Annotated in this window: 46 protein-coding genes; 36 read left to right on the top strand and 10 right to left on the bottom strand. The window is 65.6% G+C overall.

Annotated elements, in window-relative coordinates; genetic code table 11:
• The first annotated feature begins 161 nt into the window (after positions 1–161).
• The 3 genes from ACT3TS_RS13775 to ACT3TS_RS13765 all read left to right on the top strand — a co-directional run bounded on the left by ACT3TS_RS13775 (position 162) and on the right by ACT3TS_RS13765 (position 1,540).
• Positions 162–371 carry a hypothetical protein gene (locus ACT3TS_RS13775; RefSeq protein WP_444532080.1) on the top strand — a complete coding sequence of 70 codons (210 nt, stop codon included), beginning with the start codon at positions 162–164 and terminating at the stop codon, positions 369–371.
• Entirely contained in the window at positions 353–748 is a 396-nt protein-coding gene (locus tag ACT3TS_RS13770; RefSeq protein WP_444532079.1) for a hypothetical protein, read from the top strand. The genes ACT3TS_RS13775 and ACT3TS_RS13770 overlap by 19 nt, the downstream gene beginning before the upstream one ends.
• Positions 749–952: 204 nt before the next feature.
• A complete protein-coding gene (locus ACT3TS_RS13765) occupies positions 953–1,540 on the top strand; it encodes an antibiotic biosynthesis monooxygenase (protein WP_444532078.1) in 588 nt (195 codons plus the stop codon).
• 33 nt (positions 1,541–1,573) lie between these two features.
• Here the strand turns inward: ACT3TS_RS13765 and ACT3TS_RS13760 are convergent, their stop codons facing one another.
• Genes ACT3TS_RS13760 through ACT3TS_RS13745 form a run of 4 tightly spaced genes read right to left on the bottom strand, consistent with a single transcriptional unit; the run spans position 1,574 to position 5,943 of the window.
• On the bottom strand, positions 1,574–2,962 hold the full coding sequence (locus ACT3TS_RS13760) for an enterochelin esterase domain-containing protein (RefSeq protein ID WP_444532077.1): 1,389 nt from the start codon (positions 2,960–2,962) through the stop codon (positions 1,574–1,576).
• Complete coding sequence (locus tag ACT3TS_RS13755; protein WP_444532076.1) at positions 2,959–3,828, bottom strand: ABC transporter ATP-binding protein; 870 nt, start codon at positions 3,826–3,828, stop codon at positions 2,959–2,961. Before ACT3TS_RS13755 ends, ACT3TS_RS13760 begins: the two co-directional genes overlap by 4 nt.
• Positions 3,829–3,865: 37 nt before the next feature.
• The gene (locus ACT3TS_RS13750) at positions 3,866–4,927 is read right to left on the bottom strand and encodes a FecCD family ABC transporter permease (RefSeq protein ID WP_444532075.1); all 1,062 of its coding nucleotides are present in this window, start codon (positions 4,925–4,927) and stop codon (positions 3,866–3,868) included.
• Entirely contained in the window at positions 4,924–5,943 is a 1,020-nt protein-coding gene (locus tag ACT3TS_RS13745; protein ID WP_444532074.1) for a FecCD family ABC transporter permease, read from the bottom strand. The genes ACT3TS_RS13750 and ACT3TS_RS13745 overlap by 4 nt, the downstream gene beginning before the upstream one ends.
• Positions 5,944–6,374: 431 nt before the next feature.
• Between ACT3TS_RS13745 and ACT3TS_RS13740 the strand changes: the two genes are divergently transcribed.
• The 18 genes from ACT3TS_RS13740 (at position 6,375) to ACT3TS_RS13655 (ending at position 30,824) form a co-directional block, all read left to right on the top strand.
• The gene (locus ACT3TS_RS13740; RefSeq protein WP_444532073.1) at positions 6,375–7,229 is read left to right on the top strand and encodes an SDR family oxidoreductase; all 855 of its coding nucleotides are present in this window, start codon (positions 6,375–6,377) and stop codon (positions 7,227–7,229) included.
• Between the two features lie 30 nt (positions 7,230–7,259).
• Positions 7,260–8,417 (top strand): isochorismate synthase, encoded by a 1,158-nt coding sequence (locus ACT3TS_RS13735; protein WP_444532072.1) that lies wholly within the window; start codon positions 7,260–7,262, stop codon positions 8,415–8,417.
• A complete protein-coding gene (locus ACT3TS_RS13730; protein ID WP_444532071.1) occupies positions 8,414–10,045 on the top strand; it encodes a (2,3-dihydroxybenzoyl)adenylate synthase in 1,632 nt (543 codons plus the stop codon). Before ACT3TS_RS13735 ends, ACT3TS_RS13730 begins: the two co-directional genes overlap by 4 nt.
• A gap of 62 nt (positions 10,046–10,107) precedes the next feature.
• Positions 10,108–11,034, top strand: coding sequence for an isochorismatase family protein (locus ACT3TS_RS13725; RefSeq protein WP_444532070.1), 927 nt, complete (start codon positions 10,108–10,110; stop codon positions 11,032–11,034).
• Positions 11,031–11,261: an MbtH family protein gene (locus tag ACT3TS_RS13720; RefSeq protein ID WP_444532069.1), complete on the top strand. Its 231-nt coding sequence runs from the start codon at positions 11,031–11,033 to the stop codon at positions 11,259–11,261. Before ACT3TS_RS13725 ends, ACT3TS_RS13720 begins: the two co-directional genes overlap by 4 nt.
• Before the next feature lie 25 nt (positions 11,262–11,286).
• Positions 11,287–20,061 (top strand): amino acid adenylation domain-containing protein, encoded by an 8,775-nt coding sequence (locus ACT3TS_RS13715; protein WP_444532068.1) that lies wholly within the window; start codon positions 11,287–11,289, stop codon positions 20,059–20,061.
• Positions 20,058–20,906: a siderophore-interacting protein gene (locus tag ACT3TS_RS13710; RefSeq protein WP_444532067.1), complete on the top strand. Its 849-nt coding sequence runs from the start codon at positions 20,058–20,060 to the stop codon at positions 20,904–20,906. The genes ACT3TS_RS13715 and ACT3TS_RS13710 overlap by 4 nt, the downstream gene beginning before the upstream one ends.
• Positions 20,899–22,212 (top strand): enterobactin transporter EntS, encoded by a 1,314-nt coding sequence (entS, locus tag ACT3TS_RS13705; protein ID WP_444532066.1) that lies wholly within the window; start codon positions 20,899–20,901, stop codon positions 22,210–22,212. Before ACT3TS_RS13710 ends, entS begins: the two co-directional genes overlap by 8 nt.
• Positions 22,213–22,313: 101 nt before the next feature.
• Positions 22,314–22,949, top strand: a complete 636-nt coding sequence (locus ACT3TS_RS13700; RefSeq protein ID WP_444532065.1) for a 4'-phosphopantetheinyl transferase family protein — start codon at positions 22,314–22,316, stop codon at positions 22,947–22,949.
• A 125-nt stretch (positions 22,950–23,074) separates the two neighbouring features.
• Positions 23,075–24,079 carry a Fe2+-enterobactin ABC transporter substrate-binding protein gene (gene fepB, locus ACT3TS_RS13695; RefSeq protein ID WP_444532064.1) on the top strand — a complete coding sequence of 335 codons (1,005 nt, stop codon included), beginning with the start codon at positions 23,075–23,077 and terminating at the stop codon, positions 24,077–24,079.
• A 448-nt stretch (positions 24,080–24,527) separates the two neighbouring features.
• Complete coding sequence (locus ACT3TS_RS13690; protein ID WP_444532063.1) at positions 24,528–24,830, top strand: urease subunit gamma; 303 nt, start codon at positions 24,528–24,530, stop codon at positions 24,828–24,830.
• A gap of 30 nt (positions 24,831–24,860) precedes the next feature.
• The gene (locus ACT3TS_RS13685; RefSeq protein WP_444532062.1) at positions 24,861–25,253 is read left to right on the top strand and encodes an urease subunit beta; all 393 of its coding nucleotides are present in this window, start codon (positions 24,861–24,863) and stop codon (positions 25,251–25,253) included.
• A complete protein-coding gene (gene ureC, locus ACT3TS_RS13680) occupies positions 25,250–26,962 on the top strand; it encodes an urease subunit alpha (RefSeq protein WP_444532061.1) in 1,713 nt (570 codons plus the stop codon). The genes ACT3TS_RS13685 and ureC overlap by 4 nt, the downstream gene beginning before the upstream one ends.
• A gap of 11 nt (positions 26,963–26,973) precedes the next feature.
• The gene (gene ureE, locus ACT3TS_RS13675; protein WP_444532060.1) at positions 26,974–27,468 is read left to right on the top strand and encodes an urease accessory protein UreE; all 495 of its coding nucleotides are present in this window, start codon (positions 26,974–26,976) and stop codon (positions 27,466–27,468) included.
• Between the two features lies 1 nt (position 27,469).
• Positions 27,470–28,156, top strand: a complete 687-nt coding sequence (locus ACT3TS_RS13670; RefSeq protein ID WP_444532059.1) for an urease accessory protein UreF — start codon at positions 27,470–27,472, stop codon at positions 28,154–28,156.
• 27 nt (positions 28,157–28,183) lie between these two features.
• On the top strand, positions 28,184–28,801 hold the full coding sequence (gene ureG / locus ACT3TS_RS13665) for an urease accessory protein UreG (RefSeq protein ID WP_444532058.1): 618 nt from the start codon (positions 28,184–28,186) through the stop codon (positions 28,799–28,801).
• Between the two features lie 152 nt (positions 28,802–28,953).
• Entirely contained in the window at positions 28,954–29,760 is an 807-nt protein-coding gene (locus ACT3TS_RS13660; protein ID WP_444532082.1) for an urease accessory protein UreD, read from the top strand.
• A complete protein-coding gene (locus ACT3TS_RS13655) occupies positions 29,760–30,824 on the top strand; it encodes a HoxN/HupN/NixA family nickel/cobalt transporter (protein WP_444532057.1) in 1,065 nt (354 codons plus the stop codon). The genes ACT3TS_RS13660 and ACT3TS_RS13655 overlap by 1 nt, the downstream gene beginning before the upstream one ends.
• Positions 30,825–30,838: 14 nt before the next feature.
• Here the strand turns inward: ACT3TS_RS13655 and ACT3TS_RS13650 are convergent, their stop codons facing one another.
• On the bottom strand, positions 30,839–32,716 hold the full coding sequence (locus tag ACT3TS_RS13650; RefSeq protein ID WP_444532056.1) for an APC family permease: 1,878 nt from the start codon (positions 32,714–32,716) through the stop codon (positions 30,839–30,841).
• Between the two features lie 257 nt (positions 32,717–32,973).
• Between ACT3TS_RS13650 and ACT3TS_RS13645 the strand changes: the two genes are divergently transcribed.
• Positions 32,974–33,348 (top strand): PASTA domain-containing protein, encoded by a 375-nt coding sequence (locus ACT3TS_RS13645; protein WP_444532055.1) that lies wholly within the window; start codon positions 32,974–32,976, stop codon positions 33,346–33,348.
• A gap of 130 nt (positions 33,349–33,478) precedes the next feature.
• Here the strand turns inward: ACT3TS_RS13645 and ACT3TS_RS13640 are convergent, their stop codons facing one another.
• Complete coding sequence (locus ACT3TS_RS13640; protein ID WP_444532054.1) at positions 33,479–35,155, bottom strand: serine hydrolase; 1,677 nt, start codon at positions 35,153–35,155, stop codon at positions 33,479–33,481.
• Between the two features lie 205 nt (positions 35,156–35,360).
• Here ACT3TS_RS13640 and ACT3TS_RS13635 point away from each other — a divergent pair, with 205 nt between their 5' ends.
• Positions 35,361–36,308 carry a hypothetical protein gene (locus ACT3TS_RS13635; RefSeq protein WP_444532053.1) on the top strand — a complete coding sequence of 316 codons (948 nt, stop codon included), beginning with the start codon at positions 35,361–35,363 and terminating at the stop codon, positions 36,306–36,308.
• Between the two features lie 111 nt (positions 36,309–36,419).
• Here the strand turns inward: ACT3TS_RS13635 and ACT3TS_RS13630 are convergent, their stop codons facing one another.
• On the bottom strand, positions 36,420–36,998 hold the full coding sequence (locus tag ACT3TS_RS13630; RefSeq protein WP_444532052.1) for a TetR/AcrR family transcriptional regulator: 579 nt from the start codon (positions 36,996–36,998) through the stop codon (positions 36,420–36,422).
• Positions 36,999–37,185: 187 nt separating this feature from the next.
• On the opposite strand from ACT3TS_RS13630, the gene ACT3TS_RS13625 reads away from it, so the two are divergent.
• A complete protein-coding gene (locus tag ACT3TS_RS13625) occupies positions 37,186–38,220 on the top strand; it encodes an NADP-dependent oxidoreductase (RefSeq protein ID WP_444532051.1) in 1,035 nt (344 codons plus the stop codon).
• Positions 38,221–38,454: 234 nt separating this feature from the next.
• Positions 38,455–39,402, top strand: coding sequence for a MerR family transcriptional regulator (locus ACT3TS_RS13620; RefSeq protein ID WP_444532050.1), 948 nt, complete (start codon positions 38,455–38,457; stop codon positions 39,400–39,402).
• Positions 39,403–39,432: 30 nt separating this feature from the next.
• Here ACT3TS_RS13620 and ACT3TS_RS13615 read toward each other — a convergent pair whose 3' ends face one another.
• On the bottom strand, positions 39,433–40,464 hold the full coding sequence (locus ACT3TS_RS13615; RefSeq protein ID WP_444532049.1) for a patatin-like phospholipase family protein: 1,032 nt from the start codon (positions 40,462–40,464) through the stop codon (positions 39,433–39,435).
• A gap of 392 nt (positions 40,465–40,856) precedes the next feature.
• On the opposite strand from ACT3TS_RS13615, the gene ACT3TS_RS13610 reads away from it, so the two are divergent.
• The 6 genes from ACT3TS_RS13610 to arfA all read left to right on the top strand — a co-directional run bounded on the left by ACT3TS_RS13610 (position 40,857) and on the right by arfA (position 48,901).
• Entirely contained in the window at positions 40,857–42,368 is a 1,512-nt protein-coding gene (locus ACT3TS_RS13610) for an amino acid permease (RefSeq protein WP_444532048.1), read from the top strand.
• A gap of 345 nt (positions 42,369–42,713) precedes the next feature.
• Positions 42,714–43,718, top strand: a complete 1,005-nt coding sequence (locus tag ACT3TS_RS13605) for a LacI family DNA-binding transcriptional regulator (protein WP_444532047.1) — start codon at positions 42,714–42,716, stop codon at positions 43,716–43,718.
• Positions 43,719–44,046: 328 nt separating this feature from the next.
• A complete protein-coding gene (locus ACT3TS_RS13600) occupies positions 44,047–45,369 on the top strand; it encodes an extracellular solute-binding protein (protein WP_444532046.1) in 1,323 nt (440 codons plus the stop codon).
• A 76-nt stretch (positions 45,370–45,445) separates the two neighbouring features.
• The gene (locus ACT3TS_RS13595) at positions 45,446–46,399 is read left to right on the top strand and encodes a carbohydrate ABC transporter permease (protein WP_444532045.1); all 954 of its coding nucleotides are present in this window, start codon (positions 45,446–45,448) and stop codon (positions 46,397–46,399) included.
• Positions 46,400–46,402: 3 nt separating this feature from the next.
• Positions 46,403–47,305 carry a carbohydrate ABC transporter permease gene (locus tag ACT3TS_RS13590; RefSeq protein ID WP_444532044.1) on the top strand — a complete coding sequence of 301 codons (903 nt, stop codon included), beginning with the start codon at positions 46,403–46,405 and terminating at the stop codon, positions 47,303–47,305.
• A 57-nt stretch (positions 47,306–47,362) separates the two neighbouring features.
• Complete coding sequence (arfA, locus tag ACT3TS_RS13585) at positions 47,363–48,901, top strand: arabinosylfuranosidase ArfA (RefSeq protein WP_444532043.1); 1,539 nt, start codon at positions 47,363–47,365, stop codon at positions 48,899–48,901.
• A 108-nt stretch (positions 48,902–49,009) separates the two neighbouring features.
• On the opposite strand, the gene ACT3TS_RS13580 is transcribed toward arfA, so the two are convergent.
• Positions 49,010–50,479 carry a DHA2 family efflux MFS transporter permease subunit gene (locus tag ACT3TS_RS13580; protein ID WP_444532042.1) on the bottom strand — a complete coding sequence of 490 codons (1,470 nt, stop codon included), beginning with the start codon at positions 50,477–50,479 and terminating at the stop codon, positions 49,010–49,012.
• A 344-nt stretch (positions 50,480–50,823) separates the two neighbouring features.
• Here ACT3TS_RS13580 and ACT3TS_RS13575 point away from each other — a divergent pair, with 344 nt between their 5' ends.
• The 5 genes from ACT3TS_RS13575 (at position 50,824) to ACT3TS_RS13555 (ending at position 54,774) form a co-directional block, all read left to right on the top strand.
• Complete coding sequence (locus tag ACT3TS_RS13575; protein ID WP_444532041.1) at positions 50,824–51,534, top strand: DedA family protein; 711 nt, start codon at positions 50,824–50,826, stop codon at positions 51,532–51,534.
• A 96-nt stretch (positions 51,535–51,630) separates the two neighbouring features.
• A complete protein-coding gene (locus ACT3TS_RS13570) occupies positions 51,631–52,710 on the top strand; it encodes a metal ABC transporter substrate-binding protein (protein WP_444532081.1) in 1,080 nt (359 codons plus the stop codon).
• Positions 52,707–53,432, top strand: a complete 726-nt coding sequence (locus tag ACT3TS_RS13565; RefSeq protein WP_444532040.1) for a metal ABC transporter ATP-binding protein — start codon at positions 52,707–52,709, stop codon at positions 53,430–53,432. The genes ACT3TS_RS13570 and ACT3TS_RS13565 overlap by 4 nt, the downstream gene beginning before the upstream one ends.
• Positions 53,429–54,298 (top strand): metal ABC transporter permease, encoded by an 870-nt coding sequence (locus ACT3TS_RS13560; protein WP_444532039.1) that lies wholly within the window; start codon positions 53,429–53,431, stop codon positions 54,296–54,298. Before ACT3TS_RS13565 ends, ACT3TS_RS13560 begins: the two co-directional genes overlap by 4 nt.
• 41 nt (positions 54,299–54,339) lie before the next feature.
• The gene (locus ACT3TS_RS13555) at positions 54,340–54,774 is read left to right on the top strand and encodes a DoxX family protein (protein ID WP_444532038.1); all 435 of its coding nucleotides are present in this window, start codon (positions 54,340–54,342) and stop codon (positions 54,772–54,774) included.
• A gap of 12 nt (positions 54,775–54,786) precedes the next feature.
• Here the strand turns inward: ACT3TS_RS13555 and ACT3TS_RS13550 are convergent, their stop codons facing one another.
• Positions 54,787–56,475 carry a cation:proton antiporter gene (locus ACT3TS_RS13550; protein ID WP_444532037.1) on the bottom strand — a complete coding sequence of 563 codons (1,689 nt, stop codon included), beginning with the start codon at positions 56,473–56,475 and terminating at the stop codon, positions 54,787–54,789.
• Positions 56,476–56,531: the final 56 nt, after the last annotated feature.

The following is a 56,531-nucleotide window of genomic DNA, read 5'->3' as shown; positions in this document are numbered from 1 at the left end:
TGGCCACACCGCATCCCACAGTGTTCCGCCGCTGGGGGCCCTTCCTCACGTCCATGCTCCCGCCGTGGATCGGGGCCATTGACGTGCAGACCGAGCCGGAGGAACCTAAAAGTTAGCCATACTGTTTGAGGCCCAGGGGACCACAGCGTGGCGAAGGAGGCATGATGATGGCCAGAACCAACTCACGGTACGGATGGATTCGAGACCTTCCGGATCAGCGCGACTTTCACTTCGCCGCTCCCAGCGCCATCCAGGCAAACCTGCCTCCCGCCGTCGACCTTGTTCCCCAATGCCCGCCGGTCTACGACCAGGGCCAGCTGGGGTCCTGCACGGGCAACGGTGTGGCCGGGTCGTGCAGTTCGACGCGTTGAAGGAAGGCCTGGCCGACACTTCCACGCCGTCGCGCCTGTTCATTTATTACAACGAACGCGTGATCGAGGGGACGGTTGAGTCCGACGCCGGAGCGCAAATCCGCGACGGCATCAAGACGGTGGCGGCCACAGGCGTCTGCGACGAAACGCTGTGGCCGTACGACATCGCCAAGTTCAACGTCAAGCCAAAGGCCGCAGCGTACACCGCGGCCAAGAAACAACGTGCCATCAGCTACTCGCTCGCCAGCCAGCGCTTCACCATCCGCAATTCGTGGGGCACCGGTTGGGGCCTTGCCCGGTACGCCACCATGCCGTACACCTACCTGCTCAGCCAGTCACTTGCCAGCGACTTGTGGACCATCAATTCCACCGCCTGAAGCACGACGGCGCAAGCCGGCCTTGCGCTGGAAGGCGGGTCGCGCCGTCGTGCTTCAGCCGACGTGGCGCGAGTCCCGGACTGAAGGCCCGGCCGGAGCGGGATTCGGCATTCCCGGCGAGCTGCGCACCCCGGCCCGCGGATCCTGGCTGCAAGCACGTCCGCATGGTGGTCGCCCATTGCAAAAGCCACGTAGACTTGCGCGGTGTTAAAGTCCCAGCCCGTCACCGTTTCCATTGCCAGGTCAGTCCAGCCCGGTTATCACCGCCAATTCGCCGCGTGGGCCCATGCCGGCCAGGAGCTCGCCCGCGAATGGCCGGGCTATCTGGGCTCGGGGTGGGTGCGGGTCAGCCCGGCGTCCGACGAATGGCACGTCATGTACCGCTTCTCCAATGTCGAGACCTTGCACGACTGGGACAATTCACACGAGCGCAAATGGTGGATCGACGGCGGCGGCGGCCTCATGGAAATCACCCGGGTCGAGCACCGCACAGGCATCGAAGGCTGGTTCGACCAGCCCGGCGACGTGTCCATCAGCGTCCCGGAAACCGTCGTCCCGCCACGCTGGAAGCAGGCAGTCGGCATTTTCCTGCCGTTCTTCCCGCTGAGCCTGCTGGCCAACATCTTCCTGCGCCCGATCACGGCGGACTGGCCGCTGGTCCTCGCCGTGCTGCTGAACGTCTGCATTCTGACGCCCATCATGACCTATTTGTTCCTCCCGCTCAGCACCCGGCTGCTGCGCCCCTGGCTGCAGGCACCGCGCAAACAGCGCACATCCCGCAAGCCCCGATAGCAGCCGGTCACGCCGGGCAGCCGGTCAGGCCCGTCAGCCGAGCAGTTCCGCCAGGCCGTGGATGAGCCAGGGGTTCCACCAGGCCCAGTCATGGCCGCCCGTGACCGATTGCAGCTGGATGTCTGCTCCCCGCGGGGCCAGGTCGTTCAGGAGTTTCACCGAAGTCTGATGGATGTCGGCCTCGTAAAGGCCTGCCTGCAGGCGCAACACCACCTCGTCGACCACCTTTCCCAGACGTTCGGCCAGGTCGTAGCGCCACAGCGACGGCGACTGGGCCAGTGCCACCCCCACCAGGTGCGGATGCCGGGCCACCTGCCACAGCGAGGCGAGACCGCCATAACTGGCGCCGGACACAAGGGTGCCGGCCGCATCCTGACGCACGGGCAGGTCCCTGCGCAGCAGTGGGAGCAGGTCCTCCGCCACGAAATCCACCGTCCCCGTTGGGCCGCTCAATTCCGCAGCCCGGGTCTGCCCGTCCAGGGAATCGACCATGGCCACATGCAGTGGCGGCACGACGCCGGACCTGATCGCCGCATCCAGGGTCGCCTTGAGATTGAGGTGCTTCGCCCACACCTGCCCGTCGTGCAGGATCAGCAGGGGAGTCCCGCGGCCAGCAGCGCCAGCTGTGCTGTCGTTGCCGACGTTGCCGGGCGAGCCGTGCGGCGGGGCATACACCCACACCGTGCGCAGGCGGCCCGTGCCGGAATCAACCACGGACAGTTCAGCAAGACCGTCCGACGGCGCAAGCCCGGCGCCGTGTGCCAACACCCCGCCCATGACGGGGCCGCCTGCGGACAAATCAACGGTGGCGTCGGCCAGCCACGGCACGGCCGGTGCCAGGGGCAGGCGCAGAACTGACTGCGCCCCTCCGTTCATCCCGGCTCCGACCACCGGGTTCAGCGGGTCGGGCCCGCCGGCGTCGGCAGCCATGCGGATGGCCCGGCGTTCGGTGGCAGCGCGCCACGGCGCAGGGCCGCTTCCCTCATGGGCCGTGATCCGGTAGCTGCACTCCCAGTCGGCGGGCATCAAATACGTCAGCGCCCAAAGGTCGGTCCCCGCCATACGCTCAAATTCGCTGGCAGCCACGTCGTGGTGGTTGACCAGGGCGTTGGCGGAGAGAATGACAGCGGTTGCGTTGGCGCTGCGATGCAGGAACGTCACGGCCCGATGGTGCGGGCTGCCGTCGGGGGCAGCCTCAATCCAGGGGGAGCGGCATGGCGAACCCGGCGTGAGCTGGGCCAGCAGAAAACCGCGCTCCCCGTGGCTGCCGGCGTGCCAGCGGCTGCTGAAATGGCCGGCAATGACGGGGATGTGCGGTGGGGGGCCGGCAGCCATCTCCTGGGGTGCCGGGAACACCTCCCGGCCCCGGGCGGTTTCCGGCGGTGCCCCGTCCGAGCTGTCCAGCGGCCGCAGCCCGCTCATGCCGTCGCCCGCAAAGGCGCCGCGGCAGCAGCGTGGGCCGGGAACCCGTCGTCGGGCTCCAGGGGAACGACGAGGGGGCCGCCGGTTGCTGGATCGGTGATGACAACAGACTCAATGCCGTACACCTCGCGCATGATCTCCGGGGTTGCGATCTCGCCGGGCGGGCCCTCGGCCACGATCCGCCCGTCCTTCATGGCGATGACGTGGTCGGCAAAGCGGAAAGCGAGGGCGAGGTCGTGCAGGACGGTGACCAGGGTGTAGTGCCCTGTGCGGTGCAGCCGCCGGCATAGGCGCAGGACCTCCAGCTGGTGGGCGATGTCAAGGAACGTGGTTGGCTCATCCAGGAGCAGCACTGGGGTGTCCTGGGCCAGTGCAAGGGCAAGCCAGACGCGTTGGCGCTGCCCGCCGGAGAGCTCGCTGACGGCCCTGTCTGACAGCTCCGTCACGCCCGTCGCCGCCATGGCCTCGTCGACTGTGGCAGTGTCGGCCTCGGACCACTGGCGCAGCAGCCCCTGGTGTGGAAAACGGCCGCGGGCCACAAGGTCAGCCACCGTGATGCCGTCCGGGGCCGTTGACTGCTGCGGCAGCAGGGCCAGGCGGCGCGCCACCTCACGGGTCCGGTAGCCGTGAATGTCGCGGCCGTCCAAATGAACCACACCCGCTGTTGGCTTGAGCAGCCGGGACAGCGCCCGGAGCAGCGTGGACTTGCCGCACGCGTTGGGGCCGATGATGGCCGTGAAGGAGCCGGGCGGCACCACGACGTCGAGCCCCTCGGAAATGCTGCGGCCATCGTAGCCAAGGTCCAGGCCGTGCCCGGAAAGCACATCGCTGCAGCCGGAACCTGTTGTGGTGGTTGCTGTCTTCACGTGGATTCTCCCATCAGAAATTCTTCTTCATCATGCATTAAATGCTCCTGCTCCGTGCGACCAGCCACAGCAGGTAGCAGCCGCCCACGAGCCCAGTCATCAACCCGATCGGGACATGGACCGACAGCGGCAGCCGCTGGGTGAACAGGTCGCAGGCCACCATCAGTGCAGCGCCCATGAGGGCGCCCGTGGCGAGCGGAACCTGCACCGATCGTGTCAGTCGCGCCGCAAGCTGGGGTGCGGCCAGGGCCACAAAGGCGATGGGCCCCACCGCGGCCGTTGCCACCGCCGTCAGCCCGACGGCGGATGTCATCGAAATGAGCCGGCTGGCCTCGACCCGCACGCCCAGGGCCCGCGCCACGTCGTCGCCCATTTCCAACAGGGCCAGGCTCCGGCCCTGGCCCAGCAGTATCGGCAGGAGCAGCAGGACTGCGATCATGACGGGGACTGCGTGGTCCCAGCTTCTGGCGGCGAGGGATCCGGAGAGCCACATTTGCGCCTGGGCGGCCAGGTCCTCGTTGCCTTTGACCAGCAGCAGCGTGTTCACCGCACCCAACAGGGCCCCGATGCCGATTCCCACGAGGATCAGGCGGTACCCGCCGCTGACGCCGCCGCGCACGGACAACAGATATACCGCTGCTGCGGTGGCCAGCCCGCCAATGATTGCGGCGAGTGCGGTCGCGGCGGGGCCGGCGTTGAACAGCATGATCTGGGCGACGGCGCCAGATGCGGCCCCGGTGGTGAAGCCGATGATGTCGGGGGAACCCAGGGCGTTGCGTGAAATGGACTGGAACGTGGCTCCGGCGGCGCCCAGGGCCAGCCCAACTCCGATGGCGGTCAGCGTGCGGGGGAGGCGGATGCGGTGCACCACCATGGCGGCCTTGGGGTCGTCGGAGAACCCGAAGGCGGCACCCAGCACCTCCGAAAAGGAGAATGCGATGGTGCCCGTCTGCAGGGCGACAACCCCAAGGATGGCGGTGGCGGTGGCGAGAAGCAAGCCCACCAGCACGGTCCGGGGCAGGCGCCGGGGAGCTTTCCGGAACGGCAGGGGGCGGTGGGACGTGGCATCCTGGGCAGTCGCCGTCGGGGCCGGGATCACAGCTGCACCAACTTCCGACGGCGGGCCAGGGCTATGAAGACCGGGGCTCCGATGACGGCACTCATGACCCCGGCGGCGATTTCACCGGGGGCGGCAATGACGCGGCCAAGGATGTCGGCGGCCAGCAGCAGCAGCGCACCCAGAATCATCGAAAAGGGAAGCAGGCGGTTGTGGTTGGGGCCGACCACCATGCGCCCGATGTGCGGGGCCGCCAGACCCAGGAACCCGATTGGTCCCGCTGCCGCCGTCGCCGCTCCGGCCAGGAGCAGGATGGCCCCGGCGCCCAGCAGCCACGTGGTGCGCATCTTGATGCCCAGGGCATTGCCCAAATCGTTGCCGAGGGAGAGCGAATCCAGGCTTCTGGCCGTGGACAGGCCCATGACCATGGCGATCAGGCACGCGCCCAGCACCCACGGCAGGACGTCGTAGCCACGGCCTTGAAGCGAGCCGCTGGCCCAGCTGACAAAGTTGCGCAGCCGCTGTGCATCCCCGGCAATGATGATGATCGTTGTTAGCGAGCCCAGCATGACGCTCAGCCCGGCGCCGGCCAAAACCAGGCGGACAGGGTTGTTGCCGGCGTCATGGGCGCGACCCAGGGCATACACCAGCAGTGCTGCGACGGCGGCTCCCGCAAAACCAAACCACATGTACTGCTGCGGGCCGACGACGCCGAAGAACGACAGCCCAACGGCAACCGCGGCAGCTGCTCCCGCGTTGATGCCAAGAATGCCGGGTTCGGCAAGCGGGTTGCGAGTCAGCGCCTGCATCAAGGCGCCGGCAAGTGCCAGCGCCGCACCAACGGCCAGGGCCAGGAACGTCCTGGGCAGCCGCAGTTCTACGACCAGCAGGTGGGTGCTCTGCGACGGGTCGAAGGCCGTGATGGCCTGCCATGTTTCGGCCAGAGGAATGGTGCGGCTCCCGATGCACAGGCTGGCCAGGCCCAGGAACAGCAGTAGGACGAGGCAGGCAGCCCAGCCCCTTTTGAGCCGGGAATGTTTACGTCTGGCTTGGAACATCCCTAGGCGCCGCGTTCGCGGTCGTGTGTCATGGCGGAGTCTCGTTTCGTCGTGCCCGGGCGGGTTGGAAGGGCGGGCCTCGGGGCCTGGGCTTTGGCAAGCCTAACCTAACACTATTGATTAGTTATTCATTCCAATGGATTGATTGGGCACACGCTCGGAGGCGCATTGTGTGAGATGTTTCACGTTGGGTGGTGAATTGGCGTCCCTGGAATCCTTCGGAACCGAGCGGAAGGGGGTCGTGGCGTCTCGTCTCCGAGGGCTCGCAGGCGGCGGAATCGCGGAGATTTTGGCGGCCTCGGAACGAGGTGGTCCATCGATCCTCCAGTCATTCCGAGTCCGATCCCACTAGCCGCATGCGCCTCCACTGTCAATGCTCCAAACGGACAATAAGATCAACGAAACATGACGTAAATAAGTTAGGTAAGGCTATGCTCGCTTCTGTTCGATTGTCTGGATACGCCGGGCACAAAAATCACAGCAGGGAGTCCACCATCGTTTCACCGCCGAAAATAGTGCTTGTGACAGGCGCCGCCGGAGGGATCGGCCGGGCCTGCGCACACCGGCTGCACCAGGACGGCAACGCCGGCGATGTCATGGTGTTGGCCGACAGTGATGCACGGGGACTGACCCAACTCGCGGGGGAGCTGCCCGGCCGCCACGTGGTCGCCGTGCCCACGGACGTCAGCGACCCGGACGCCGTGGACAGGCTGTTTGAGCTGATCGCGGCCCGGCCGGAGCCGCTCGGCGCACTCGTCCACGCCGCCGGAATGCTCACCACCGGATCCGCCCTCGACGCCGGCATCGATGATTGGCGGCGCACCCTGGCGGTCAATGCCGACGGCGTGTTTCTCGTTGTCACGGCTGCGGCGCGACTGATGCTGGCAGCGCCTGTGCACAATCGTTCAATGGTGCTGATCGGCTCCAATGCAGCGGGCGTGCCACGGTCAACCATGCCAATCTATGCAGCATCCAAGGCCGCAGCCGCGGCATTCGTGCGCTCGCTCGGACTCGAGCTGGCGCCCAGGGGCATCCGCTGCAACACGGTGTGCCCCGGCTCAACCAACACCGGAATGCAACAGAAATTTTGGGGAGCCGATGCTCTCGCCGGCCAGCAGTCGGTGCTGGCCGGGGACCTGTCGCAATTCCGGGTTGGCATACCCCTGGGCCGCATCGCGGAACCGGAAGACATTGCCGGCACTGCCGCCTTCCTGTTGTCCGAGCAGGCCAAGCACATCACCATGCAGGACATCTACGTCGACGGCGGCGCTACGCTGCGCGCCTGACCCCACACCATTTTCAAAGAAAGGCACTCCATGACTGCGCAAGCAGCAGAAACACCACGCCCGACAGCGGCCTGGCTGCGCGACCCCCTCGCGGAATACAGGCAGGGCGACTTCCTGATGTCCGGAACCTCGGGCAGCGTGCTGGGCAGGGGGAGCCGCACACTGCGTATGGACGCGGCCAACCACCGCGAAATCCTGGCCGGGCACTTCGCCGGGTCCCCGCAGCTCCCCGCCATTGCGGGGGTGCTGCCGTTCCAGCCCGGACACAGCGGTGAATTCCTCATCATGGATTCCACCCTGCGCGGTCCCCGCATGGCACGGCCCGCCATCCGGCGGCAGCCGGCCGGTGCCGGAACCCCGCTTGCCCCACTGGCTGCCGACAACCACTACACGGATGCCGTTGCCGCGGCCTTGAAAAAGTTCGCCCCCGCCGGCCTGCAGAAGGTGGTGCTTGCCCGCTCACGCAGTGCCGCCCTGCAGGAGCCTCTGGACATCACCGAACTCCTCGCCCGGCTGATCCGGCAAAACCCGGCGGCCTGCGTTTTTGCGGCGCCCCTGCCCGGAGAGCGGACCTTGGTCGGCGCCAGCCCGGAACTGTTGATCCGGCGCAGCGGCACCCTTGCCCTGAGCAATCCGCTGGCCGGCTCCGTTCCGCGCTGTGCCGACCCGGTGGTCGATGCGGCCAATGCGCAGTCCCTGCTGCACTCGGCCAAGGACCTGTACGAACACGCCATCGTCGTTGACATGGTGGCCGGGGTGATGGGCGGACTGTGCTCAGGGCTCGTGGTTCCGGCCGGACCTGAACTGGTGCGCACCGACTCCATGTGGCACCTGTCCACCAAGGTCCACGGACGGTTGCGGGACCCCGAAACAACGTCGCTTGATCTGGCTTTTGCCCTGCACCCCACACCGGCCGTGTGCGGGTGGCCCACCCAAATGGCGTGCGAGCTGATCGCGGAACTGGAAGAAACCAGCCGGGGATTCTACGCCGGGGCAGTTGGCTGGACGGATGCGGCAGGCGACGGCGAATGGGCCGTGAGCATCCGCTGCGCAGAGGTCTCCAACGACGACGTGCGCGTCCACGCCGGCGCCGGCATTGTCCCCGGCAGCGACCCGGAGCTGGAGCTGGCGGAGACCGAAGCCAAGTTTCGGACCATTCTTGCCGGACTGGGGGTGAACCAGGGATGAAGGCTGACGGAACCGTGCCCTGGCCGCAGGAAGTGGCGGCCACCTACCGCGAGCGCGGCTATTGGACCGGCGGGCGCCTTGACGCCATCGCCGCAGCCCATGCGCGGCAGACTCCCAACAAGGTGGCGCTGGTGGATGCCGCGGAGCGTGTCAGCTATGCGGAGCTAGAACAGCGGGTCGCCCACCTGGCATCGGGGTTCGCCGCCCATGGCATCCGCCCCGGGGACAGGGTCCTGCTGCAGCTCCCCAACCGGGTGTCCTTCATCGTCACGTCCCTGGCCCTAATGCGGGCCGGCGCGGTTCCGGTCTACCTGCTTCCCGCCCACCGGCTCAGCGAGCTCTCAGCCATAGCCGCGCAGGCCGCACCTGTCGCCTACATCGGGCCCGCCGTCCATGGGGGCTTTGACTACAGGGGCCTGGCTGCCACGGTGTCCCAGGGGATTCCCGGTGGGCTGAAGGTCTTCATCGACGGCACTCCCCGTGGTGCGCAGGTGGAGCTGGACGCGGTGGTGCGGCTCGGTGCCGCCATGCCGTGCCCTGCGGCGCCGGTGGACGGCTCCGAGCTGGCGTTCCTGCAGCTGTCAGGGGGGACTACGGGCACGCCCAAGCTGATACCCCGCAGCCATCAGGACTATCTGTATTCCGTGCGGCAAAGCGTTGGGGTGTGCGGTTTCGACGGGCAGACCGTCCTGCTGCTGGTGCTGCCCGCCGCCCACAATTTCCCCATGAGCTCCCCGGGATTCCTTGGCGCCCTGCTCGCCGGCGGCCGGGTGGTCCTTGCCGCCCACGGTGCGCCCGAGCTCGCCTTCGACCTCATTGAACGCGAGGGCGTCACCACTGTGCCCCTGGTCCCGCCCCTTGCGCTGGCCTGGACCCGCGCGGCGCGGCAGCGCCACCCCGGGCTCGACAGCCTCAAAACCATCCAGGTCGGCGGTGCCAAGTTCCTGCCCGGTGCCGCCGTTGAGCTCCAGCAGGTCATGGGGGTGCGCCTGCAGCAGGTCTTTGGCATGGCCGAGGGGCTGGTCTGCTACACCACGGACGACGACGACCCCGTCACCGTCGCAACAACCCAGGGCCGGCCCATGAGTGCGGCCGACGAAGTGCTGATTGTGGACGACACCGGACAGCCGGTGCCGCCGGGGGAGGCGGGCCACCTGCTGACCCGCGGTCCCTACACGATCCGCGGCTACTACAAATCGCCGGAGCACAATGCCTCGGCGTTCACCCCCGAGGGGCATTACCGCACTGGGGACATCGTCCGCCAGCTGCCCGGCGGACACCTGGTGGTGGAAGGGCGCAGCAAGGACCAGATCAACAGGGGCGGGGAAAAAATCTCCGCCGAAGAAGTTGAAGACCACCTGCTGGCCCACCCCCACGTCCACGACGCGGCGCTGGTCGCCGTGCCCGACAAATTCCTGGGCGAGATCTCGTGTGCCGTGATTGTGCCTGACGGTCCGCCGCCCAGCCGGTCCGAGATCCACAGCTTCATCCGCAGCCGCGGACTGGCAGCCCACAAGCTCCCCGACAGGGTCCACATTGTCACCGACTTCCCGCTCACGGGAGTCGGCAAGAACAGCCGCGCCGAGCTTCGGCGGGCCTTGGCAGCGCAGCTCAACCCGCCAGCGTGACCGAATGGCAGCCTGACCTCCGGCCCCCATACTCTTCATCCGCCCACCACAAAGGAGCAACCATGCACAACGACCTTCCCACGAGAATCTCCTATCCGCTGCCGGCCACGGCAGACCTCCCGCAGCGCAGCGTGCCCTGGACGCCCGACCCCGCAAGGTCGGCGCTGCTGGTCCACGACATGCAGCAGCACTTTCTCCGCCCCTACACCAGCGGGCAGGAACCGGCAGAGTCCCTGCTCGGAAACATCGGCAGGCTCCTGGCACTGGCCCGGGAACTCTCCATCCCGGTCTACTACACGGCGCAGCCTGCCCATCAGCAGCCTGCGGACCGTGCCCTGCTGAACGATTTCTGGGGAGCCGGCATCGGTTCCAACGAAGCGGGCGCCCGCATCGTGGACGAACTCCAGCCCCACCCCCACGACACGGTCCTGACCAAATGGCGCTACTCCGCCTTCCAGCGCACCAATCTGGCCGAAACCCTCCACGCCTCGGGCCGCGACCAGCTCATCATCACCGGCGTCTACGCCCACATCGGCTGCCAGGTCTCGGCAGCCGACGCCTTCATGCACGACATCCAGCCCTTCATGGTCGCCGACGCCGTCGGGGACTTCACGGCGGCCCACCATGCCCAGGCCCTTGCCTGGGTGGCCGGTCGATGCGGGGTGGTCACCGACACCGGGTCACTCACCACTGCCTGGGCGGGTGGACACGACCCCGCCAGTACCGTCAGCACGGCCGGCGCTGACGACTCCGCCGGCACCGTCGGTGACCACATCCGGGGCAGGGTCGCGGAGCTCCTGTTCATGGATGCGGCAGAGATCGGCGTGCACGACGATCTGCTGGAGCTGGGCCTGGACTCCATCCGGGTCATGGACCTGGCGGAAACCCTGCGCGCGGACGGACTGGAGGCGTCCTTTGAAACGCTGGCCGCGTCATCAACCGTCCACGAGTGGGCAGCGGCCCTGCAACTGCAGGGGGCCGGGGCATGAGCGCGGCAGGCAACCCCTTCGACAACGACGAGGGTGTCTTCCTGGTCCTGTGCAACGCAGAACAGCAGCACAGCCTGTGGCCGGAGTTCATCCCCGTCCCCCTCGGCTGGCGCACCATCCACGGCCCCGATTCCAAAACCGCCTGCGACGACTACATCGAACGGCACTGGACTGACCTGAGGCCGTTGAGTCTGCGCGAACAGATCCGCGCAGCAGCCTCCCGCTAACCTCCTCCCACCGATAGGACCTTCCATGGCAACGCCGTCAACTTCCACCCTTGAACAGTCCGGGGACGCGCTTGATGTTCCCTCCCTGCTGCCGCTTGCCGGGGCCCAGCCCGGCATCTGGTACGCCCACCACCTTGAAGGGGAGCGTGCCAGCAGCTACAACGTCGCACGCAGCACCGACATCGAGGGGGAGTTTGACCCAGGGGCGCTCGCAGATGCGGTGCGCCTGGGCCTTGGGGCGGTCGACACCCTGGGCTTCGAGTTTGGCGAGGTGGCGGGCACGCCCAGCCAGTGGCCCGTCCGCTGTGATCGTGAGCCGTTGGAAGTCCTCGACCTGCGCGATGAAGGTCCCATGGCCGGGCAGGAGCTGATGGCGGCGGACCTGGCTGCCGGGGTGTCCCTCGCCGGAGCCCGCCCGTTGTACCGCCAGGTCCTGATGCGGGTCGGGGATGCGCGCTGGCTCTGGTACCAGCGATACCACCACATCCTGCTTGACGGCTACAGCTTCACCGCCATCACCCGGCACATCCTTGCCCACTACCAGGCGCTCGCCGCCGGCACTCCGGCACCGGCCAACCCCTTCACCGGCACCGTTGCAGTGGTCGACGCCGAGGCCTCCTACCGCGGCTCCGGCACGGAGGAACGCGATGCCCGCTTCTGGCGCAACTACTGCACCGCACTGCCCGCTGCCGCCACGCTGGCCATCCCCGAATCCCGCAGCAGCGACACGGGGGCCGCCCGCCGCGGCGAAGCCAGGCTCGGTGCCGGCCTCACCGCACGATTGTCCGACCTGGCCCGGGACCACCGGGTCAGCTGGGCCGATGTCCTGACAACCGCCGTCGGCTCCTATCTGGCGCGCATGGCAAACAGCACCGAGGTGGTGCTTGGCGTGCCCTTCATGGGGCGGATGGGAACCCCGGCCCTGCACGCCGCCGCCCCGGTGGTCGCCGTCATGCCGCTGAAGCTGGATTTCCCGCACGATGCCGGACTGGGCCAGGCTGCTCAAGCAGCGGCCGCGGCCCTGGCTGAGGTGCGCAGGCACAGCCGCTACGGGGCCGAACAGCTCCTGCGCGACCTGGGCCGGGTGGGAAGCGCCACCCCGCTGTATGGGACGGTGCTGAACCTGAAGATCTTCGAATACACCTTCGAATTGCCGGGGGTTGCCTTGACCACCGTCCACCTCTCCGCCGGGCCAGTGGACGACCTGGAAATTTCCGTCTACAAGAACGACGGCGGCATCGTCCTTGAATTCGAAGCCGCGCCCGGGCTGTACACGACGGCAGATCTGGCGCTCCACGCGGACCGGCTGCTTGCCTGGATCGAGACACTCGTTGACGGCGGCGGCACCCCGCTGCGGGACGCCCCGCTGCCCCTGCCGAACGAACTGGCACACATCCAGGACAACTGGGGCACAGGACCCGCCCTCGTGCCCGGGACGGCCACCATCATGGAACGCCTCGACCACCAGGCCGCACACCGCCCCCAGGAGACAGCAGTCGCAGCGGGTGACGACAGCCTGAGCTTCGCCGAACTGGGCCAACGAGCCAACGCACTGGCACGGCTGCTCATGGACGGCGGCGTCGGGCCCGGCTCCGTCGTCGCCGTCGCCCTTCCCCGCTCCCTGGACACCGTGGTGGCCATTGCCGGGGTCCTCGCTGCAGGGGCCGCCTACCTGCCCCTGGACCTCGACTACCCCCGCGACCGCATCGCCTACATGCTCGACGACGCCGCACCCCAGGCACTGATCACGACCACCCAAGTCCGGCAGACCATCGACTTCGACGGCCCGGCCGTGGCCCTGGACGACCCCGCCGTCAGGAAGGGCCTGGCCCGGCAGAAGAACGGCCCCGTCACACCGGGGGAACGACGCCGGCCCGTCCACCCGGGCGACCTCGCCTACATCATCTACACCTCGGGCTCCACCGGCAGACCCAAGGGCGTCATGACCACCCACGCCGGACTGGCCAACCTCATCGCCAACCATGAAGGCGGCATCTTTGGTGACACGGTGAAGGCGCTCGCAGGCCGGCGCCTCCGGGCAGCCCACAGCGCCTCCTTCTCGTTCGATTCCTCATGGGAGCAGCTGATCTGGATGTATCTCGGCCACGAGCTGCACATCCTGGACGACGACCAGCGGCGGGACCCGCAGGCCATCGTCGAGGTGATCAGGGACCGGCGCATCGACACCATCGACATCACCCCCTCGCTGGGCACGCAACTGCTGGACTGCGGGCTGCTGGCGGCGGGGGAGCACCGCCCGACACTGATCCTCTTCGGCGGAGAGGCTGCCCCGCCGTCGCTGTGGGCGGCGTTGCGGGCTGCGCCGGGCATCCACGGCCACAACTTTTACGGGCCCACCGAATACACGGTTGACACGCTGGGGGCCTCCGTCGGCGACTCCCCGCATCCCGTGGTTGGCGGACCCATCGGCAACACCAGGGTGCAGGTGCTCGATGCCGGGCTGCGCCCCGTGCCGCCCGGCGTGGTGGGGGAACTGTACATTTCCGGCGACGGCCTGGCCCGCGGCTACCTGGGCCGGCCCGCCCTCACGGCCGCCCGCTTCGTGGCGGATCCCACCCGTCCAGCCACGCGCATGTACCGCACGGGCGACCTGGTGCGCTGGCAGCGGGACGGACACCTTGACTGCCTGGGCCGGGTGGACGACCAGGTCAAGGTCCGCGGGCACAGGGTGGAACTCGGCGAGGTGGAGGATGCCCTGGGGAGCCTGCCCGGAGTGTCCGCAGCCGTCGTCATTGCAGAGTCATTGGGGCACACCAGCCGGCTCATCGGCTACTTTGTGCCCGACCACGGCAGCGGTGCCGGCGTGCAGGGTGCAGGGCTGCGCGCCCTGCTGGCCGCCGCCCTGCCCGACTACATGGTCCCATCCGTGCTGCTTCCGATTCCCGCGCTGCCCCTGACGGTCAACGGCAAGGTGGACAGGGCCGCCCTGCCCGCGCCGGCTGCGGCGGGGGCCCTGACGGGCCGGGCCCCCGCCAACGAACGTGAAGAGCTGCTGTGCAGCACCATTGCGGCACTGCTGGGCCGGCCGTCGGCCAGCCCGGATGACGACTTCTTCGTCTTGGGCGGGGACAGCATTTCCGCCATGGCCGTGTGCGGTGCCGCCCGCCGGGCCGGCTGGCAACTGCGTCCCCGCGACGTCTTTGCCCAGCGCACGGCGGCCGCCATGGCCGTTGCCCTGACGCCAATGAACCCCGGAGCGGGCCAGGCGGTGGCAGCCACGGGCGACGTCGACCCCCTGCCCATCCACCGCTGGCTGGCGGAAACGGGCGGACTTTCCGCGCACTACGCCCAGGGCGTGTGCGTCAGCGTCCCGCAGGAACTCACCGCCGGGGTGCTCAAGGAAGCACTGGCTGCGCTCTTCCGCGCCCACCCCGCGCTGGGTGCCTCGGTGCGCGGCGGCACGCTGAACATTCCCGGCCCGGAGGTGGCGGCGGAGCTGGCTGCGAGCGCCGCCAGCGACCGCACCGGCGTCCCGGGGGCCACCCCTGACGCCGCTTTCCATGAGGCGGCGCAGGCCCTCGACCCCGAAAGCGGCGCCATGGTCCGGGCGGTGCTGCTCGACGGTGCTGCGCCCACCGGTGTTGTGGTTGGCGGTGCTGTGCCCAACGGTGCTGTGCCGGGCGGCACCGGTACTCGGCTGCTGGTGCTGGCCATCCACCACCTGGTGGTCGACGGCGTGTCCTGGCGGACGCTGCTGCCCGACCTCGGCCACGCCGTCGACATGTTGCTGGCCGGGAAGGAACCACGGCTCGAAGCCGAACAAACGCCACTGCGGCAGTGGGGCAGCCACCTCCACGACCAGAAAACTTCCCGCCGCGCCGAACTGCCGCATTGGCTGGACCAGCTGCGCGCCGGACCGGATCCACTGGGGTGCGGCAGCCTCAACGTGGCGCTGGACACCCAGTCCACCGCAGGAAGCACCCGAATCCTGCTCAGCAGGGAAACAACCTCCGCCCTCCTGACGGACCTGCCAGCCGCCTGCCAGGCGACCGTCGAGGAAACGCTGCTGGCCGCCGTCGTACTGTCCGCCGCCCGCCACTTCAACGTGGACGCGCTGCCGCTGACCCGCGAATCCCACGGACGGCACAGTGACAGCCATGACCTGGAACGCACCGTCGGTTGGCTGACCGCCGAACACCCCCTGCTTGTGGACCTCGCGGGCATTGACACCGCCGGGCTTCTGGCCGGGCACGGGGACGCCACCGCCGTGCTGCGTGCCGTCAAGCAGGCGGTGCGCGCTACCCCCGGCGACGGCCTCGGCTACGGCATTCTGCGCCACCTCGACACGGCCGCCCAGCCGGAACTGGTGTCAGCCGCGGCCGGCAACCCGCCGGCCCTGCTGGTGAACTACCTGGGCCGCTTCCAGACCGGCGGCGGGCACTTCACACCGGTCCAGCACGGCGGCGTGTTCGCCGACTCCTTCGCCGTCAGCCAGGACGGTTCGCTGCCCCTGGCCCACCCCTTGGAACTGAACGCATTCCTCGACGGCGACCGGCTCGCCCTGGGCTGGACCTGGGCCGGACGGCTTTTGTCGGCTGCGGATGTCGCCGCCGTCACCGCAGGCATCGAGCAGGCGGCACAGGCGCTGGCCCGGTTCGCCGAGGTCGAACCGCGGCGTGCCGCGGCCACCACGGTCCCGGCCGATGCGCCCGGCACAGGGCTGGACGCTGACGCACTGGCGCGCATCCAGGAAAAGCACGGGCCCGCGGTGGCCGTGCTGCCGCTGGGCCCCCTGCAGCAGGGGCTGCTCTTCCACGAACAGATGGGTGCTGACGGCGGCTACAGCTCCGTCACCGTGCTCGAATTCAGCGGCCGGGTCTCCACCGGGCGCCTGCGCGGCGCCCTGGAGCTGCTGGTGGACGCCCACCCGCAACTGGGAACCTCCTTCGACACCGCCTCAGGCCCGGTTCCCGTTCAGGTCATCGGGCACCCGTCCTTCCGGCGTCCCGTCGACTTCACGGAGATCGTGGTCCCTGACGGCGCTGATGCCGCGGCCGAAACCCTTGCCGTGGAACGCGCCGAGGCGCGACGCCGGTTCCAGGTGGACCAGGGACCGCTGCTGGCAGCACGCCTGGTGCGCTGGCCTGACGGCTCCGCCCGGCTCATTTTGAACGCCCACCACCTCCTGGTCGACGGCTGGTCCACGCCGCTGATCGTGCAGGCGCTGCTCGATTGCCACAACACGGGCCGCCCGGCCGCCGCCAACACTCTCGCCAAGTACGGCGCAGCCGCAACAGCCCGCATGCCGACGGCGGCCGACAACAACGCCTGGGCGGAGGCGTTCACGGGTGCTCAGCCCACACTGCTGGAAGGAACCCTGCTGCCCCGGGCGGAACCCGGCGACCCCGGCGAGGCAAGCCGGGAACTGGATGCCGGAATCACCGCTGCCCTCACCACCGCGGCGCAAAAGCACGGGGTGACCCACAATTCCGTTTTTGCCCTGGCCCACGCGCTCATGCTCTCCGAACTGACCGGCAGGAACGACGTCGTCTTTGGCACCACTGTCTCCGGCCGCGAGGACGACGACGTGCAGGACATCATCGGCCTGTTCACCAACACCGTGCCCGTGCGGGTGCAACTGAACCACTCCCTGTCGCCGGCCGGGCACCTGGCGGGGCTGCAAAGCCACCAGGCCGAGCTGCGTGAGCACGCAACCTTGGGGTTGGCGCAAATCCAGCAGCTGGCAGGCACCGGAACCTTGTTCGACACGCTTTTTGTCATGGAGAACTACCCTGCCGACGAACACGTCAAACCCGCCGGGCCGGACGGGCTTGCGGTCTCCGCGGTCCGCAACCGCGGCTACACCCACTACCCGCTGACGATCCTTGTCCTGCCGGCAGGGAAGGGCTGGAAGGTGGTCGTGGAACACAGGCTGGGCAGCGAGCTGGGCGCCACGATCCTGCCGCGGTACTGTGCCGCGCTGGCCAGCATCATCGCCGTGCACGACGTTCCGCTGGCCGCCGCCAACCCCCTGCTCCCGGCCGAACTGGCGGCGCTGGAAGCGGCAAACAACACCGCCCACAGGCTCCCGGCAACCACTCTGCGGGCCCTGCTGGATGAACGCGGGGCAATGTTCCCGCAGGTGGCGGCACTCCACGACGGGCCCGAAACTCTCAACTACGCCCAGCTGCGCGAACGGGTCCTGGCCCTGGCACAGAAAATCAGGGGCGCTGGCGTGGGCACGGGAGACATTGTCGCCGTCAGCATCCCGCGCTCGGCGCAGCTGACCATTGCGCTGCTGGCCGTCATCGAAGCAGGCGCGGCCTATCTGCCCCTGGACACCGGCTACCCCGCGGAGCGACTGGCCTACATGCTGGCTGACGCGTCGCCGTCGGCCGTCGTGACCACGACAGCCCTGGCGGCCGGATTCCCCGCGCGGATGACCTGCATCCTCGCCGACGGCGATGCCAATGCCGACGGCGACGCTGACTACGCGAGCACCAGTGACACAGTCAGCGACTCCCGCAGTGCCGGCGGCTGGCGCCGGCAGGTTGCGGCCGAGCTGACGCCCGACCACCCCGCCTACGTCATCTACACCTCCGGTTCCACGGGACGCCCCAAGGGCGTGGTGGTGCCGCACCGGGCCATCGTCAACAGGCTGCTCTGGATGCAGGACAGCCATCCGCTGGACTGTGGCGACGTCGTGCTCCAAAAGACGCCGTCCAGCTTTGACGTGTCAGTGTGGGAGTTCTTTTGGCCGTTCCTGGCTGGTGCGGCACAGCTCGTGGCCCCTCCCGAAGCGCACAAGGACCCGGCGCAATTGCGGGCCTTGATGCGCCGAGGCGCCGTCACCACGGTGCACTTTGTACCCTCCATGCTGGCCGCGTTCCTGGCTGCACCGGATGCACCGGATACAGCCACTGCGGACGGGCCGGAAACACCGGACTCCGGGCTGCCGGCGCTGCGGAAGGTGTTCAGCAGCGGGGAGGCTCTCACGCGCGAACTTTCAGCGGCCGCAGAAGGAGCCCTGGGTGTGCCGGTCCACAACCTCTACGGGCCCACGGAAGCTGCCGTGGATGTGTCCTTCTTCACCGGCGCACAAGCAGTTGCCGGGCAACTGGGCGCCGGCGTCCCCATCGGCACGCCGGTGTGGAATACGCAGCTGCAGGTGCTGGACGGGATGCTCCGGCCCGTTCCCACTGGCGTCGCCGGCGAGCTTTACCTCAGTGGCGTGCAGCTGGCCACCTGCTACCTGGGCCGGGCCGCGCTGACCGCCGGGCGCTACGTTGCCAACCCGTCCGGTGATGGCAGCCGCATGTACCGGACCGGCGACATCGTCCGGCGCCTGCACGGCGGATCCTTGGAGTACCTGGGCCGGGCGGACGACCAGGTCAAGATCCGTGGTCAGCGCATTGAACTCGGCGAAATTGAGGCGGTCCTTGCCACCGTCAAGGGTGTGGGGGCGGCAGTGGTTGCCGCGAAAAATGCTCCCGGGGCCGCTGGGCTTTCCGGTGCCGACGACCGGACGCTGGTCGCCTACGTGGTGCCGGCAAGACTCAGCGGCGCAGGACTCCACGGCGCAGTGTTCGACGGCGCAGCGCCGGCGGCAGCTGCCGGGCAGGCCCAAGCCCTCCAGGCCCAAGCCGTCCAGGCTCAAGCCGTCCAGACCGAAGGCCTCCTTGCCCGGTGCCGGGAGCAGTGCGAGCGCAGCCTGCCCGCACACCTGGTCCCGGCGTCGTGGGTTCTGCTGGATGTGCTGCCGCTGACAAGCAACGGCAAGCTGGACCGCAAGGCGCTGCCGGACCCCGTCCGCACCGGGGGAGCAGGGCGGGCCCCGCGTGGCTGGCTGGAAGAAACCGTGGCTGCGGCCTTCGCCGCCGTTCTTGGCGTGCCCGTAGCCAGCGCCGAAGATGACTTCTTCACGCTCGGCGGCCACTCCCTGCTGGCAATGGCGCTGGCCGCCAGCCTGGGCCGGACCCTGGGTGCCAGTGTCGCGGTCGGCACCGTCATGGCCGCCGGCACGGTCGAAGCCTTGGCGCGGAGCATCGACGGGGACTCCGACGGGCGGGAAGCCTTTGGGCACGCCCTGACCATCAGGCGCGGCAGCACCGACCCGCTGTTCTGCATCCATCCGGCGTCGGGCTTTGCCTGGCAGTACCGGGCACTGTCCCGGTATTTGGCTCCGGAACTGACACTCATCGGGCTGCAGTCGCCGCGCCCTGACGGACCCCTCGCCACAGCAGGCACCCTCACGGAGGTGCACGAGCGGCACTACGCCACCGTCCGCTCTTTGCAACCGCACGGCCCCTACCGCCTGCTCGGCTACTCGCTGGGCGGCACCATCGCCCATGCCCTTGCCGCCAGGCTGGCCGCAGAGGGGGAGGAAGTCGCCTTCCTGGGACTGCTTGACACCTACCCGCCCGAAGGCCAGGACTGGGGAGCCGGGGCGGAGGAGGAAGTGGCCGCCGAAGCCGGACGCGAACAGCTGGCCCACGGTCCCGGCGGCACCACGCAGGAACACGAAGCCATGGCCCGCAGCATTGCGGCCAACTACAAGGACTCCGTCCGGCTGCTCTCCCGCGCCACAACCAGCTTTTTCCCGGGTCGTGCGGAGCTGTTCACGGCCGCCAAAACCCTTCCCGCCGGTTTTGACCCGGAACGCGGCTGGGCGGGATTGCTTGGCAGCCTGGGCGTCGACACCATTGACTGCTCACACGAGGACATCCTCGCTCCGGAAACACTTCCCGTGCTGGGTCCCAAGCTGGCCAGGATGGTGGCAGCGAGCCTGCCGACACCCACCCTGGAGCCGCAACACACCCAAGGAAAGGCAACACCATGAGCAACCCCGCCACAGACACCACTCCGATCCGCCTGGTCATGCACCCGCTGGTGCCGCGGCTGCTGCAGGTGGCAGGCGTTGAGGTCCTGGCCCCTTCGATGCGGCGGATCACCTTCAGCGGCAAGGACCTGGACAGAGACCCGGCACAGCCGTTCCCCTTCACGGCCATGGCCGTCTCGGACCACGTCAAACTGGTGTTCCCGGAACTCACGTCGGGGGAGCTGCACCTTCCCGCGGTGGCCGATGACCGCCTCGTGATGCCAACTGGCCGACCCCGCCCCTTGTTCCGCGACTACACGGTGCGGGCCTTTGACGGTGCAGCCGGCAGACTGACCATCGACTTTGTCCTCCACGACCACGGAGTCGCCGGACGGTGGGCCCGACACGCCGCCATCGGGGACGCCTTGGGCGTGCTGGGCCCGCGAGGCTCCCACATCTACCCGGACAACTTCGGGCACTACCTGATTGCCGGGGACGAAACCGCCCTGCCGGCCATGGCGCGCTGGCTTGAGGAACTGCCCGCCGACGCCAGCGCCGACGTCTTTGTCAGCGTGGCGACCATGGACGAGCACCTTCCCCTCGCGGCCGGAGCCAACACCGCGGTCCGGTATCTGGACAGGTCGGTGCACGGACCCACCGTGCTGTACGACGCCGTCGCCTCCTTCGTGCCACCGCCGGTCGGCGCGTTGTTTGTCTGGGCGGCGGGGGAGGCCGGTGCGCTCAGGCCCCTGCGCCGCCACGTTCGGGACGTGTTGGGGGTTCCGGCGGCCCACACGGACATCGACGGCTACTGGAAACTCGGCGTAGTGGGCCTGGACCACCATGAAGCGGACGACGATGACTGAGCCCCGCAAAGGCAGCTTCCTGCGCAGGATCATGATCGACGCCAGCCCACTGCGCAGCAGCCCCGCGTTCAGGCGCATCTTCCTCGCCCGCACCATCTCCATCTTTGGGCTCGGCATGCTGGCCGTTGCCGTCCCGTTGCAGATTTTTGAGCTGACGGGTTCAACGCTGCAGGTTGGTGCTGCGGCAACCGTTGAAGGGCTGTGCGCCTTCGCCGGACTGCTGGTGGGAGGGGACCTGGCCGACAGGTTCGACAGGCGCCGCATCATCCTCGTTTCCCGCATGATCGGCGGCACCGGATTCGCCCTGCTGGCCGTGAACGCCTGGCTCCCCGAGCCCTCCGTGGCAGCCATCTACGTGGTGGGCGGCGTCGACGGCTTCTTCGGCGCCCTCAGCGTCACGGCGCTCATGGCCGTCACGCCCACCTTGGTGCCGAGGAACAAGCTGGCGGCCGCGGGTGCGCTGAACATGCTCACTGTCAGGCTGGGCACCATGGCGTCCCCGGCGCTGGGCGGAGTCATTATTGCCTTCGCCGGCGTCGGCTGGAACTACGCCTGCGCGGCGGCAGCCACGCTGCTGACCATCACCCTGCTGACGGGCCTGCCGCCCTTGAAACCGGATGCTGCCGGGCCGCGCAGCCACCCGGTCAGGGCCGCCGTCGAAGGGGCAGTGTTTGTTTACCGGCAGCCTGTCATCCGGGCCGTGGTGCTGCTGGGCACCCTGGAGACCATGGCCTCCGGCATCCGGGTCATGCTGCCGGCCCTGGCTGCCACCGCGCTCGGTGTCGGTGCCCAGGGCACGGGCCTGCTGTATGCCGCGGTGCCCTGCGGCGCCGTGCTGTCCACGCTGCTCAGCGGCTGGACTGCCAACACGCGCAGGCCCGGCTGGCACATGGCGCTGCTGTCAACAGCCTCCTTCATGGTCCTGGCGGGCCTCGGCGTCAGCCGCAGCCTGGGCACGGCACTGCTCCTGCTGACCCTCTTCGGGGCACTGGCGTCCATGAGCGGAATCCTGCAGTACGCCCTGGTGCAGGCCCACACGCCGGACAGGATGCTGGGGCGGGTCAACGCCCTGTGGATGGCCCAGGAAGTGGGCGGCGATTCTGTCGGTGCCCTGGGCCTGGGCAGCCTGGGCCGCGTCGTTCCCGCCGCAGCCGCCGTCACGATTTTCGGCTCGGTCGCCGCAATTCTGGGGCTTGCCGGGCTCGCCGGATTCGGCTCCCTGCGCCGCACCGGACCACTGGGAATGCCCGACGACGGCCCCTCGCAGGTGCCCGATGCAGCTCCCGCCGTGGCCGGCTCACCATGAGGGTGGGGGACGCGGCTCCCGCCGAGGTTTGGCTCCATCGTGGCCCACCGGCCCTGGCCGCCCGCTGCGCACGACTGCTCAGCAGCAAGGAACAAGCCGCTGTGGCCACCAGGCGCCAGCCCCTGGACCGGGCGCGGTCGACAGCGGGACGCATTCTCTTGAAGATCCTGCTGGCGGAGGAATTCGGCATCGACCCCGCCAGCGTTGAACTCCTGGCCCCCGCCGGCCGGGGTGGCAAGCCGGAACTGTGCTGGGTTGCCGGTCCCGGCGGCCCGCCCGGGCTGAGCGCCAACATTTCCCACGCGGGCGGGGAGGTGGTGGCGGCCGTGGCGCGGGGAGCCAGCGTCGGCGTCGACGTCGAGGAGCATGCAGCCACGGCCTTTGCCGGGTTCGATGACATTGCGCTCTCACCGGCGGAAAGAGCCGCGGTGGCTCTGCTGCCCGCCCGGTTGCGGCCGCGGGCCCGGACCGAGTTCTGGGTCCGCAAGGAAGCCGTGTTGAAGGCACTGGGCGTGGGTCTGCGGGGCAATCCGGCGGAGCATTGCTTTGCCGGCGCCGGTCGGCAGTTCGCCTTGGCCGACACCCGCGGGCAGCCGGGTTCCGGCTTCACCGTGCAGCTCCTGCGCACCAGTCCGGGCCATTCGGCGGCCGTTGGCGTCGCGGGGTGCACAGCCCTGAGCTGCCACGAATTGCCCCTGGCCGAAGCCGTGATAAACAATTACGAAACAAAAACATGAGCAATTAGGAACTTAGATTAGGCTATGCTAAGTTTTCAACGGTGAATGCGCCCGACGGCGGCGTTCAAGCCCTCCGGACTCACCAGCCCACACCACTTTGCACTATCTTTTGAGGAGACATTATTGTGAAGTTCCGAAGCAAGATCCTTCCCCTTGCAGCAGCCCTCGCCGCTGCCGGCATCGCACTCAGCGGCTGTTCGGGGTCGGCCGACGCCACCCCGGGCAGCGATGGGGCGGGCAGTGTGGCCGGTGGCGCCTCCTGGCCGCGCACCATCACCCACGAGGCCGGTGAAACGGTCATCCCCGCCCAGCCAAGGAACATTGCCTCCACATCGCTGAGCGTTACGGGCACCCTGCTGGCCATCGACGCGCCTGTCACCACCTCCGCAGCCACAACCCCCAGTGACGTCACCGACAGCCAGGGTTTCTTTTCGCAGTGGGCCGAGGTGGCAAGCGAACGCAACGTGGGAGTGTTGTACCCCAGTCTGGAATTTGATCTGGAAGCCGTGGTGGCGTCCGCCCCCGACCTCATCGTCGTTTCCACCTCCGGGGCTGACAGCGCCGCCGACCACTACAAGGAGCTGAGCGCCATTGCGCCCACCATCGTGGTGAACTACGGCAGCCAGTCATGGCAGGATCTGGCCCTTGAGCTGGGCAAGGCCACAGGCCAGGAGGATGCAGCCGATGCGGCGGTCAGCAAGTACGACTCCCATGTAAAGGACGTGGCCGGCAAGATCAAGGTACCGGCCGGCGAAGCCAACATCATCAGCTTCAACGGCGCCGGGCAGGACAACGGCGTTGCCAAGACGTCCGGCTCGCACGCCACGGTGCTGGAATCCCTCGGCTTCACCGTCGCGGATATTCCTGAAGGCCTCGACACCAGTGCAGAGGCGCGCCAGGACTTCGCGTTCGTCTCCTTCGAGAACCTGACCAAGGCCGCGGCGGGTGAGACAGTGTTCCTGCTCAGCGCGGACGAGACCGTGGCCCGGGCGTTCGAGGGCGAGAAGGTCCTGGCCAATCTGCCCTCGGTCAAGTCCGGTTCCGTTTATCCCATGGGTCCCACCTCGTTCCGTCTCGACTACTACAGCTCAACCCAACTCGTCGACCTGCTGGGCAAGACCTTCGCCTAGCCCTCAGCGCGAGCAACAGCCGGTCCGCTTGGCCTGGCCCTCTGCCCCGTGAGCCCGATTGCCGGGTCCCGGGGCAGTTTTGTTTCTGGGGCGTCTGCTCCAGCCAGTGGTCATTTGCCACACAGGGAGAACACAGGCACGACGTCGGGCAGTCGGCAGGTGTGCGGCGGACAGTCGGCCCCGGTGCGCCCAACAAACGCATCCGGACGCCCCGAAAAAAGGGCCCCGGCGCGCCCGGACAAAATCGGTGGTTGGCCCCGGAAATGCTCCCCGGCCCACCCCCGCCGCACGGCGCCGTCCGCCGCGGACCCCCGCCGATTCCGCCGTGTCTGCCGGGAACTTTTCTCTCTGATACTGTTGCCTTAATCCACGGACCTCCCGGACAGTCTCTTGCCGGTCGCAGATAACGGGTGGACACTTGAATCCGTTAGTCCTTGAGGAGGAATACATGCATTTGACGCCCCGTGAGCAGGAAAAACTCATGATCGTTGTCGCCGCAGATCTGGCCCGCCGCCGACAATCACGGAACCTGAAACTCAACTATCCAGAAGCCGTCGCCATTCTGACGTATGAGCTGATTGAGGGAGCCCGCGACGGCCGCACCGTCGCTGACTTGATGAGCTGGGGGAGCACCATTCTCTCCCGTTCCGACGTCATGGAGGGGGTGGCCGACATGATCAAGGACGTTCAGGTCGAGGCAACCTTCCCCGACGGCACCAAGCTCGTCACAGTGCACAATCCCATCCGTTAAAGCAGCCCGAACGCCAAAGGAGCGACTCCCATGAAACCAGGGGAATACATTTTGCGTGAAGAAGCAGTGACTTGCAATGCCGGCTCGGAACCGATTTCGCTCAAGATCATCAACCGCGGCGACCGGCCCGTCCAAGTCGGCTCGCACTACCACTTCGCTGAAGTCAACGACGCCATGGAGTTTGACCGTCAGGCAGCGTACGGCCGCCGCTTGGACATTCCTGCCGGCACCGCAGTCCGCTTTGAGCCCGGCGACGCAAAAACAGTCAACTTGATCGAACTTTCCGGCACCCGCGAGGTCCACGGGTTCCGCGACCAGGTCAACGGCCCGCTGGACACCCCAACCGGCGCCAAGTTAAACGGTGCCAACGGCGCAACAAGCGAAGCAAAAGCAGTAAAAGCAGCAAAGGATGCCGCCAAATGAGCTTTGAACTGAGCCGCAAGCAGTATTCTGACCTTTACGGCCCCACCACGGGCGACGCCGTCCGCCTCGCGGACACCGAGCTGTTCCTTGAAATCGAACACGACCACACGAAATACGGCGAGGAAGTCGTTTACGGCGGCGGCAAGGTCATCCGCGACGGCATGGGCCAAAACGGCCAGCGCACACGGGACGAGGACATCCCGGACACCGTCATCAGGAACATCATCGTGCTGGACTGGACCGGCATCTACAAGGCGGACGTCGCCCTGCGGGACGGGCACATCTTCAAGATCGGCAAGGCCGGCAACCCCGACATTTCCGACGGCGTGAACATCACCATCGGCGTCGCCACGGACGTCATCGCCGGCGAGGGCAAAATCATGACCGCCGGCGGCATCGACACCCACGTGCATTTCGTCAGCCCCGACCAGATCCCCGTTGCACTGGCCAGTGGCGTCACCACCCTCATTGGCGGCGGCACCGGCCCGTCAGACGCGAGCAAGGCAACCACCGTCACGCCGGGCAAATGGCACATTTCCAAGATGCTGCAGTCCGTGGACAACCTGCCCATCAACATCGGCCTCCTCGGCAAGGGCCACGCGAGCGCCCGGGAGCCGCTCGCCGAGCAGGTCCGGGCCGGCGTCATCGGGCTGAAGGTCCACGAAGACTGGGGCGCCACGCACTCATCCATCGACATGTCCCTGAAAATCGCCGACGAATTTGATGTCCAGGTCGCCATCCACTCCGACACGCTCAACGAATTCGGTTTCGTCGAGGACACCATCAAGGCCATCGACGGCCGCGTCATCCACACCTTCCACACCGAGGGTGCCGGCGGCGGCCACGCCCCGGACATCATCAAGATCGCCGCCCTGCCCAACGTGCTGCCGGCGTCGACCAACCCCACCCTGCCGTTCACCGTCAACACCATCGACGAGCACCTCGACATGCTCATGGTCTGCCACCACCTCAGCGCGGACATCCCCGAGGACGTGGCCTTCGCCGACTCCCGCATCCGCAAGGAAACCATCGCCGCCGAGGACGTCCTGCACGACATGGGCATCTTCTCCATCACCTCCTCCGACTCCCAGGCGATGGGCCGCGTCGGCGAGGTGGTCCTGCGCACCTGGCAGGTCGCCGATGCCATGAAGCGCCAGCGCGGGAAGTACGACGACGACCCCGAGTTGGGCGACAACGCCCGCCTCAAGCGCTTTGTTGCGAAATACACGATCAACCCGGCCATTGCCCACGGCATCTCCGACTATGTGGGCAGCATTGAGGAAGGCAAATTTGCCGACCTGGTGATCTGGGAACCGGCGTTCTTTGGCGTGAAGCCGGAGATGGTGATCAAGGGCGGCCAAATGGTCATGTCCATCATGGGCGACCCCAACGGCTCCATCCCCACCCCGCAGCCACGCACCTTCCGGCACAACTTCGCGTCCCTGGGCAAGGCAGTGCATTCGTCCTCGATCACGTTCATGTCGCAGGCCGCCGTCGACGCCGGGGTCCCGGCCGAGCTGGGCCTGGCGCACGAGGTGCGTGCCTGCCACGGGATCCGCAAGCTGACCAAGGCCGACATGAAGCACAACGGCGAAACACCCGACATCCAGGTGGACCCGGAAACCTACGAGGTGCGCGTTGACGGTGAAGTCGTCACGGCTGAAGCCTCCAGCGTCCTGCCGATGGCGCAGCGCTACTTCTTGTTCTAAAAGGAGAACCATTGATTATTGACGCCGTTCTTGGCAACAAGTTTGATCCCGCAACACAAGACTTTGATCCTGCCACCCTTGAAAAACTCCACGAGGAACGCGTCGTGCTGCCCTCGGCCCTGCTGGTCAAGCGCATCCAGCGGGTCACCACAGACCATGGCCGCGAGCTGGGCATCCGCCTGACCGGCGACACGAATGCCGACCTCCGCGACGGCGACGTCCTGTACATCGACGCCAAGGACGCCATCGTCATCTCGGTTGAGCACAGCGACGTCCTGGTGATCGCCCCGGACTCCGTGAAGGAAATGGGGGTCGTCGCGCACAACCTCGGCAACCGGCACATGCAGGCCCAGTTCTTTGGCGACGACAGCGAATATCAGGCCCAGGTCATGGTGCTCGCCTACGACCACACGGTGGAGGACTACCTCAAACACGTCGGCGTCCCCTATTCGCGTCAGGAACGTGTCATGCCGGTGCCGTTCCGCCACGCAGAACACACGCATTAACATGTCGGCCGCACCGAGTTACCTGTTGCCGCTGCTGCAGCTCAGCGATTCGGCGCTGCCCACCGGCGCCTTCAGCCACTCGCTCGGGATGGAAAGCCATCTGCACCAGGAACGCATCCACGACGAGTCAAGCTTCGCGAACTGGCTGACCCAGTTCATCCGCGTCCAGCTGGTCCACTCCGACGGGCTGGCCATCCGCTTCGCCTGTGAAGCGGATGGCCAGGCAGAGCTGTTTCGGGTGGACAGGGAACTGCATGCAGCAGCCCTGCCCCGGGAAATCCGGGAGGCCGGGGAGAAGATGGGTGCGCGCATGCTCGACATCGCCGGCTCCGTCTTCCCCTGCGCCGAGTTGGCGGCGTATGCGGCGGCGGTCAGCGAGGGGGAGTGCGCCGGTCACCCGGCGCTGGCCTTCGCCATCGCCGGCAAGAACCTCGGCGTGCCGCTGGAGGAACTGCTGACAAGCTACTTGTTTTCAACTGTCACGGCCCTGACGCAGAACGCGATCCGCGGCATACCCCTCGGTCAGAGTGCCGGCCAACGCGTCCTGGCCGCTGCGCACCAGGAGGTGCGGGACGGCGTCGCACTGATCAAAACGATGGGACGCGAGGATTTTGGCGTCACGGCCCCCGGGCTGGAAATCGCCCAAATGCAGCATGAGCGCCAACGCGCCCGCATGTTCATGTCCTGAGCTACAAACGTTAGAAGGAGAACCGAAATGAAACCGATCAAGATTGGTGTTGGCGGACCGGTTGGCGCCGGCAAGACCCAGCTCGTGGAGCGACTCACACGCGCCCTGGACGGGGAAGTGTCCAGCGCGGCCATCACCAACGACATTTACACCATCGAGGATGCCAAGATCCTGGCCGCGAACGGCGTGCTGCCGCTGGACAGGATCATCGGCATCGAGACCGGTGGTTGCCCGCACACCGCGATCCGCGAGGACACCTCGATGAACTCGGCCGCAGTCGAGGAGTTGGAAGCCCGCCACCCGGACCTGCAAGTGATCTTCATCGAGTCCGGCGGCGACAACCTGTCGGCCACCTTCAGCCCCGAACTGGTTGATTTTTCCATCTACATCATCGATGTGGCGCAGGGGGAGAAGATTCCGCGCAAGGCCGGGCAGGGCATGATCAAGTCGGACCTGTTCATCATCAACAAAACCGATCTCGCCCCGTATGTAGGTGCCGACCTGTCCGTGATGGAGGCCGACACCCTGGAATTTCGTGGCCACAAGCCGTACTGCTTCACCAACCTGAAGACCGACGACGGCCTGGAACATGTTTTGAACTGGCTCAGGCGCGATGTGCTCATGCTTGACCTGGAAGCCCGGTGACCGCAGCCGTTGCCGGTGGCGGACCGGCATTCCCTCCGCTGCTTTCCGGCCAATCGGCCGCGGGCGGCCTCGGCCGCCCTGACGCAGCTTCCGGGAAAACCGGACCCGCGACCGTGGGGCGGCTCGGTGCCCATGGTGAATGGGCGGGAACTTTGTCGCTTGTCATTGACCGGCGGGAGGGGTCGTCCATCGCCGTGAGCCAGTTTCATGACGGGGCGCTGCGGATTTTGCGCCCGCACTACCTCGATGAGTCGGGGCAGGTTTGCTACGTGGTGATTAACCCCGGCGGCGCTTATTTGGGCGGCGACAAATACCTGATTGAGGTGTCTGTCGCCGACGGTGCCGATCTGTTGTTGACGACGCAGTCGGCCACGAAGATCTACCGCACGCCCAACGACAGGGCCGAACAGCACATGCGCCTGTCGCTCGGGGCGGGGGCCCGGCTGGAACTGCTGCCGGATCCCTTGATCGCGTACCGGGAGGCCAGCTACGGGCAGGTAACCACCGTGAACATGGACCCGACGGCGTCGCTCGTCATGGCTGAGGTGGTGACACCCGGCTGGTCGCCCGACGGTGAGCTGTTCCGGTACGACGAGATCCGCCTGCGCAATGAAATCTCCATTGCCGGGCGGCTGACGGTTTTGGACAATTTGCTGATCCGGCCCGGGACGGGATCGCCCGTGGACAGCAGCTGCTTCATGGCCGAATACACGCACCTGGGCTCGCTGCTGGTGGTGGACGCCCGGGTTGATGCAGCACTCGTGGATGAACTGCATGCCCTGCTGGCACCCAAGAACGACGGCGGGCCGCTGGGAATTACGCTGTTGGACGGCCCGGGCCTGGCCGTGCGGGCACTGTCCCACTCCACAGAACGATTGAATGAATTGCTGGCCGCCGCCGTGGATTTGCTCCGCAAACGGTGGTACGGCCAGGAACCACTGAACTTAAGGAAATACTAATGACTGCCCTTGCCCGCCTTGGATATCTGGAACGTGAGAAGCTTCCGGTCGCCAGAAGGATGGGAGCCACATTCGTGGCCGTGGCCCTGCTGCACATTGCCGTCCTGGGGCTGATGGTGTTTTCGCTGTTGCGGGATGTGCATCCGCTGGCCATCGGCCTGGTGGTCACCGCCTATCTTGCCGGGGTGAAGCACAGCTACGACTGGGACCACATTGCCGCGATCGACAACTCCAGCCGTAAATTCGCCGCCCAGGGCAGGGCACCTGTGAGCGTGGGTTTTGCCTTCAGCATGGGACACAGCTCCGTGGTGATGCTGGCAGGGATCCTGGTGGTCAGCGGAGCCGGCATCATGGGCGCGGTGCTGCAAGACGGTTCCGCCGCCAACATGGGCCTGGCCATCTTCGGCGCGAGCGTGTCGGCGCTGTTCCTGCTGGCGATCGGCTTGTTCAACGGTTCCGCGTTCCTGAGGGCAAACGTGCTGTTCCGGCGTGTGCGCGGCGGCGGCACGGTGCAGGAGGATGAGCTGGCACCGACCGGCATGGTTGCCAGGCTCATGGACAAGCCGCTGTCGAAGGTGAAGCGGCCGCGCGATATTTACGTGCTGGGATTCTTGTTTGGGCTCGGCTTTGACACGGCTTCCACCATCGCTTTCCTGCTGCTGACAGCCTCGGCCGCGCTGGCCGGCATTTCGGTTGCCGCACTGCTGGCTCTGCCGCTGGCATTCACGGCCGCCATGACGCTGTGCGATACGGCCAACGGCATGGCCATGATGAAGATGTACCGCTCCGCCGTCATGAACCCCGCCCGCCGGATTGGATTCAACATGGTCATCACCGGGTTGTCGGCAACATCGGCACTCTTTATCTCGCTGCTGACCATCGCCGCTATCCTCCATGACGTTCTGGGCCTGAGTGATCCCGTCACGACGTGGCTGGCGACTTTGGACCTCGGCCATGCCGGCCTGCTGCTGGTCGGATTGTTCCTGGCCGTATGGGGGATCGCAGCATTGGGGTGGCGACGGGACAAGGCAGCGCCTCGGCCAGAGGTCGCACCGGCGGATTAAGTGCCAGCTGCCGGCTAAGCAGCGCCGGCCGGTTCGGGATCGGCACCGGACTCGGCTGCGCTGGCCACAATGTCCCGCACCTCAGCGGTCTCAAAGCCGGAGTGCACAGCCCAAATGTACGTCACGACACCAACCAGAAGCTCCACTCCCATGCCCCAAGGGAACATGAACACCGGCTTGTCCAGCGGGCCGTAAACACCAAGGTAACCCACCAGCAGTGACGCCAGCAGCAGCCAGATCAGCCACCACGTGGCATTGACATGCTTTCGGCCTTCGGCATTGCTGAACAGCCACACGGCGGCACAGAACGCCAGCACCAGCAGGCAAAACACAACATAATAGACGGCAAAGGGCCATGCATTCGGGCTTGCGCCCGAGGTTCCAGTCAAGACCCAGCCGCTGGCGGCCGCCGTCCAAATCCACACGACAAAGAAGACGACGCTGATCAGCCCACTGGGCAGCGGCCGGATCCAACCGCTCTTCCACGCGAAGTAGGCCGTGAAGAACGGCAGCCCAATGAACGTGGCGGTGAAGACATTTGTCAGCGTGGAAAAGCCGCTCCAGTACAGGATCAGCACGGCGGCCAGGAAGGAGACCGGGGACCAGAAGCGGAACGCGCGCAGCCGGAACGGCCGGTCGAGGCCGGCCGCCGTCTTGCGGAGCACGGGCAGGCCCACCCCGCCCATGATGTAGGTCAGCACGGCAGCGGAACTGATGAAACCCACCAGCTGGTACCAGCTCGGGGCCGGGACAAAGAAGACGCAGCCAACCACGGCCGAGACGGCCAATGCCAGCCACGGGATGCCAAAGCGGTTGCTGACAGTGAATTTCCTTGGCACGTTGCGGTGCACGCCCAGGCCGTAGCCGGTGCGGGCTCCCGTGCCCAGATACACCCATCCGGTGGCCAGCGGGGAGATGGCTGCATCGACCAGCAGGAACGTGCCCAGGGCCGCCAGTGCAGCGATATTGGCTGAATCGAGGGCGTGGAACAGCGGCCCGTCGGCCCATCCGCCGGACACCAGCTTGTCCCACTGTCCACCCTGCAGCCCCATGTCCTGCCAGTTGATGGCGCCGATGAAGGCAACCTGCAGCAGGGTGTAGATGACGGCGGGAATGGCGATGGAACCTAGGGTCGCCAAGGGCACATTGCGCTGCGGATTACGAACCTCGCCGCCATAATCCAGGGCCTGCCGGAAGCCCAGCAGCGAGAAGATGATGCCGGTGGTGGCGATGGCATGGAAGATTGGCGGCACCCCCAGGGGAGCAAAGCCGCCGTAGGAGGTGAAATTGCTGCCATTGAGGATGAAGAACAGAAAAATGAACGTCGCTGTCGGCAGGGCGATCTTCCACAGCGTGACCCAGCGGTTTGATTCGGCCAGGAACCGGGCGCCGAAGAAGTTCAAGACAAAGAACAACGCCATCAAGATGAAACCGCTCACGATCCCGTTGGGCCAGCTCAACAGCTGCACGCCGTCCACGGTGGTCAGGAATCCCGTTTCCGGGAACCGCCCGCCCAGGTAGGTCAGCGTCGCCTCGGCCTCAATGGGTGGGATGGACACCACGGAAAGCCAGTACGCCCAGCCGATGATCCACCCGGAGAACGCGCCGTGGCTCAGGAACGTGTACCTGACAATGGCGCCGGAACGGGGCAGCATGGCGCCCAGTTCCAAATACGTCAGTGCGATGAGGAAGACCAGGACCGAGGCGATGATCCAGGAAAGGATCGCCGCAGGCCCGGCGACCCCGGCGGCTGCGAGAACGCCGAACAGCCAGCCGGAACCGATTTGGGCGCTCACTCCCAATAACAATAATTGCGTCAGTGACAAATTTCGCTTGAGGCCGCTGTCCGCAGATTCGAATGACCCGCGCTCTTCTTTATGCGCGATACTCATGGTCAACACTTCCTTGTGTTTGACATCCTTCGATGGTTTCCAGCTTAAACCCGCGAGGTCTGCCCGGGACAGTGGCCTGGGCGAACTATTTAAGATTGTGCAATGTGCACCGGGCGTTCATGAGGCATGTGTGATGTGCCGCATAAAACCCGACTGCCGTACGCTGTTGCCCAAATCATGGCATTAGGCTTGATGGTTGGAATAATCCATGGTGGAGCATTGAATCTGCCCCGCAATATGACGACGAGGTTGGGCCCATGAAGAAATTTATCCAGTTGTCCGTCGCTGCGATCCTGGTTGCCGGTCTCGCCTCGTGCGGCACCGGTGCACCTGTGGCAGCTCCGAGCGAATCACCCAGCACCTCGGCGGCAGCCGCCCAGGAGCAGCGTGCAGTTCCCGATGTTGTCGGCATGACGTACAAGGAAGCGTACGAAGCGCTGGTCAAGGACGACTTCTTCGCCCAGCTGGTCGACAAGACCGGTGCAACGTGGGTTGAGGGAAGCCCCTGGGCTGATGCGAAGGTTGGCTCCACGGATCCTGCCGCCGGCACGGTGACCGATGTGTCCTACGTAAATGTGGCACTCGACTTGACCCAGGAAGATTACGCCAAGCAGGTAAAGGCTGCCGAGTAGGCTTCCAGTCGCCGAACAACTGCCGGCCCTCCGCGAGTTGAACAGTGAAAACTGTCGCGGAAGGGCTGGTGGTTTTTCAATCCCTGCTTAACCCGTTGCGCATCCGACACAGTCAACACTGGATCGAGGGTCAGCCGGCCCGGGTGAACACGCCGAGCCCGTTCGGCTCCTTCTTCTTTTCCGGGAACGTGTCGAAGTACGTCAGGGTGACCCCGGTGATCTGCCCGTCCTTGCGGACGAAGACCGCCGAGGAGAGTGAACCGGGGAGCGCATTCTCACCGGTCGGCACGAAGGACAGCGTGTCGCCGTTCCACGGATCGATCTTGAACGTGTAGCCGCCCTCGGGGCCGAGCGCGCCGGTGAGGGTGCCGTTCTCCTCAGTCACGACGAAGTTGCCGAAGTAGGGGCTCGTATACGTGCCGACGTAGTCGCCGGCCGGACCCGCTGCCGCGGCATCTGCGGGCGGCTCCTGGCCGGCGAGGTCGCCCGCCGGGTCGGAGAAATCCGCAAAGAAGGTGGACATCATGTCCAACCAGGGGCGCGTCTCCGCGCCGAACTGTACGAGGTCGACGAACTCCGAAACGATCGCCTCCGGAACCCCCGACGGCGCGCCGTTCGTGAGCACGACGATACCGAGGTTCAGATCGGGGATCATCGTGGCGTTGGTGGCGGTGCCCCACCCGAATGCGCCGGAGTGGCTGATGTTGACGCGGCCGGTCACGGTGGCACCGACGTTCGTACCGAAGCCATAGTGCGAGGTGCGCGATGTCAGGTTCTTGGCATCGCCACCGGTGATCGAGTGGGCGGAATAGGTCTTTGCGAGCACGAGCGGGTCGATGAATTCAGCGCCGTCGACCTCTCCGTTGGCCAGCACCATATTCATCCACTTCGCAATGTCGCCGGCAGTGGTGGCGACACCGCCGGCAGGAGCCTCGGCATCAGCGTCGCGGTCGAACAGCTGCTCGTACTTTCCTTCTCCGGTACGGGCGTGCATCGACGCACGATCATCTGAGGCGAGGTATTCGTCGTGGACGGTGGTCGTAGAAGTCATGCCGAGCGGCTCGAACAGCAGTTCGTGCGCGGTCTGCGCCCACGTCTGCCCGCGCGACGCCGCGACCGCCTCGCCGCCCACCGTCAGTCCGAAGTTGGAGTACTGGTAGGTGTCGCGGAACGACGCCAGCGGAATCTGGTTCATGTGGGACATGATGTAGTCGACTTCGAAGCCGACGTCCTCGAGTTTATCTCCGGCACCGGTCGGAACGCCGGTGCGGTGCGAGAAGAAGTCGGCGATCTTTCCATGCTCGGTCACGTACGGATCCTGCAGCGCGAAGTCGGGGAGGTATTTGACGACCGGATCCTCCCACGACAGATCGGCGTCCTCGGTGATCGCTTTGGCCACAATGCTTGACGAGAGGGGCTTGGACAAAGACGCGATCTGAAACACGGTGTTGACGTCTACGGGTTCCTTCGTCTTCACGTTCCGCACACCGTATCCCTCTTCGAATACGACCTTGCCGTTCGAGACGACCGCGACTCCCGCGCCGGGCACTCCTGTCTGCTTGAGCGCCTTCTCGATGTACTGGGGGAGCGCATCGACGGCCGCGGCCACTGCCGTGTCACGATCCGTGTAGAGATCGATGACGTCCTGGTTGGGTGCTTTGCCGACTGTGACGGCGGGCCCGCTCGAGGACGGCGGTTCCCCGGCCGTACCTGCGGTGCACGCCGTCATTGCCAGCGTGAGTGCTGCCACCGTTGAGACGGCGACAACGTGTACTGTGTCTTTGTTCGTACTGCTCCTGCTGTTCATGGCGCTGCCTCCCATTGACTATCTGTCAGGGACCCATGGCATCCCAGGCGCGCATGCGAAGCCATGGATTCCGGTCCCCATGGAGACAATTGTGCATGGACAGAAGAGGACAAAACAACCACCGCTTCCGGACATGGCCTCTAGAGGGCGTCCGGATCCGGCCATATGCGCCATAATGGTGTTTACCCGCGCTCAGGAGGTGGACATGGAAGACAACAAACTGCTCGAACTGATCTACAGCAGCCGCCCAGGGACGGTGGCGGAGCTCGCCACCACCGCGCACGCGGATGCGGGCGAGACCGCCGACGCCGTTGCGCGTCTCGCACGGGCAGGTGCGATCTCGGTTCACGATGGCACGATCGCGTATGCGACACCGGCGATGTGGACGGCCGACGTCGTCAAACGCGAAGTGCGTGCGATGCGGCAGACGGCTGACGAGGCCGCCTCGCGAATCGAGGCGCTCGTGGCAGAGCTGCCGGCCCTGTTGCGTCACTGGGCCGTGGGCGAGGCATCCGGTGATCTCGTTCCCGTTTTCGTGCGACATGGGCCGCAGGCGGCCGAGGACCTCTGGTACGACGTCGCGCAGGAGGACAGCGATACCGCCTGGTCAGTGCTTCCCGACCTCGACCGCTACTTGCAGACCGATCCCGCGCGCGCCAGCCGTTTCGCGGAGATGTTCGCCGGCAAGCGATCGGTGCGAGCCCTGCTCCCGCGTTCGATGGCAGGGGACGCCCGGCTCGTGGCGATCGCCGAGCGCTACGCGGCTGTCGGGGTGGAATTCCGCCTTCTCGACGACCTTCCGAGTTGGTTCTGGATCGACGGCGAGGTGCTCGCCTTGCCGATCGAATGGGGCGAGGGGTGGCCGTCCAGCGTGGTCGGTGTCCGTAACGCGGCCCTCGCCGAACTGGGCCGAAGCCTGTTCCGTGAGCTCTGGCGTCGCGGCGAGCCGATCGGTGGTGTGGAGCAGCCGTGGGCGCCGCTTCTTGCGCTGATGAAGCAGGGCGTCACTCTCGACGCGGCATCCCGCAGGCTCGGGATCAACCCGCGAACGGGTCGGCGTCGCATTGCGGCGGCGATGGAGCAGTACGGGGTGTCGACATTGTTCGCCTTGGGCGTGGCGTGGGCCGCGGACGGGAAGCCCACCGCGCGCTGAGCTGTGGCGCCCTCGATGGCCGCCGTGTCGGGATCGCTCGAGAGCGCCGGGTACGTCCCCGCCGCCGGCAAGGTGCCGCTGGGGGAGCCCCGTGCGCCGGAGGGTCGGAGTTCAGCCCTTCAGCAACTGGAGCGCGGTGTCGAGAGTGGCGAGCGCCTGCGCGTTGTCGATGCGGGAAAGGGTCATGGCAGCGACCACCAGTGAACTCAGGACAGTCGCCAACTGGTCTTGCGCTGCGTCGTCGATGCCTGGGCGGTGGGCGGAGACTCCCCGGCTGAGCGAACTCGCGAGTTCATCGCGGTAACCGGCAATGGCCCGGCCAACGGCCTGCTCGTTGGATATTGGCGCCCCGGCAGAATTCAGCAGGAGGCAGCCATTGTGGGACTGCAAGGAATTGGGCTGGGCGAGCGCCGCGCGCAGGCCCGTGAAGTAGTCGGTGATCGCTTGCGGATCCACTTTGGATGCGTTGAGGGGCTGCAGTCGGGGACGGATGATCTCGGCGAGGTAGCTGGCGAGGGCTGCGTCAAAGAGTCCCCGCTTGTTGCCGAAGGCATGGTAAATGCTGGACCGGCTCAGTCCTGTGGCGCGCTCAAGCTCGGGCAGCGACGACTCTTCATAGCCGCGCTCCCAAAACACCGCCCGTGCCAAGCGGACAGCCTCGTCCGTGTCAAACGCCTGCGTGCGTCCCATTGCGCCCCTAATTTTGTGCACCGATCAGTCCACTATATAGTGGACCACACGATACATAATAGTTCATGGCGCCGGAATCGACAGCGTGGACACCCTCCGGGACATCCCGGGGCGGCGTTCAAGGGGCCGCATCGAAACCGGGACGCCAGGTCAACCGACCAGCTCCAGCCAAAAAAAGGATCACACTGTGCCCACGTCAGTCAGTACCCAAATCCAGCTCGCCGCCCGCCCGATCGGCTGGCCCACTGCCGGTGACTTTTCCACTGTGAAGGTGGAGCTCGGCCCGCTCAGTTCCGGCCAGGTGCGGGTCGTCAACGAGTTCATCTCCGTTGACCCCTACATGCGCGGCCGCATGAGCGACGCCAAAAGCTACGCGGCACCCTTCGCCCTGGGAGAGACCATGGGTGGTGGGGCCATCGGACGCGTCGTCGAGTCCGCCAGCGACAGCATCCCCGTGGGTGCCGTGGTGCTCCATCAGTTCGGCTGGCGTGATGTTGTCCAGGAGGATGCCGCCGGGTTCAAGGTCATGCCGGAACTGCCCGGGGTGCCGCTGTCGCTGTACCTGGGCATCCTCGGCATGACCGGACTCACCGGCTATGTCGGCCTGACGGCGATTGCGGGCATGAAGGCCGGCGATACGGTCTTCATCTCCGGGGCTGCCGGTGCCGTCGGCACCGCCGCCGGCCAGATTGCCCGACTGCTGGGTGCCGGCCGGGTCATTGGCTCGGCGGGAAGTGACGAGAAGGTTGCCCTGCTGACGGAGAAGTACGGCTACGACGCCGCCTTCAACTACAAATCAGGTTCGGTGCGCGAGATGCTCGCCGCGGCCGCTCCTGACGGCATCGACGTGTTCTTCGACAATGTCGGCGGCGACCACCTTGAAGCCGCCCTCGACGTGCTCAAGCCGGGCGGCCGGGCTGCCCTGTGCGGTGCCATTGCCGGCTACAACACCACCGGACGCAAGGCTGGTCCGGACAATATGGTCAACATGATCACCCGCGGGCTCTCCCTCAAGGGCTTCACCCTGGGCAGCTACCTGGATCTCGCCCCGGAGTTCAACGAGCGCATGACCAAATGGTTCACAGCGGGGGAGATCGCCTTTGACGAAACAGTGGTTGACGGCATCGACAACGCCGTTGACGCATTCCTGGGCATGATGCAGGGTGCGAACACGGGCAAAATGGTGGTTCGCACGGCCGTGATGGCAGATCTGATCGCCTAAATTTCGCCTGCAGCGGCGTTACTGCGCGGAGCGCAGCTGGCAGGTCCGGCCTCGGGGATGCCCCGGGACCGGACCTGCGATGCTTCCAGCCCATGCTGCACGCACAATGTCCTGCCGGAAGAATGCGACGGCGGCACACCAATGGCGCTGGCGCGAAGTCGCGTCCCCTCCAACCAGCCCTTGGCTTGACCCTGCCCCCGAGGTCAACGTTTAAGCTGTTGGAAGGAGGCAAGAGTGCAAATCGGTGAATTGGCCAGGTTGGCGGGGACGTCCATCAAGGCTGTCCGGTACTACGAGGGACTCGGTCTGGTTGCGCCGCAGAGACTGTCCAATGGCTACCGCGACTACTCGGACCACGAACTGCGCGTCGTGCAGGAGATCCGCACACTTGCGGAACAAGGCATTGCGCCCGCCAGGGCCGCGCCATTCGTTGAGTGTCTGGCAACGGGGCACCGCCACAGCGACGAGTGCCCCGCGTCCCTGACGGCCTACCGGGACAGCATCGCCGAGCTGGACCGCCTCATCGCATCCCTCACCTTCCGGCGCCTGCTGCTGGCCGAAAGGCTGGAGCAGGGCGCGAACCGAACATTTGCCAAGGAGCCCACAGTGATTGACTATTCCACGACCCTGCCCGAGGACCTGCCCGTTCCCGAGGACGACGGCGCCGCAGCCCACCTCCCGGGGCTGGCCATGCCTGCGCTGGTCCTCGAATCCAGCGATGGCGGGCAAGTCGACTTGGCCAGGCTCGGTGCCGGCCGGTCCATCATCTACCTCTACCCGCTGACGGGCGTGCCCGGCACAGACCTGCCCCAGGGTTGGGACGCCATTCCGGGCGCCCGCGGCTGCAGTACCGAGGCTTGCGATTTCCGTGACCACTTCGCCCAACTGCAGGCGGCCGGCGTCGAACGGGTCCATGGCTTCTCCAGTCAGGAGCCCGTCTATCAGCGCGAGGTCGCCAACCGTCTCCGCCTGCCCTTCACCATGCTTTCCGACATCGGATTCCAACTCGCCGAAGCCCTGGACCTGCCCACTTTCGCGGCGCCGGACCATCCGCGCCTCTACTCACGTCTGACCCTTGTCGTCAGCGACGGCATCATCGAGCACGTCTTCTACCCGATCTTCCCGCCCAACACGCACGCGCAGCAGGTCCTTGCCTGGTTGGAGGCACAGCCTGCCGGCTGAACGACGCCATGATGCCGGGCCGGCCGTGGATCAGCGCCAGAATCCGGTGAGCTCCCCGCCCGCCGCTTTGCCCTGGTCGTAGCCGGCCCGCGCTGCAGCCGGGCGTGTTGACAGGTCCATCATGTTCTCGCCAAAAGCATCGAGGGAGGTGCCATCCGGGACGATGGATTCAACCTTGCTGCCGCCGGCGCGCAGTTCCTCGACCTGGACCGCAAGCTGCATGTTCCACGCCAACGGGTGGCGTGTTCTGCCGCCAAGTGGTGAAAGGACCAGCACCTGCCCGTATCCGGCGGCCAGATCGGCATTCTCACTGGAGCGCCGGTAGCCGCCGTCAATGTATGCGCTGTCGCCCAGGGTGTAAGCAGGGCCGCTGGCACAACTGGCCGCGACGGCGTCAGCCAGCTCGACTCCGCTGCTTCGGTCGAAGATGACCGGTTCACCGGTATGGGCATCGACGGCTGTGAATTGCACAAGGTGTTCCGGCCAGTCCTGGCTGGGCAGCCGGGCGGCGACAATGGTGCGCCACCGTTTTTGTCCGGAGCTGCCCGCAGCCGCATCGAGCTCGAGCGCCGCCGCTCCCATCCGCCGTCGCATGTCTGCCGGGCCCGACGATGCGGCGATGATCTCCCCGGTCCTGCCCAGATGTTCGGCGGCCGGACCCTTGGGACTGCGGTTGCCGCCAGGGCCGGGCTGAGCGGTACGTTGCAGGGGAACTGGAGGTTGCGGGGGCGCAGGACGTTGCGGGGGCGCAGCGGAAAGGATGTCGGCAAGCAGTTGGGTCGGGTCCGCGCCGGTGATCTGGGCCGCGGCGGTGGAGCCGGCGGACGTCCCGATGATCAGATCGGCCGTGGTCACATCCAGCCCGGCATCCAACAGGCCCGCGATGACGCCGATCAGCCACGCGTGGCCGGCGGATCCGCCGCCACCAAGGACCAGGGCCTGTTCGTTGTTGGAGTGCAGCAGCCTGGTGGCGTCGGGCTGCGGCAGGGGCTGGTCGGCCCTTGGGCTGTCGGAAGCCGTGGCGGGGAAGTGGTGCGGAGTTGGGGAAGGTGTGGTGTTCATGGGAGTCGCCTTTCGCGGATTGCGTGTTGGGCGCTCCCGGTGCGACTACCTCAGTGCAACTACCTCAGTCGTGCGATCGTGGTACCTCAGTGCAACTACCTCAGTCGTGCGATCGTGGACTGCAGGGGGAGCGCCCACTATGGATACTGCATACATGGGTCCCACCTCCTGTTGATCAATCACGATTAACGAAAAAATATCACGCTGTTGGCGCGGTGCGCAACGGCCCGGCTCCCGGTGCACGCCGTGACGCACACCACCAATTCCTGCTTCGTGACGAATTCCCGACATAATGGAGGGCTGTAGTCCCAGCAGGGTTCGAGCACCACGGATCCTCGTCAGGCGTTCCCGTGCCTGCGCGGACGTCAATAGCCAGGAGTCACATTCCATCCATGAGCCAAGTCTCTGCAGAACCTGAGATCGACGCGGACGCCCCCGATGGCGCGAGCAACACCGGCAATGAACTTAAGCGCGGGCTGAGCAGCCGCCACCTCCAGATGATCGCGATCGGCGGCGCCATCGGCACCGGGCTCTTTGTGGCCTCCGGCGGCACCATCTCGCAGGCCGGTCCGGGTGGCGCGTTGGTCGCGTACGCCCTGGTGGGCCTGATGGTCTTTCTGCTGATGCAGTCGTTGGGGGAGATGTCGGCCAAGATTCCTGTGGCCGGTTCATTTCAAACCTATGCAACCCGCTTTGTCTCACCTTCCTTTGGGTTTGCCATTGGCTGGAATTACTGGTTCAACTGGGCCATCACCGTGGCTGCCGAGCTGGTTGCCGCGGGCATCATCATGGACTTCTGGTTCCCGGGGGTGCCCGGCTGGGTATGGGCTGGAAGTTTCCTCGTGCTGCTCACGGCGGTCAATGCCCTCTCGGCCAAGGCTTTTGGGGAGAGCGAATTCTGGCTCTCCCTGATCAAGGTTGTCGCCGTGGTGCTGTTCCTGGCGGCCGGTGTGCTCATGATTTTTGGCGTCCTTGGCGACAGTTCCTCGGGAATGTCGAATTGGCAGAACCGGGAGGACGTGTTCCACGGTGGCTGGGTTTCGATCATTTCGGTCTTCATGATCGCCGGTTTCTCCTTCCAGGGCACCGAACTCGTGGGTGTTGCGGCTGGCGAGGCCAAGAACCCGCGACGGGAGGTTCCACGCGCCATCCGCTCGGTCTTCTGGCGCATCATGATCTTTTACATCGGCGCCATTTTCGTCATTGGCTGCCTGATCCCATTTACCGACCCGAGCTTGCTGGCGTCCGGTGAAGCTGACATCGCGGCCTCACCGTTCACCTTGGTCTTTGAGCGGGCAGGCATTGCCTTTGCTGCTGCGTTGATGAACGCCGTCATTCTTACCGCCATCCTCTCGGCCGGCAACTCCGGCCTCTACGCCTCAACACGCATGCTCTATGCCATGGCGCACGACGGCAAGGCCCCTAAAATCTTCGGCCGGACCAACTCGCGGGGTGTTCCCATGGCTGCCTTGCTCGCCACAGCCGCCGTCGGGCTCTTTGGTTTCCTGACCGCCATCGTGGGACAGGGCGCAGCGTACTCCTGGCTGTTGAATGTCTCGGGCCTGTGCGGCTTCATCGTCTGGGCGGGGATCGCGATTTCCCACTACCGGTTCAGGCGGGGATTTGTGGCCCAGGGCAACAAGGTCAGCGATCTGCCCTACAAGGCATCGTTCTTTCCCGTCGGACCACTGCTGGCCTTCGCGGTCCTCATCCTGGTGATTGCGGGCCAAAACTACGAGGCCGTTCTCGCCGGCCGCGGCGCGGAAGTCCTCTCGGCCTACATCGGCATCCCCATCTTCCTCGGCCTGTGGCTGATTCACCGATTCGTCACCAAGTCCAAGGTTGTTCCCCTTCTGGACATGGATCTCGCTGGCCCGGAGGGCCTCGAGGAAAGCGCCGCCTAGAACTGCTTGTGGAACGCCGCCATGGCTTGTCAAGTACGACGGCGCATTGCCCACCTGGTGCCGCTGCCGGAAGGTCGGACGCGGTCCTTCCTGGACCCGGTTCTGAATCCACTGCGCTTGGAAGTCGACGAGGTTGACGACGCGGACAGAAGCTCCACATCTGCCTGAATTCAAGCCGGCCTGAAGCACAGGTGGGTTGTTTCCGAACAGAGTGATGATGCTTCGCGCCGGGATTTTGCCGGGAATTAAGGTTACATTGTGTCCTGCCAGTAGTCTGGAGAGGCCCCGCCGATCTGTCAGTGGCCTCCGACGGCGGGAATCATCAGTGGACAGGGGATCGTGGAGATGCGGGCTACAGTCAAGGACGTCGCGGCCCGGGCCGGGGTTTCACCCAAAACAGTGTCAAATGTTGTCAACGGCCTCATTCCCGTCAGTGAACGCACCCGGTCCAGGGTGGAAACGGCCATCGTCGAGCTCGACTACGTACCCAACCTTTCAGCCAGGGGACTTCGAAACGGACGAACGGGAGTCATTGCCTTGGCACTTCCCGACCTCGGGACACCGTACTCCGCGGAGTTAACGCACCATATTGTCGAGGTGGCGCACGAACAAGGATGGAGCGTTCAGCTGGAGGAAACCGGGCGCGACCCGGGACGTGAATTTGAGTTGGTGTCCAAGGCCCGGGCCAACCTCATCGATGGGCTGATACTGAACCCCACTGCCTTGGACGAGAGCGCCATAAGAGTGGGCGGCAACCTGCCGCCGATGGTTCTCCTGGGCGAGGTCGACCAGAACCATGTGGACCATGTCGGCATTGACAACCTGGCCGCGGCCCGCGAGATGACACGGGCGCTGGCCCAAGGCGGGCGACGCCGGATAGCCGTCCTGGGTGCCACGGCAAATCACCGTACGGCGACAGCGAGAATCCGCACATTGGGCTATCGGCAGGCCTTGGCGGAATTGGGCATTGAACGGGATTCGGGGCTGGAAATACCCTGCGACCTGTGGACCCCTGACGGAAGCGCCCGGGCCCTGCGCCAATTCCTGACCACCAATGACCTCCCCGACGCTATTTTCTGCTTCACCGATTCTCTGGCCATAGGGGCTCTGAGCGTTCTTGCGGAGGCCGGGCACCAGGTGCCCGGGGACATCCTTGTCGCCGGCTTTGACGACATTGACCACGGCAGGTTTGCCGTTCCGGCGCTGACCACGGTCTCCTTTGACAAGCGTGCATTGGCGGAGGAGGTCATCAAACTGTTGACCAGCCGCATGGCCGACAGGCGGCGTGAGTCGGTGGATGTCACCTTGCCATACCGGCTTGTGGCCCGGGCCAGCACGGGGACCCCTTAGCTGCAACGGGCTCCGGATCCGGTCTGCACCCAGCCACATTGGATGACTGCGCCGAGAATGGCGTGAATCGCCGGCAATGGGTGTTGGGGGCTGCCGTGGTCGTTTGCCGGGGGTGACCGCAGGCAAATGACCGCAACGGCACCGTCGACGGCTGGGCTGCTAAAAAGAAATATTGTGCGCGCTAACAAAACGCTCTTGTGCACTCTATTACAACGATGTAATCTGTGGAGCAGATCACAGTGGTTCAGCCGGGCCGCAGTTCCGAAGATCATTCGGGAACGAGCGTTTGGCGGACTGTCCAGTGCAATCGCGTCCAAGGGAGTGACCGATGAATGAACATGCAAGTGTGTCCAGAAGGCAGTTTTTGCGTGGGGGAGGGTTGGCGCTCTCGGGCGCCCTGGCGGCCGGCCTGTTGTCAGGCTGCGGAGGTTCCGCCCAGGCCGCCGGGGCAGCCCAGCTGCGCTTTTGGCACCTGTTGTCCGGTGGTGACGGCATCAAGATGCAGACCATGATTGATGCCGCCAACGGCGCGCAGCAGGCATTTCACGTCAACCCCACGGTATTGGCATGGGGAGCGCCGTACTACACGAAACTGGCCATGGCATCGGCGGGCGGGCGACCTCCGGAAGTGGCCATCATGCATGCTTCCCGCGTGACGGGCTACGCTCCCGGCGGGCTGCTGGACCCTTGGGACCTGGACCTGCTGGCCCAGAATGGCGTAAGCGAGAAGGACTTTGCTCCCCGGATCTGGGAAAACAGTTTGCAGGATGGAAAATTGTTCTCCATCGCCTTGGATTCGCACCCCTTCATCCTCATGTACAACACCGAAGTGGCCCAAAAAGCTGGAGCACTTGGACCAAACGGCCAGCTTGCGGCCGCCATGTCGCCCGAGGGGTTCAAGGAGATGGCCCTGGAAATGGCGAAGGTGACCGGCAAGCACGGACTTTCGTATGGCTACCTGGCTGACGGCGCGCAAATGTGGCGCTTGTTCTACACTTTGTACAAGCAGCATGGCGCCTCCATGGAACTCGTCCAGGGGGAGAAGGCGCAGGTCGACCGCGACGTGGCGGTGACCGTGCTGGAATACATCCACTCGCTTCTGGATGACAACATCGCAGCCGCGAGCGGTGACGCCGGAACGGCCATTGCCGAGTTCGCTGCCCAGGATTCCGGCATGCTGATGAGCGGCGTCTGGGAGCTGCCCACCATGCAAACGGCCAAGGTGCCGTTCGACGCCATGCCGATTCCCACCTTGTTCGGCACCCCGGCTGCCTACGCCGACTCGCACTCGTTCGTGCTGCCGCATCAACTCAATCTCGACGACGAAAAGCGGGCCTATGTATACGCCTTTGTCGCCGACATCCTCAAGGGCTCGTTGAACTGGGCCAAGGCCGGCCACATCCCCGGCTTTCAACCGGTGGTGCAATCGGAAGAGTACAAGAACCTTCTGCCGCAGGCGCACTATTCCGCGGCCGCGGACATCATCAACTACGACCCGCGCGCCTGGTTCACCGGTTCAGGCTCGGACTTCCAGTCGTTCTTTGCCGAGAACGTTCAAAACGTATTTCTCGGCCGCACCCCCGCCAAAGTCGGCTGGGATGCCTTTGTGCACCGGCTGGATGGACTGCTGTCGAAACCAAACCCGGTATAGGCCCCGGTTCAGCGGCCAGGCACGTGCAGCACATCATTTTCGTGAGAGCAATTTTTGTGGCAAGGGAGCCCATGCAATGAGTACGTCCACTGTTTCCACAGCACCAGATTCCACAGCATCACGGCCAACAACGACCCGGCCACCGGAAAACAGCCACTCCGCGAGGCTGCGGCGGGACCGCAAACATGGGTGGGGGTTCATGGCGCCGTTCCTTGCGTTCTTCGCCGTGTTTCTGGTCTGGCCCCTGATCTACGGCGTCTATATGAGCTTCACGGGGAAGTCCTTGACCGGCGCCAATAGTTCCTTTGTCGGATTTGCCAACTACATCGAGGCACTCGGGGATGCCGACATGTGGCATTCGATGGGCAACACCTTGTATTTCACGGTCATCAGCACCGTCCCGCTGGTGCTCGTCGCACTGGCCATGGCTGCACTGGTCAACATGGGACTGCCTGCCCAATGGCTGTGGCGCCTCTCATTCTTCGCCCCCTACCTGCTCGCCTCAACGGTGGTGTCGTTGTTCTTCGTCTGGATGTACAACCCGCAACTGGGCTTGATCAACGAACTCCTCGGCAAGGTGGGCATCGCACCCGTCGACTGGCTGAACAATCCCGACGTCGCCATGTGGTCAATCGTGATCGCCACGCTTTGGTGGACTGTTGGCTTCAATTTCCTGCTCTACCTTGCCGCAATGCAAAACATCCCGCAGGCACACTACGAGGCAGCCCAACTCGATGGTGCCGGAGGCTGGCGGGCGTTCTTCTCCATTACCCTGCCGCAGATCAATCCGACAACCGTCATGATCGTGATCCTGCAGGTCCTGGCCTCATTGAAGGTCTTCGACCAGGTGTACCAAATGACCGCCGGCGGTCCTGCCGGCTCAACCCGCAGCGTTGTGCAATACATTTTCGAGACCGGATTTACCGGCTACCGGCTGGGCTATTCGGCAGCCATTTCCTACATCTTCTTCGCCATTATCGTCGTCGTGTCGATTTCCCAGTTCGTTCTCACCCGAAAGAGGAGTGCATAGGCCATGGCAGTGTCTACTCTCAACCCAGCCGAACGAGTCGACAGCGACACCCGCCGGAAACCCGACAGACGGCGGAAGAAGCGGGTCCCACCCAGCAGGATCATCGCGACCGTCATCGTGGCAATACTGGCCGTCACCTGGCTCGTCCCTTTCGCCTGGGCCACCATCACCGCCTTCAAAAGTGAAACCGAGGCTGCGGCCACCCCCATCACACTGGTGCCCAAATCCGGGTTCACGTTCGAGGCGTTCGCCAAGGTCCTGCAACAAGGCAACATTCCGCAATGGACCTGGAACTCACTCTTCACTGCCGCCGCGATCACCCTCGTCACCCTGGCCATCTCAACTTTGGCCGCCTACGCCCTCTCGCGCATCGACTTCAAGGGCAGGAAGGTCCTGATGACAATCATCGTCGCCTCGCTCATTGTGCCGCCGCCGGTGTTGATCATCCCGCTGTTTTACCAGATGGTCTCCTTCCACATGATCGACACCTACTGGGGCATCATCCTGCCCCAGGTCATCGCGCCCGCCATGGTGTTTGTGCTCAAAAAGTTCTTCGACCAAATTCCCCGCGAACTCGAGGACGCCGCCCTGGTGGACGGGGCCGGGCGGATCCGCATCTTCTGGCAGGTGGTGCTTCCACTGTCACGGCCCATACTCGCCGCCGTCGCCATTTTTGTCTTCATCGGCGCATGGAACAACTTTCTGTGGCCGTTCATCGTCACCAACGACAGCTCCATGCTGACACTGCCCGTCGGGCTGCAAACCATCAAGAGCGCCTACGGCATCCAGTACGCCCAAAACATGGCCTCTGCGCTGTTGGCTGCGCTGCCCCTGATCGTGGTCTTCCTCTTCTTCCAACGCCAGATCATCAAGGGCATTTCCACCACCGGGCTGGCCGGAACCTAAACTGCACCACCAGCACCACGCTTTTGAAAACCATCAATAAACAGGAGAATCACCACCATGTCACGTGCACGGATCAGCATTGACCGCGACTTCACCATCTCGGAGGTTCCACACCGCCTCTTTGGCTCCTTTGTGGAGCACATGGGCCGCTGCGTTTACACCGGAATCTACGAACCGGGCCACCAAAGCGCCGATGACCAGGGCTTCCGCAAGGACGTCCTGGCCCTGACCAAGGAACTCGGCGCCACGGTGATCCGCTACCCCGGCGGAAACTTTGTCTCCGGCTACAACTGGGAAGACGGCGTCGGACCGGTGGCGAACAGGCCCCGCCGGCTTGACGGTGCCTGGCACACACTGGAATCCAACGCCTTTGGCCTCCACGAGTTCGTCGACTGGTCACGCAAGGCCGGCACCGAAATCATGGAAGCCATCAACCTCGGCACCCGCGGCGTGAACGCGGCCCGGGAGATTGTCGAGTACGCCAACCACCCCGGCGGCACATATCTCTCGGACTTGCGGGCGAAAAACGGCCACAAGGACCCCTTCGACATCAAGCTCTGGTGCCTGGGCAACGAAATGGACGGGCCCTGGCAGATTGGCCACAAAACAGCGGAAGAGTATGGCCGCCTGGCCCAGGAGGCGGGCAAGGCCATGCGCCTGGTCGACCCCACCATCGAGTTGGTGGCGTGCGGCAGTTCAAGCTCCGCCATGCCCACCTTTGGCGCCTGGGAGCAGACGGTGCTCACCCACGCCTACGACGAGGTCGACTACGTTTCCCTGCATGCCTACTACCAGGAGCACGACGGCGACGCCAAGAGTTTCCTGGCAAGTGCCGTGGACATGGACTACTTCATCGAGTCCGTGGTGGCCACGGCCGACTCGGTCAAGGCGAAGGGCAAGCACAAAAAGGAAATCAACCTCTCCTTCGATGAATGGAACGTCTGGTACCAGAGCGGCCTGGACACCGAAGACCAGCCGCACCGGGTGAATGCCTCCGGCTGGCGCGAACACCCCCGCGTCATCGAGGACAAGTACAACGTCACGGACGCGGTGGTGGTCGGCACCTTGTTGAACTCGCTGTTGCGACACGGCGACAGGGTCAAGATCGCCAACCAGGCCCAACTGGTCAACGTCATTGCCCCGATCCTGGCCGAAGAGAATGGGCCGGCCTGGCGCCAAAGCATCTTCTTCCCCTTTGCCCGCATGGCCGAATTGGCGAAGGGCCAGATCCTGCGCACCCATGTTGAATCGGACAAGGTGGAGACGGCAAAATTTGGCGACGCGGACCTGATTGACGTCAGCGCCACCTGGAATGAGGAAAGCGGGCGGGTGGCGTTGTTCCTTGCCAACCGGGGGCTGGAGGAAGCCGCCGACGTGGAGGTCAGCCTGCGCGGTTTCGAAGCCGGCCGCATCACGCGGGCGGAGGTGCTCGAGGCTCCGGAGGGCAAGGACCGGTTCACCAAGAACACCCTGGCACGGCAGGACCAGATCGGCATGGCCACGCTCGAGGGCGTCAAGGCGGCCGGGGACGAACTGAAACTGACACTTCCGGCCCTGTCGTGGGCCGTCGTCGAACTTGAGGTCACCAAGAACTAAGACGCCCCAAGAACCGGCTCCGCGAAAGGTGCCGACAACAACAAAGCGTGGCATCCGCCGTCGTAATTGCTACGACGGCGGATGCCACGCTTTGTGGTGCAACAGCGGTTAGTGAACGGCGACGGACTCCTTGGCCGGGACGGGGGACCCGGCGACGGCAGCGTCCTTGCCCATGAACGCGGCAATCACCACGATGCCAAGCGAAACAAACGCGGCAACCAGGAAGCCGTTGCTGAAACCGCTGGTCTGTGCCGCAATTTCATTCTTGCCGGCGGCCGCGGCGGCGATGGTTCCGGCCGACATGACACCCACCAGCAGGGCGGTGCCTGCAGCCCCGCCCAGTTGCTGGAGCGTCGAGAGCACGGCGGATCCGTGCGAGTGCAGCGAGTGGGGCAGCGGGTTCAGCCCGGCCGTGAAGGCAGGGGTGAAGATGAACGCCAGGGCGATCGACATCAGCAGGTGCAGCCCAATGATAACCACCAGCGAGGTGTTTTCATTGAGTTGGGTGTAGCCGAACAGGATCGCCGACAGCAGCAAGCCGCCGGGCATCAGCAACGGCCGGGCACCAACCTTGTCGAACAGTTTGCCGACCCAAGGGGCCAGCAGACCCATGAGCAGCCCGCCCGGGAGCATCAGCAGCCCGGTGGACAGCACGTCGAGCCCGCGCACATTCTGCAGGTACATCGGCAGCAGGATGATCACGCCAAACAACGCCACCATGGCCATGACCATCAAGGCCAGGGCCAGGGTGAACTGGCGGTGCAGGAACGGACGCATGTCCAGCAGGGCGGCGTCCTTGCGCTGCAGCCGCAACTGAAGCAGCACGAATCCAGCCAGCGACACCAGCGAAACAACCAGGGCGATGATCGCGATCTGCTTCGTTGCGGCGTCGGGGGAGCCGATGCCGCTGAGCCCGTAGACCAGGCCGCCGAACGCCGGGATGGAGATCAATACCGACGGGATGGAGAACTTGGAACTGCTCCGCTTGCTGTCCGTGGGCAAAAGGCGCGAGCCCAGGATCAATGCGGCCACGGCGATCGGCAGCACGAACAAGAACATGAAGCGCCACGACAAGGAGTGCAGGATGACGCCCGACAGGGTCGGTCCGATGGCGGGAGCCACGGAGATCACGATCGAGACGTTGCCCATCACCGCGCCACGGCGGTGCGACGGCACCAGGTCAAGGATTGTTGTCATGAGCAGCGGCATCATGATGGCCGTGCCCGAGGCTTGAACCACGCGGGCAACCAGCAACACCTCGAAGCCCGGTGCCACACCGGCCAACAGTGTGCCCACCGAGAACAAGGCCATGGCCAGAACAAACACCGTGCGGATGGGGAAACGCGTCAGCAGGTAGCCGGTCGCTGGGATGACAACCGACATGGTCAGCATGAAGGCCGTGGCAAGCCACTGGATGGCGGAGGGGGAGACCTGGAACTCGTGCATCAGGCGCGGCAGGGCCACGTTCATGATGGTTTCGTTGAGGATCACCACAAATGCCGACACCAGCAAAACAGTGATGGTCGTGCGGTCCCTTGCCGAGAGCCGGTCCGGCACGTCAACGGTGGAAATAGACATAAGAAATCCTGAATCCTGGAGGATGAAAATTGTGGACTGTGGAATCAGTTCAAAGCCGGCTGGCCCGTTTGAATTTCGACTCACAGCTGCAAGCGTCGGTCGGTGGCGATCTATTCCCAGCTTCCACACAGTTTATTCCAGAAGTCCGACGGCGCCGCCCGGGCAACGCCCGACGTCCACCCCCGCGGCGGCGCAAGCCGTCCGATGCCGGGGGCGCCCCCTGCCGAACCCTGAGTGCCGGGTGGCTGCCCGAACTAAAAACCGGGGGTTTCCCCCATGGTCGCGGCCTGGCGCCGTCGGTAGCGTTGAACGCATGAGCAAACAACAGCCCTGCGATGCCTCCGATGACTGATTTTCTGCTGGCTGCGGCCGGACAACCCTGGATTTACGCCGTCGTCGCCCTGGGCTGCATCGTCGATGGATTCTTCCCGCCTTTCCCCAGCGAAGCCGTCGTCGTTGGCATGGCATCCCTGGCCGTTGCTGACGGAGGCTCCAACGTGTGGCTGCTGTTGCTGGCCGCGGCCATTGGGACGTTCCTTGGCGACAACCTGGCCTACTCATTGGGCCGGATTACGGGCACCAGCCGGTTCCGGTGGATGCGCCGGCCGTTCATGCAGCGTGCCTTTGCCCGGGCAGCTGCCGGGCTGGAAAGTCGGGCCGTGTCGATCATCCTCGTGGCGCGCTTCATCCCCGTGGCCAGGGTTGCCGTCAACCTCACGGCCGGTGCCACGGGCTATTCGCGCCGGCGTTTCATGGCTGTAACCGCGCTGTCGGCGAGCCTCTGGGCTGCCTATTCCGTGGGGATTGGTGCCGTGGCCGGCGCTTGGTTCCGTGAGTACCCGGTGCTGGGATTCATTGCGGCGATCCTCGTTGCGGGGCTGATTGGCCTCGCCATTGACAGGGTTCCCGGGATGTTGCGGTCACGGACGCCGCAAGCTCGCGAACGGCGGGCTCGGATGCGGCAGGCCGAACCACCCATGGTGGATGCGGACCTTCCGGCTGCTGATGCGGCGGACAGTTCCGGGCGCGAACCCGCGGGGGTTGCCAGCAGGTGAGGCCACCACGAGGTCAACCGTCAGCTTTACGGTCACCCATCACTTGATATTTCGGCTTACCTAAACTATGGTCGGTGCATGCCGATTTCAGCTCCCATGTCCCCGTATGCGCCGCTACCGCATGCCTCAGCAACCAACTCCCGATCCACGCGTCTGCGCGCCCGGAAACACCTTCGCCGTGCAACGGTTGCGGGCCTGACCGCACTCTCGTTGACCCTGGCTGCCTGCGGCTCCCCGGCCGATTCATCAGGCCCGCAATCCGGTGGAGACAGGCCCGTTGTGCTCACCACCTTCACCGTCCTGGCCGACATTGCCCAAAACGTGGCTGGCGACAAGCTGCAGGTGGAGTCCATCACCAAAGCAGGAGCCGAAATTCACGGCTACGAACCCACCCCGGGGGACATCCGCAAGGCCGGGAAGGCGGACTTGATCCTTGACAACGGCATGGGGCTGGAAGCGTGGTTTGCGCAATTTGTGCAGGACGTGAAGGCTCCGCACACTGTGGTCACAGCGGGTGTGGAACCCATCAACATTGCCGAAGACGCCTACAAGGACCTGCCCAACCCGCACGCTTGGATGTCACCGGCGAACGTGCAAATCTATGTCAACAACATGGTCGCCGCATTCCAGGAACTTGATCCCGCCAATGCGGATGTCTATAAGAGCAACGGTGCCGCCTACAACGCAACGCTGCAGGAGGTCCAGGACGAGCTGGTTGAAAAACTGTCCATCCTGCCGGCGAGCCAGCGGGCCCTGGTGAGCTGCGAAGGCGCCTTCTCCTATCTGGCCCGCGACGCGGGACTCACGGAGAAATACATTTGGGCCGTCAACGCCGAACAACAGGCCACGCCCCAGCAGATTGCCGGCGCCATTGAATTTGTCCGGGCCAACAACGTGCCGGCAGTCTTCTGTGAATCCACTGTCTCCGCAGCCCCCATGGAAAGGGTTGTCGAGGCCACGGACGCAGTCTTCGGCGGGACACTCTATGTTGATTCACTCTCGGAAGCCGACGGCCCCGTCCCCACCTACCTTGAGCTGATCCGGCACGACGCCACGGTCATCGCCGACGCCCTGACCGGGACTCAGGGAAGCCCGCAGCAAAGTTCCCCGGGGACGGCACCAGAGGGCGCACCAGCGGGCACACCTCAGGGCGCACCTCAGCGAGCGCAGCCATGACCGCCGCCATCGATGTTGACGCCGTCACGGTCCACTACGGCGGGGTGTTGGCCCTGGACCGGGCAACCTTGAAGCTCGAGGAAGGGAGGATCTGTGGCCTGGTCGGCATGAACGGCTCGGGAAAGTCCACCTTGTTCAAGGCCATCATGGGCCTGGTCAAGCCCGACGCCGGAACCGTCACGGTCGCCGGCGACACACCGGCCAGGGCGAGGCGGTCCGGCGTCGTCAGCTATGTTCCGCAAAGCGAGGATGTTGACTGGCAGTTTCCGCTCTCGGTGCAGGAGGTCGTCATGATGGGACGGTACGGGCGAATGGGGCCGGGCCGGCGGCCGCGGAGAGCCGACCGGCTGGCGGTGGCCGGCGCCCTGGAACGCGTGGAGCTGTCCGACTTTGCCCAGCGCCAGATCGGACAACTTTCCGGCGGGCAGAAAAAGCGCACCTTTGTGGCCCGCGGCATTGCCCAGGGCGCCACGACGCTGCTGCTGGATGAACCATTTGCGGGGGTGGACAAACGTTCCGAGGCGACCATCGTGGCGCTGCTGCGTGAACTGGCCCGCGAGGGTGCCACCATTCTGGTGTCCACCCACGACCTGCACGCCTTGCCCGACCTGGCCGACGAGGCTGTCCTGCTCATGCGCCGGGTGCTCCTGCACGGCACGCCTCGTGAGGTGCTCCAACCCGGGAACCTCGCCCTGGCATTTGGTCTGGGGGCGCCGGCATGAGCATCCTTGAATTCCTGCTTGAACCCTTCGACTACGTCTTCATGCAGCGCGCCCTTGCCGTCACCGTGATCGCCGCCGTGGTCTGCGCCGTCCTTTCCTGCTGGCTGGTCCTGATCGGCTGGTCGCTCATGGGCGACGCCGTCTCGCACGCCGTCCTGCCAGGCGTTGCGCTGGCGTACATCGTGGGGGCGCCCTTTGCCGTGGGCGCCGTGCTCTTTGGTTTCCTGGCCGTGGCCTTGATCGGAGCCGTGCGCGACACCAGCCGGGTTAAAGAGGACGCGGCCATCGGCATCGTCTTCACCACGCTGTTTGCGCTGGGCTTGGTGTTGATCTCCGTGACACCGAGTCAAACCGACCTCACCCACATCATCTTTGGAAATTTGCTCGGGCTCAGCCACGCCGACCTCGTCCAAGTGCTGGTGCTCGGCGCCGTCACCCTCGCCATCCTGGTCTTCAAGCGGCGGGACTTCACCCTTTACGCGTTCGACCCCACTCACGCCCACGCCATCGGCTTGAACCCCCGCATGCTCGGGGCGTTCCTGCTGGGACTGCTGGCGCTGACCTCGGTCGTGGCGCTGCAGGCGGTCGGAGTGGTGTTGGTGGTGGCCATGCTCATCATTCCCGGGGCGACGGCGTACCTGCTCACCGACCGCTTTGGCCGGATGCTCGTGCTGGCGCCTGCCATCTCGGCCGGCTGCGCCGTCGTCGGCCTCTATGCCAGCTACTATCTCGATGCCGCCTCCGGGGGCATGGTGGTCCTGACCCAGGGCACGGCGTTTACGCTGGTTTACCTGTTCAGCCCCCGCCACGGCCTGGTTTCCACCCGCTTCAATGCCGGCCGACGCCGGAAGCTGGCTGCCGCCTGAGGCACTGCCTGCGCTGGGCCCGGGCATGCAAGGATGGTTCCATGAAGCTCAATACCGCCACCTTTGCTGTTACCAACAATTTCAAGGCACAGGCGAACGCCTGGGCGTTGGCCGCACTGCTGGGCACCAGTGCGGTCAACCACCTTCGCAACCCCAAGTTTTACTACCCGGTGGTGCCGCCGTCGCTGTGCAGTGACAAGGGCGGACGGTTTGGCCTCATGACACGCCGCCAGTGGGTGGTCGTTTCGGCGGCTCCGGAAGCGGTGGCGGCGCTCGGACTGCTGGTCCCGGGAACGCGGAAGGCCGCGGCCGTTGCCACCACTGTGATGTTCGCGGGCTTCACGGCCGGGCACGTGACGGCCTTGCGCCGGGCCTTCGGTCCCGAAGGGACGCCGTCGGAACGGCGCATCCACGCGCTTCGGCTGCCCCTGCAGCTGCCCTTGGTTGCGTGGGCGTGGAGCGCACGCCGGCCATAGGCCGGTCCGGCATCACTGTGCGGGCGTGCCGCGCAACTCGATGGCGATCTGGGATGCGTCGAGGTTGGCGAGCGCGTTGGCGAGCACGTCCGAATCGAAGATGCCGTTGTCGCGGGCATCGAGCAGTACCGACCGCTGTGCTTCGATGACAGCCAGCCGGTGGCGTTTGGCTGTGGCGAAGTCGGCAGGGGAGACCTCGCCGTCGTCTTCCACGTGCGGCGGCTCCGGGACGGTGCCGGCACTCTTTCGCATCAGCGTCATGAGCTGGACAACTTCCTCGTGGTTGCGCTCATCGACTTCGGACTGGTCCGTATCCGGTGTCAAGCGGCGCATCAGCGCTCCGATGGTGCCGCCCTGGATGAGGAGGGACAGGATCGCCACCGCGAACGCAATGAGCACCAGGACTGAGCGCTGCGGCGTGTCGGCCGGGAGTGTTTGCGCCGCAGCCACCGTCACTGCGCCGCGCATGCCGGCCCACACCACGGCTGTGCCCTCGCGCCAGCCCAGCGGCTCGCGGACAAAGTAGTCGATGTCGGCGAGTGTCTTCGTGATCCGTTGGGTAAACCGCTGGCTGAAATGGTCGAGGTGGTGCTCTGACACCGTTCCTCCGCTTCGCCTGGTCTTCTTGAAGGTTTCCTCCTTGCCCCCGGGGGTGCTTAATTTTTCCTGCATGCCCAGAAGTTGCTGCTGCATGGATGCGACCCGCTTGGACCGTCGGGCGAGGCTGCGCAGCAACGGGGCGACGTAGGCTGCACGCACCAGTATCGTCAGGAGCAGGGCGCCGGCAGCGACGAGCACGGCGGCCCCGACGCCGGCGTGATCCTGCTGCACGTTTGTCACAATCGACTTGATCTGCACGCCCATGGTCAGGAACACCGCGCCTTCAAGGACGAGCTCGACCATGTGCCAGTTCTGCGAATCGGACAACCTGCTCCGGGGTGAAAGATGACGGGGTGCACCGATTCCGGTGACCAGTCCGGCGACCACGGCAGCGACGAGTCCCGAAGCGCCGATGTGTTCGGCGGGCACGGCGGCGATGAACGGCACCGTGAAGGAGATGACGGTGTTGACGGTGGAGTCGGTCAGCCGTTTCCGAACGACCAGGTTGAGCCAGCCCACAACGAGGCCGACAATCAGCGCAACGACAACAGAGTAGGCGAAGGTGCCGACGGCACCCCAGAACGAGAAGGCCGCCGCCGTCGCGACGATCGCGGTCCGGAGCAGCACGAGTGCCGTGGCGTCGTTCAGCAGGCTCTCTCCTTCCAGCATTGCCACGACCCGCTTGGACACGGCGGTTCGTTTGATGATCGAGGTTGCCACGGCGTCGGTCGGGCTGACGATCGCGCCGAGGGCGACACCCCAGGCAAATCCAAGCCCCGGAATCACGAGCATGAAGAACAGCCCCAGCAGCAGGGCGCTGCCGACGACGAGGACCACCGACAACCCACCAATTGCGCCGAACTCGCGGCGGAAGTTCATGGTTGGCATCGACACCGCGGCGGAGTAGAGCAGCGGCGGCAGCACGCCCTCGAGAATCCAGGCAGGCTCAATGTAAACGGACGCGAACATCGGCAGGAAACTGGCGGCCACGCCGATCGCGACGAGCACCAGGGGCGAGGCTATGCCCAGGCGCGGGCCCAGCAGGGTCGCGGCAGCGATGACCAGCAGGGCGGAAACGATTACGACGAGAAATTCGGTCATGAGTGCAAGATTGTCAGTAATTTGGGGTGAATTCCAGTGTTGCGTGCTTTGTGCAC

The sequence above is a fragment of the Specibacter sp. AOP5-B1-6 genome, assembly GCF_052376555.1.
Classification (GTDB): Bacteria; Actinomycetota; Actinomycetes; order Actinomycetales; family Micrococcaceae; genus Specibacter.
This window is presented reverse-complemented; position numbering and strand designations above follow the sequence as displayed.

Bases quoted from the DNA above. Each gene is read 5' to 3' on its own strand.
- ACT3TS_RS13595 (WP_444532045.1), top strand. From the start codon at position 45,446: ATGAGTACGTCCACTGTTTCCACAGCACCAGATTCCACAGCATCACGG.
- ACT3TS_RS13555 (WP_444532038.1), top strand. From the start codon at position 54,340: ATGAAGCTCAATACCGCCACCTTTGCTGTTACCAACAATTTCAAGGCA.
- ACT3TS_RS13630 (WP_444532052.1), bottom strand. From the start codon at position 36,998: ATGGGACGCACGCAGGCGTTTGACACGGACGAGGCTGTCCGCTTGGCA.
- ACT3TS_RS13685 (WP_444532062.1), top strand. From the start codon at position 24,861: ATGAAACCAGGGGAATACATTTTGCGTGAAGAAGCAGTGACTTGCAAT.
- ACT3TS_RS13745 (WP_444532074.1), bottom strand. From the start codon at position 5,943: ATGTTCCAAGCCAGACGTAAACATTCCCGGCTCAAAAGGGGCTGGGCT.
- ACT3TS_RS13565 (WP_444532040.1), top strand. From the start codon at position 52,707: ATGACCGCCGCCATCGATGTTGACGCCGTCACGGTCCACTACGGCGGG.
- ACT3TS_RS13640 (WP_444532054.1), bottom strand. From the start codon at position 35,155: ATGAACAGCAGGAGCAGTACGAACAAAGACACAGTACACGTTGTCGCC.
- ACT3TS_RS13760 (WP_444532077.1), bottom strand. From the start codon at position 2,962: ATGAGCGGGCTGCGGCCGCTGGACAGCTCGGACGGGGCACCGCCGGAA.
- ACT3TS_RS13550 (WP_444532037.1), bottom strand. From the start codon at position 56,475: ATGACCGAATTTCTCGTCGTAATCGTTTCCGCCCTGCTGGTCATCGCT.
- ACT3TS_RS13645 (WP_444532055.1), top strand. From the start codon at position 32,974: ATGAAGAAATTTATCCAGTTGTCCGTCGCTGCGATCCTGGTTGCCGGT.
- ACT3TS_RS13655 (WP_444532057.1), top strand. From the start codon at position 29,760: ATGACTGCCCTTGCCCGCCTTGGATATCTGGAACGTGAGAAGCTTCCG.
- ACT3TS_RS13690 (WP_444532063.1), top strand. From the start codon at position 24,528: ATGCATTTGACGCCCCGTGAGCAGGAAAAACTCATGATCGTTGTCGCC.
- ACT3TS_RS13740 (WP_444532073.1), top strand. From the start codon at position 6,375: ATGCTCGCTTCTGTTCGATTGTCTGGATACGCCGGGCACAAAAATCAC.
- ureC (WP_444532061.1), top strand. From the start codon at position 25,250: ATGAGCTTTGAACTGAGCCGCAAGCAGTATTCTGACCTTTACGGCCCC.
- ACT3TS_RS13590 (WP_444532044.1), top strand. From the start codon at position 46,403: ATGGCAGTGTCTACTCTCAACCCAGCCGAACGAGTCGACAGCGACACC.
- ACT3TS_RS13725 (WP_444532070.1), top strand. From the start codon at position 10,108: ATGCACAACGACCTTCCCACGAGAATCTCCTATCCGCTGCCGGCCACG.
- ACT3TS_RS13670 (WP_444532059.1), top strand. From the start codon at position 27,470: ATGTCGGCCGCACCGAGTTACCTGTTGCCGCTGCTGCAGCTCAGCGAT.
- ACT3TS_RS13605 (WP_444532047.1), top strand. From the start codon at position 42,714: ATGCGGGCTACAGTCAAGGACGTCGCGGCCCGGGCCGGGGTTTCACCC.
- ACT3TS_RS13730 (WP_444532071.1), top strand. From the start codon at position 8,414: ATGAAGGCTGACGGAACCGTGCCCTGGCCGCAGGAAGTGGCGGCCACC.
- ACT3TS_RS13635 (WP_444532053.1), top strand. From the start codon at position 35,361: ATGGAAGACAACAAACTGCTCGAACTGATCTACAGCAGCCGCCCAGGG.
- ACT3TS_RS13575 (WP_444532041.1), top strand. From the start codon at position 50,824: ATGACTGATTTTCTGCTGGCTGCGGCCGGACAACCCTGGATTTACGCC.
- ACT3TS_RS13570 (WP_444532081.1), top strand. From the start codon at position 51,631: ATGTCCCCGTATGCGCCGCTACCGCATGCCTCAGCAACCAACTCCCGA.
- ACT3TS_RS13615 (WP_444532049.1), bottom strand. From the start codon at position 40,464: ATGAACACCACACCTTCCCCAACTCCGCACCACTTCCCCGCCACGGCT.
- ACT3TS_RS13600 (WP_444532046.1), top strand. From the start codon at position 44,047: ATGAATGAACATGCAAGTGTGTCCAGAAGGCAGTTTTTGCGTGGGGGA.
- ACT3TS_RS13735 (WP_444532072.1), top strand. From the start codon at position 7,260: ATGACTGCGCAAGCAGCAGAAACACCACGCCCGACAGCGGCCTGGCTG.
- arfA (WP_444532043.1), top strand. From the start codon at position 47,363: ATGTCACGTGCACGGATCAGCATTGACCGCGACTTCACCATCTCGGAG.
- ACT3TS_RS13720 (WP_444532069.1), top strand. From the start codon at position 11,031: ATGAGCGCGGCAGGCAACCCCTTCGACAACGACGAGGGTGTCTTCCTG.
- ureG (WP_444532058.1), top strand. From the start codon at position 28,184: ATGAAACCGATCAAGATTGGTGTTGGCGGACCGGTTGGCGCCGGCAAG.
- ACT3TS_RS13610 (WP_444532048.1), top strand. From the start codon at position 40,857: ATGAGCCAAGTCTCTGCAGAACCTGAGATCGACGCGGACGCCCCCGAT.
- ACT3TS_RS13710 (WP_444532067.1), top strand. From the start codon at position 20,058: ATGAGCAACCCCGCCACAGACACCACTCCGATCCGCCTGGTCATGCAC.
- ACT3TS_RS13775 (WP_444532080.1), top strand. From the start codon at position 162: ATGATGATGGCCAGAACCAACTCACGGTACGGATGGATTCGAGACCTT.
- ACT3TS_RS13580 (WP_444532042.1), bottom strand. From the start codon at position 50,479: ATGTCTATTTCCACCGTTGACGTGCCGGACCGGCTCTCGGCAAGGGAC.
- ACT3TS_RS13650 (WP_444532056.1), bottom strand. From the start codon at position 32,716: ATGAGTATCGCGCATAAAGAAGAGCGCGGGTCATTCGAATCTGCGGAC.
- entS (WP_444532066.1), top strand. From the start codon at position 20,899: ATGACTGAGCCCCGCAAAGGCAGCTTCCTGCGCAGGATCATGATCGAC.
- ACT3TS_RS13560 (WP_444532039.1), top strand. From the start codon at position 53,429: ATGAGCATCCTTGAATTCCTGCTTGAACCCTTCGACTACGTCTTCATG.
- ACT3TS_RS13715 (WP_444532068.1), top strand. From the start codon at position 11,287: ATGGCAACGCCGTCAACTTCCACCCTTGAACAGTCCGGGGACGCGCTT.